Annotated in this window: 47 protein-coding genes and 3 pseudogenes (1 of these 50 running past the window's edge); 23 read left to right on the top strand and 27 right to left on the bottom strand. The window is 63.6% G+C overall.

Annotation, left to right across the window (positions count from 1 at the left end; translation table 11 throughout):
* Positions 1–763, bottom strand: the 5' portion of a protein-coding gene (locus ED21_RS10650; protein ID WP_006833912.1) for a phosphatidylserine/phosphatidylglycerophosphate/cardiolipin synthase family protein. It extends 425 nt beyond the left edge of the window; 763 of the gene's 1,188 nt are visible here — the first part of the coding sequence; the start codon lies at positions 761–763; the stop codon falls past the left edge of the window.
* 113 nt (positions 764–876) lie between these two features.
* On the opposite strand from ED21_RS10650, the gene rpoZ reads away from it, so the two are divergent.
* Entirely contained in the window at positions 877–1,221 is a 345-nt protein-coding gene (gene rpoZ / locus ED21_RS10645) for a DNA-directed RNA polymerase subunit omega (RefSeq protein ID WP_006833911.1), read from the top strand.
* 53 nt (positions 1,222–1,274) lie between these two features.
* Here rpoZ and ED21_RS10640 read toward each other — a convergent pair whose 3' ends face one another.
* Entirely contained in the window at positions 1,275–2,057 is a 783-nt protein-coding gene (locus ED21_RS10640) for a sterol desaturase family protein (RefSeq protein ID WP_006833910.1), read from the bottom strand.
* Positions 2,058–2,162: 105 nt separating this feature from the next.
* Here ED21_RS10640 and ED21_RS10635 point away from each other — a divergent pair, with 105 nt between their 5' ends.
* Complete coding sequence (locus tag ED21_RS10635) at positions 2,163–3,308, top strand: DUF3667 domain-containing protein (RefSeq protein WP_034922403.1); 1,146 nt, start codon at positions 2,163–2,165, stop codon at positions 3,306–3,308.
* Here the strand turns inward: ED21_RS10635 and ED21_RS10630 are convergent, their stop codons facing one another.
* The 3 genes from ED21_RS10630 to ED21_RS10620 all read right to left on the bottom strand — a co-directional run bounded on the left by ED21_RS10630 (position 3,309) and on the right by ED21_RS10620 (position 6,414).
* Positions 3,309–3,608, bottom strand: coding sequence for a hypothetical protein (locus ED21_RS10630; protein ID WP_006833908.1), 300 nt, complete (start codon positions 3,606–3,608; stop codon positions 3,309–3,311).
* A 114-nt stretch (positions 3,609–3,722) separates the two neighbouring features.
* On the bottom strand, positions 3,723–5,693 hold the full coding sequence (ftsH, locus tag ED21_RS10625; protein WP_006833907.1) for an ATP-dependent zinc metalloprotease FtsH: 1,971 nt from the start codon (positions 5,691–5,693) through the stop codon (positions 3,723–3,725).
* An 82-nt stretch (positions 5,694–5,775) separates the two neighbouring features.
* Entirely contained in the window at positions 5,776–6,414 is a 639-nt protein-coding gene (locus ED21_RS10620; RefSeq protein ID WP_006833906.1) for a TetR/AcrR family transcriptional regulator, read from the bottom strand.
* A gap of 83 nt (positions 6,415–6,497) precedes the next feature.
* On the opposite strand from ED21_RS10620, the gene ED21_RS10615 reads away from it, so the two are divergent.
* From ED21_RS10615 to ED21_RS10600, 4 genes are read left to right on the top strand one after another with little or no spacing between them, the layout of a single operon-like run.
* Positions 6,498–7,631, top strand: a complete 1,134-nt coding sequence (locus tag ED21_RS10615; RefSeq protein ID WP_006833905.1) for an ABC transporter permease — start codon at positions 6,498–6,500, stop codon at positions 7,629–7,631.
* Positions 7,628–8,332: an ABC transporter ATP-binding protein gene (locus ED21_RS10610; protein WP_006833904.1), complete on the top strand. Its 705-nt coding sequence runs from the start codon at positions 7,628–7,630 to the stop codon at positions 8,330–8,332. Before ED21_RS10615 ends, ED21_RS10610 begins: the two co-directional genes overlap by 4 nt.
* Positions 8,332–9,324, top strand: a complete 993-nt coding sequence (locus tag ED21_RS10605) for an efflux RND transporter periplasmic adaptor subunit (RefSeq protein WP_006833903.1) — start codon at positions 8,332–8,334, stop codon at positions 9,322–9,324. The genes ED21_RS10610 and ED21_RS10605 overlap by 1 nt, the downstream gene beginning before the upstream one ends.
* Positions 9,324–10,748, top strand: coding sequence for an efflux transporter outer membrane subunit (locus ED21_RS10600; protein WP_006833902.1), 1,425 nt, complete (start codon positions 9,324–9,326; stop codon positions 10,746–10,748). Before ED21_RS10605 ends, ED21_RS10600 begins: the two co-directional genes overlap by 1 nt.
* On the opposite strand, the gene ED21_RS10595 is transcribed toward ED21_RS10600, so the two are convergent.
* From ED21_RS10595 to ED21_RS10565, 7 genes are all read right to left on the bottom strand, one after another.
* The gene (locus tag ED21_RS10595) at positions 10,718–11,686 is read right to left on the bottom strand and encodes a HupE/UreJ family protein (protein ID WP_006833901.1); all 969 of its coding nucleotides are present in this window, start codon (positions 11,684–11,686) and stop codon (positions 10,718–10,720) included. The two genes, ED21_RS10600 and ED21_RS10595, sit on opposite strands and share 31 nt — an antisense overlap.
* Positions 11,683–12,399: a peptidyl-prolyl cis-trans isomerase gene (locus tag ED21_RS10590; RefSeq protein ID WP_006833900.1), complete on the bottom strand. Its 717-nt coding sequence runs from the start codon at positions 12,397–12,399 to the stop codon at positions 11,683–11,685. Before ED21_RS10590 ends, ED21_RS10595 begins: the two co-directional genes overlap by 4 nt.
* Positions 12,400–12,460: 61 nt before the next feature.
* The gene (locus ED21_RS10585; protein WP_006833899.1) at positions 12,461–14,401 is read right to left on the bottom strand and encodes a DUF3604 domain-containing protein; all 1,941 of its coding nucleotides are present in this window, start codon (positions 14,399–14,401) and stop codon (positions 12,461–12,463) included.
* Between the two features lie 41 nt (positions 14,402–14,442).
* On the bottom strand, positions 14,443–15,120 hold the full coding sequence (locus tag ED21_RS10580) for an exopolysaccharide biosynthesis protein (RefSeq protein WP_006833898.1): 678 nt from the start codon (positions 15,118–15,120) through the stop codon (positions 14,443–14,445).
* Positions 15,121–15,178: 58 nt separating this feature from the next.
* Positions 15,179–15,628: a MaoC family dehydratase gene (locus tag ED21_RS10575; RefSeq protein ID WP_006833897.1), complete on the bottom strand. Its 450-nt coding sequence runs from the start codon at positions 15,626–15,628 to the stop codon at positions 15,179–15,181.
* Positions 15,628–17,049 (bottom strand): aldehyde dehydrogenase family protein, encoded by a 1,422-nt coding sequence (locus ED21_RS10570; protein WP_006833896.1) that lies wholly within the window; start codon positions 17,047–17,049, stop codon positions 15,628–15,630. The genes ED21_RS10575 and ED21_RS10570 overlap by 1 nt, the downstream gene beginning before the upstream one ends.
* Before the next feature lie 28 nt (positions 17,050–17,077).
* Complete coding sequence (locus ED21_RS10565; protein ID WP_006833895.1) at positions 17,078–18,154, bottom strand: CaiB/BaiF CoA-transferase family protein; 1,077 nt, start codon at positions 18,152–18,154, stop codon at positions 17,078–17,080.
* A gap of 214 nt (positions 18,155–18,368) precedes the next feature.
* Between ED21_RS10565 and ED21_RS10560 the strand changes: the two genes are divergently transcribed.
* Positions 18,369–18,692 carry a helix-turn-helix transcriptional regulator gene (locus ED21_RS10560; protein ID WP_034922394.1) on the top strand — a complete coding sequence of 108 codons (324 nt, stop codon included), beginning with the start codon at positions 18,369–18,371 and terminating at the stop codon, positions 18,690–18,692.
* Positions 18,693–18,704: 12 nt separating this feature from the next.
* On the opposite strand, the gene ED21_RS10555 is transcribed toward ED21_RS10560, so the two are convergent.
* The 4 genes from ED21_RS10555 to ED21_RS10540 are packed head-to-tail and all read right to left on the bottom strand — an operon-like array spanning position 18,705 to position 20,923.
* The gene (locus ED21_RS10555) at positions 18,705–19,112 is read right to left on the bottom strand and encodes a TIGR01244 family sulfur transferase (protein WP_006833893.1); all 408 of its coding nucleotides are present in this window, start codon (positions 19,110–19,112) and stop codon (positions 18,705–18,707) included.
* Positions 19,105–19,545: a DUF6691 family protein gene (locus ED21_RS10550; RefSeq protein ID WP_006833892.1), complete on the bottom strand. Its 441-nt coding sequence runs from the start codon at positions 19,543–19,545 to the stop codon at positions 19,105–19,107. The genes ED21_RS10555 and ED21_RS10550 overlap by 8 nt, the downstream gene beginning before the upstream one ends.
* Positions 19,542–19,973: a YeeE/YedE family protein gene (locus tag ED21_RS10545; protein WP_006833891.1), complete on the bottom strand. Its 432-nt coding sequence runs from the start codon at positions 19,971–19,973 to the stop codon at positions 19,542–19,544. The genes ED21_RS10550 and ED21_RS10545 overlap by 4 nt, the downstream gene beginning before the upstream one ends.
* Positions 19,973–20,923 carry an MBL fold metallo-hydrolase gene (locus ED21_RS10540; protein WP_006833890.1) on the bottom strand — a complete coding sequence of 317 codons (951 nt, stop codon included), beginning with the start codon at positions 20,921–20,923 and terminating at the stop codon, positions 19,973–19,975. Before ED21_RS10540 ends, ED21_RS10545 begins: the two co-directional genes overlap by 1 nt.
* A gap of 100 nt (positions 20,924–21,023) precedes the next feature.
* Here ED21_RS10540 and moaA point away from each other — a divergent pair, with 100 nt between their 5' ends.
* Positions 21,024–22,061, top strand: a complete 1,038-nt coding sequence (gene moaA / locus ED21_RS10535) for a GTP 3',8-cyclase MoaA (protein ID WP_006833889.1) — start codon at positions 21,024–21,026, stop codon at positions 22,059–22,061.
* Between the two features lie 9 nt (positions 22,062–22,070).
* Entirely contained in the window at positions 22,071–23,255 is a 1,185-nt protein-coding gene (locus ED21_RS10530) for a molybdopterin molybdotransferase MoeA (RefSeq protein ID WP_006833888.1), read from the top strand.
* 10 nt (positions 23,256–23,265) lie between these two features.
* On the opposite strand, the gene acs is transcribed toward ED21_RS10530, so the two are convergent.
* On the bottom strand, positions 23,266–25,215 hold the full coding sequence (acs, locus tag ED21_RS10525; RefSeq protein WP_006833887.1) for an acetate--CoA ligase: 1,950 nt from the start codon (positions 25,213–25,215) through the stop codon (positions 23,266–23,268).
* A 156-nt stretch (positions 25,216–25,371) separates the two neighbouring features.
* Between acs and ED21_RS10520 the strand changes: the two genes are divergently transcribed.
* The 4 genes from ED21_RS10520 (at position 25,372) to ED21_RS10505 (ending at position 36,039) form a co-directional block, all read left to right on the top strand.
* Positions 25,372–26,094 (top strand): hypothetical protein, encoded by a 723-nt coding sequence (locus tag ED21_RS10520; RefSeq protein WP_006833886.1) that lies wholly within the window; start codon positions 25,372–25,374, stop codon positions 26,092–26,094.
* Between the two features lie 205 nt (positions 26,095–26,299).
* The gene (gene mopA, locus ED21_RS10515; protein WP_006833885.1) at positions 26,300–33,898 is read left to right on the top strand and encodes a manganese-oxidizing peroxidase MopA; all 7,599 of its coding nucleotides are present in this window, start codon (positions 26,300–26,302) and stop codon (positions 33,896–33,898) included.
* 53 nt (positions 33,899–33,951) lie between these two features.
* Positions 33,952–35,010: a helix-turn-helix transcriptional regulator gene (locus ED21_RS10510; RefSeq protein ID WP_006833884.1), complete on the top strand. Its 1,059-nt coding sequence runs from the start codon at positions 33,952–33,954 to the stop codon at positions 35,008–35,010.
* A gap of 402 nt (positions 35,011–35,412) precedes the next feature.
* A complete protein-coding gene (locus ED21_RS10505) occupies positions 35,413–36,039 on the top strand; it encodes a trimeric intracellular cation channel family protein (RefSeq protein ID WP_006833883.1) in 627 nt (208 codons plus the stop codon).
* An 8-nt stretch (positions 36,040–36,047) separates the two neighbouring features.
* Here ED21_RS10505 and ED21_RS10500 read toward each other — a convergent pair whose 3' ends face one another.
* Positions 36,048–36,938, bottom strand: a complete 891-nt coding sequence (locus tag ED21_RS10500) for a LysR family transcriptional regulator (protein WP_006833882.1) — start codon at positions 36,936–36,938, stop codon at positions 36,048–36,050.
* Positions 36,939–37,038: 100 nt separating this feature from the next.
* On the opposite strand from ED21_RS10500, the gene ED21_RS10495 reads away from it, so the two are divergent.
* From ED21_RS10495 to ED21_RS10475, 5 genes are all read left to right on the top strand, one after another.
* Entirely contained in the window at positions 37,039–37,737 is a 699-nt protein-coding gene (locus tag ED21_RS10495; RefSeq protein WP_006833881.1) for a pirin family protein, read from the top strand.
* Between the two features lie 42 nt (positions 37,738–37,779).
* Positions 37,780–38,340, top strand: a complete 561-nt coding sequence (locus ED21_RS10490; RefSeq protein WP_006833880.1) for an NADPH-dependent FMN reductase — start codon at positions 37,780–37,782, stop codon at positions 38,338–38,340.
* A gap of 75 nt (positions 38,341–38,415) precedes the next feature.
* Positions 38,416–39,048 (top strand): YceI family protein, encoded by a 633-nt coding sequence (locus tag ED21_RS10485; protein ID WP_006833879.1) that lies wholly within the window; start codon positions 38,416–38,418, stop codon positions 39,046–39,048.
* Between the two features lie 61 nt (positions 39,049–39,109).
* Positions 39,110–39,961, top strand: coding sequence for a 4,5-DOPA dioxygenase extradiol (gene ygiD / locus ED21_RS10480; protein ID WP_006833878.1), 852 nt, complete (start codon positions 39,110–39,112; stop codon positions 39,959–39,961).
* Positions 39,962–40,930, top strand: a complete 969-nt coding sequence (locus ED21_RS10475) for a hypothetical protein (protein ID WP_006833877.1) — start codon at positions 39,962–39,964, stop codon at positions 40,928–40,930.
* Between the two features lie 325 nt (positions 40,931–41,255).
* On the opposite strand, the gene ED21_RS10470 is transcribed toward ED21_RS10475, so the two are convergent.
* The 3 genes from ED21_RS10470 to ED21_RS10460 form a co-directional block, all read right to left on the bottom strand.
* Positions 41,256–41,855 carry a DUF2971 domain-containing protein gene (locus ED21_RS10470; RefSeq protein WP_006833876.1) on the bottom strand — a complete coding sequence of 200 codons (600 nt, stop codon included), beginning with the start codon at positions 41,853–41,855 and terminating at the stop codon, positions 41,256–41,258.
* A 563-nt stretch (positions 41,856–42,418) separates the two neighbouring features.
* Positions 42,419–43,540, bottom strand: coding sequence for a patatin-like phospholipase family protein (locus ED21_RS10465; protein WP_006833874.1), 1,122 nt, complete (start codon positions 43,538–43,540; stop codon positions 42,419–42,421).
* A gap of 61 nt (positions 43,541–43,601) precedes the next feature.
* Positions 43,602–44,210, bottom strand: a complete 609-nt coding sequence (locus ED21_RS10460) for a TetR/AcrR family transcriptional regulator (protein ID WP_006833873.1) — start codon at positions 44,208–44,210, stop codon at positions 43,602–43,604.
* A 294-nt stretch (positions 44,211–44,504) separates the two neighbouring features.
* Here ED21_RS10460 and ED21_RS10455 point away from each other — a divergent pair, with 294 nt between their 5' ends.
* From ED21_RS10455 to ED21_RS10440, 4 genes are read left to right on the top strand one after another with little or no spacing between them, the layout of a single operon-like run.
* Complete coding sequence (locus ED21_RS10455; protein ID WP_066842334.1) at positions 44,505–45,962, top strand: efflux transporter outer membrane subunit; 1,458 nt, start codon at positions 44,505–44,507, stop codon at positions 45,960–45,962.
* The gene (locus ED21_RS10450) at positions 45,959–47,065 is read left to right on the top strand and encodes an efflux RND transporter periplasmic adaptor subunit (RefSeq protein ID WP_192796942.1); all 1,107 of its coding nucleotides are present in this window, start codon (positions 45,959–45,961) and stop codon (positions 47,063–47,065) included. The genes ED21_RS10455 and ED21_RS10450 overlap by 4 nt, the downstream gene beginning before the upstream one ends.
* Entirely contained in the window at positions 47,062–50,190 is a 3,129-nt protein-coding gene (locus ED21_RS10445; protein ID WP_006833870.1) for an efflux RND transporter permease subunit, read from the top strand. The genes ED21_RS10450 and ED21_RS10445 overlap by 4 nt, the downstream gene beginning before the upstream one ends.
* Positions 50,191–50,221: 31 nt before the next feature.
* A complete protein-coding gene (locus ED21_RS10440; protein ID WP_034922319.1) occupies positions 50,222–51,151 on the top strand; it encodes a LysR family transcriptional regulator in 930 nt (309 codons plus the stop codon).
* A gap of 335 nt (positions 51,152–51,486) precedes the next feature.
* Here the strand turns inward: ED21_RS10440 and ED21_RS10430 are convergent, their stop codons facing one another.
* The 4 genes and pseudogenes from ED21_RS10430 to ED21_RS10415 all read right to left on the bottom strand — a co-directional run bounded on the left by ED21_RS10430 (position 51,487) and on the right by ED21_RS10415 (position 55,050).
* Positions 51,487–51,711, bottom strand: coding sequence for a DUF2274 domain-containing protein (locus ED21_RS10430; RefSeq protein WP_006833866.1), 225 nt, complete (start codon positions 51,709–51,711; stop codon positions 51,487–51,489).
* Entirely contained in the window at positions 51,708–52,496 is a 789-nt protein-coding gene (locus tag ED21_RS10425; protein ID WP_034922380.1) for a TrbI/VirB10 family protein, read from the bottom strand. The genes ED21_RS10430 and ED21_RS10425 overlap by 4 nt, the downstream gene beginning before the upstream one ends.
* A 346-nt stretch (positions 52,497–52,842) precedes the next feature.
* Positions 52,843–53,721, bottom strand: a pseudogene (locus ED21_RS10420) (ParB/RepB/Spo0J family partition protein); the annotation flags it as partial.
* A 129-nt stretch (positions 53,722–53,850) separates the two neighbouring features.
* Positions 53,851–55,050 (bottom strand): hypothetical protein, encoded by a 1,200-nt coding sequence (locus ED21_RS10415; protein ID WP_006833863.1) that lies wholly within the window; start codon positions 55,048–55,050, stop codon positions 53,851–53,853.
* Positions 55,051–55,337: 287 nt separating this feature from the next.
* On the opposite strand from ED21_RS10415, the gene ED21_RS10410 reads away from it, so the two are divergent.
* A complete protein-coding gene (locus tag ED21_RS10410) occupies positions 55,338–55,550 on the top strand; it encodes an AlpA family transcriptional regulator (protein ID WP_034922374.1) in 213 nt (70 codons plus the stop codon).
* Here the strand turns inward: ED21_RS10410 and ED21_RS10405 are convergent.
* Together ED21_RS10405 and ED21_RS15635 are read right to left on the bottom strand one after the other, a co-directional pair.
* Positions 55,542–56,777: pseudogene (locus tag ED21_RS10405) on the bottom strand (tyrosine-type recombinase/integrase). The gene ED21_RS10410 and the pseudogene ED21_RS10405 sit on opposite strands and share 9 nt — an antisense overlap.
* 412 nt (positions 56,778–57,189) lie before the next feature.
* Positions 57,190–57,671: pseudogene (locus ED21_RS15635) on the bottom strand (ABC transporter substrate-binding protein); the annotation flags it as partial.

Genomic DNA, 57,671 nt, shown 5'->3' with positions numbered 1-57,671 from the left:
CCCGCGCGATCCGCTTCAGCAGCGTATAGGGCGGCGAGAAATAGGCCATGAAGATGTCGAGCCTCTCGCCCTCCTTCAGGTCCTGCGTGACGCAGCGTGCCCAGGTCGAGAGGCCGCGCGTCGGCCCGCCGACCAGCCAGCGCGCGTGGCCGTGCTTAGAGGTCCAGGACCAGTCGCGCACGGTCTTCTTGATAGCGGTGAAATGCGCCTCGTCGTCATCGGTCCAGTCGCGCAGCCGCGCGAACCAATCGGTTAGGCCCTGCACGCCGTCGCCCTCGATGCGGATGCCGATATCGTTCCAGCCGTTACGCTCGGGGGGAGCGAAATAGTCGTCCTCGATGTTGAAGCCGCCGAACATGGCGCGGGAATTGTCCGCGATGACCATCTTCTGGTGGTTGCGGATGAGATAGCGCAGGCTCCAGCGCGGGCTGAAACACAGGTAGCGCCCGCCGCAATCCACCAGCGGCTTCAAAAATTCGTCGCTGGCCGAGGCACCGAAGCGGTCGATGATCAGCGTCACCTTCACGCCGCGCCCGGCCGCATCGCACAGGGCGTCGCGAAGCTCGGTCGAGACCTCGTCCTCGGCGAAAATATAGAAACAAATGTCGAGCGTTTCGGTCGCGCTGCGGACCAGTTCGAGCATCGCCTCGAGCCTGTCCTTGCCGGCGGGATAGAAGGTCAGCGACTGGCCCTGCGCCTCGGCCGTGAAGGGCGGAGGATCGCGATAGACGCTCGCGATGTCGACGGTCGGTTCTGCTCCCATGCGACCCACCTCTTAGCGCGCTGCGCGAAAGGCGCAAATCCTTGACTATCGCGCGCCCACCCCCTATTTGCAGCGCTTTCCGAGATTCTCGAACTTATTACACCGGAGTGCCCATGGCGCGCGTTACCGTCGAAGATTGCGTAGACAAGATTCCCAACCGTTTCGATCTCGTCCTGCTGGCTGCCCAGCGGGCGCGCGAAATTTCGGGCGGTGCGGAAATCACGCTGGAGCGTGACCGTGACAAGAATCCGGTCGTCGCCCTGCGCGAAATCGCCGAGCAGACGGTGAAGCCCAAGGACCTCAAGGAAGCCGCCGTCACCAATTTGCAGAAGATCCTGCCGGACGACGACGACGAGATCGATGAAGTCGGCTCGCTCAGCCAGTCGGCCGAAGCGCTGCGGATCACCGCATCGGCGCCGACCCGTTCGACCTCGATCGGGGCCGATTACGAGGGCTGATCCCTTCGCATTTGCGCAAGACATGAAGACCCGCCCCTCACCGGGCGGGTTTTTCATTTGCGAAACGGCAAAAGCAGGCTCCAGCCAAGTTTGTGCGGGCGGGTGTCCTGGTATTCTTCCAGCCCGATGGTGAGCTGCCCCCCGGCCTTACGCGTGTAGGTCCCGAAGAGCCGGTCCCAGCCCGACAGCAGCGTGCCGTAATTGCTGTCGGTCTCGCGCTGGATCGCAGAATGGTGGATGCGGTGCATGTCGGGCGTGACGAGCAGCGCGCGCACCGGTCGCTCCAGCCCTCGGGGCAGCGCGAAATTCGCGTGGGTGAAAAGTGTTGCGAGGTTGAACACCAGTTCGAACGCAAACACGCCCCAGACCGGCAGGCCGAGCGCGACCACCACCGCCATCTTGAAGCCCATGCTCAGCACGATCTCGAACGGGTGGAAGCGCGCCGCCGTTGTCACGTCGAACGCGGGATCGCTGTGATGGACCTTGTGCAGCCGCCAGAGCAGCGGGACGCGGTGGGTCGCCCAGTGCTGGACATAGAGCGCAAGGTCGAGGGCGAGGATGGCCATTGCCCCGCCGGCCCATGAAGGCAGTTCGAACTGGTTCAGCAGCCCCCACCCCCGCTCTGCTGCCAGCGCCGCGGACCCGATCATCAACAGCGGCACGATGAGGCGCACGGCGAGCGTATCGAGCGCAAACAGGGCGAGATTGGTCACCCAGCGATGGCCGCGAGGTGCTTCGCGAGCCGGGCGCAGCCATTCGACCAGCGCGAATAGGGCGAAGACCAGCGCCATCGCGCCGAACGCGCCCAATTCCCATTGCATGGCGAACGTATCCATTCCGGTTATCTCGCAATCGCCAGTCCAATGTGCAAGGCGGCGGCGAGACTCTGGCCTTCTTGCGACAGGCACTTATACTTGGGCGCGGATTAGGTGGGGGAAAGCGTGAGCGATATCGGCGACGCCATCGGAACGGCAGTGGAAGGCGGGCTTTTTGCCAAGGCGCTGGACGTGCGCTCCGGCGACAAGACCCCGCTCGAGAAAGGCCATTTTGCCGAAGGGCAGTGCCTCAACTGCGGGACCGAGCTCATCGGCTCGCATTGCCACGGATGCGGCCAGCAGGCGCATCTCCACCGCACGCTCGGGGCCTTCCTGCACGACCTGCTGCACGGCGCGCTGCATTTTGAAGGCCGCACCTGGCGCACTCTGCCCAAGCTCTTCTTCAAGCCCGGTGAGCTGACCCGGCGCTATATCGAAGGCGAACGCGCGCGGTTCGTTTCGCCCATGGCGGTGTTCCTGTTCAGCATCTTCCTCATGTTTGCCGTGTTCCAGTTCGCCGGGATCAGCGCTCCCACCGACATTCGCGGCGACAGCACCGAAGAGCTGGCCCAAATGGCCACCACCGAGTTTGAGCGGGTCGAGACGCAGCTGGCCGAGGTCGAGAGCGAACTGGCCGATCCCGAGACGCCGGCGGAAGAGCGCGAGGAACTGGAGCGGCGGCGCAAGGAATTGTCCGACCAAGCCGCCGCAATCCGCGAGGCGCAGGAGAACGTGCCCTTCTTGCGCAGCGACAGCGAACCGCTCGAAACCGATTCCGACGGCAACACGATTGTCCCGCTCACGAACAGCGACGGGGCGACGATGAAGGTAAAGTCGTCCGGCTTCGACTGGGTCGATGGCGCGGTCGACAAGTGGCGCAAGAATCCAGGGCTCATGCTCTACAAACTGCAGACCAATTTCTACAAGTTCAGCTGGCTGCTGATCCCGCTATCGATCCCCTTCGTGTGGCTGCTCTTCGTGTGGAAACGGCGTTTCAGGGCCTATGACCACGCGATCTTCATCACCTATTCGATCTCGTTCATGACGCTGCTGATCCTCACTGTCACTCTGCTGGCCATGTTTGGAGTGGACGAAGCGGTGTGGGGGAGCATGCTGTGCTTCATCCCGCCGATCCACATGTACAAGCAACTGCGCGGCGCCTACGGCCTGTCCCGCTTTTCGGCGCTCTGGCGGCTGTGCCTGCTGATGGTCTTCATCGTGATCGTGCTGGTGATGTTCCTGCAGCTGCTGCTGGTGATCGGAGCTTTCTGACTATTCCGCGGGGTCTTCACGGTCCTTGTTGAGGTCCTGCCCGGTGATCGGTGCGGGGCCCGGCGTTTCCGTGTCGCCTTCCTCGATATTGCGTTCAAGGTTTGCTGCGCCTTCGCTGACCGCGCCGGCTGCATCCTTCGCGCCGTCTTCAAGCGCCTCGCCCACGACGGCGGCGTTGGCTTCGATATCGTCGCCCGCAAGGTCGGCGGTGCGTGCGGCGTCGTCCTGCGTCTCCTGCGAACAGGCGGCGAGGCCCGAAAGCATCAAGGCAGTGGCGGTGGCAAGGGTCAGGCGGTTCATCGGCAAATTCCTCATGGTTCGGGCCGCTCTTGCGGCCCTCGTGCCTCCCTCAACGCAAGAAGGGCGCCGCCGGTTTCCCGAGCGACGCCCTTCGCGTGTCCATTGACTGGATGATCAGGCCCCGGCGGGAGCGCCCTCGCCCGATCCGCCGAACTTCTTGCCGGCCTTAGGAACAGTGCTGCTGCCCGGCTGGCTGACCGAGACCGGACCCTTGGGCTCGTCGGGCCGGTCGATCTTGCCGTCCTTCATGAGTTGGTCGATCTCGTCGCCGGTCAGCGTCTCGTATTCGAGCATCGCCTGGGCGAGCAAGTGGAGCTTGTCCTCCTGCTCGGTCAACACGTCGGTGGCGCGCTTGAGGCCGTCCTCGACCAGGCGCTTGATCTCCTCGTCGATGAGCTTGTTGGTCTCCGCGCCCGACATGGTACGCGCGGTCTGGCCCATGCCGAGATAGCCTTCCTGGCTCTGCTCGTACTGCAGCGGCCCGAGCTTGTCGCTCATACCCCATTTGGTGACCATGTTGCGCGCCAGGTCGGTGGCGTACTGGATGTCACCGCTTGCGCCGCTCGAGACTTTCTCGTGGCCGAAGATGATCTCTTCCGCCACGCGGCCGCCCATGGCGACGGCAAGGTTCGCGTGCATCTTGTCGCGGTGGTAGGAGTAATTGTCGCGTTCCGGCAGGCGCATGACCATGCCAAGCGCGCGGCCGCGCGGAATGATGGTGGCCTTGTGGATCGGGTCCGATGCCGGCTCGTTGAGGCTGACCAGTGCGTGGCCGGCCTCGTGATAGGCGGTCATCTTCTTCTCGTCCTCGGTCATGACCATGGAGCGGCGCTCCGCGCCCATCATCACCTTGTCCTTGGCGTCCTCGAATTCCTGCATCGCGACGAGGCGCTTGTTGCGGCGCGCGGCCAGCAGGGCGGCTTCGTTACAAAGGTTTGCAAGGTCCGCGCCGGAGAAGCCCGGCGTGCCGCGCGCGATAGTGCGCGGGTTCACATCGGGAGCGAGCGGGAGCTTGCGCATGTGCACGGCAAGGATCTTCTCGCGCCCGTCGATATCGGGAACGGGCACCACGACCTGGCGGTCGAAACGGCCCGGACGCAGCAGCGCAGGGTCGAGCACATCGGGACGGTTCGTCGCCGCGATGATGATGATGCCTTCGTTGGCCTCGAAGCCGTCCATTTCGACCAGCAACTGGTTCAGCGTCTGCTCGCGCTCGTCGTTCGAATTGCCGAGGCCATGGCCACGGCTGCGACCGACCGCGTCGATTTCGTCGATGAAGACGATGCAGGGCGCGTTCTTCTTGGCCTGTTCGAACATGTCGCGCACGCGGCTTGCGCCGACACCGACGAACATCTCGACGAAGTCCGAGCCCGAAATGGTGAAGAAGGGCACCTCTGCCTCGCCGGCGATGGCGCGGGCGAGCAGCGTCTTGCCCGTACCGGGCGAGCCGACCAGCAGCGCGCCCTTGGGAATCTGGCCGCCCAGCTTGGAGAAGCGGCTCGGGTCCTTCAGGAACTCGACGATCTCTTCCAGTTCCTCGCGCGCTTCGTCGATGCCGGCCACGTCCTCGAAGGTGACGCGGCCCTGCTTTTCGGTGAGCATCTTGGCCTTGGACTTGCCGAAGCCCATCGCCCCGCCGGCGCCGCCGCCCTTCTGCACCTGGCGCAGGGCGAAGAAGGCGATGCCGAGGATCAGCAGGAAAGGCAGGATATTGATCAGCGCATAGACCAACAGGCTGCCGTTATCGGCTTCCTTACCCGAGTATTCGACACCGTTCTCTTCGAGCAGCGGAGTCAGACCCGGGTCGTTTTTTACCGGGATGGTGTTGAACGTCTCGTTGTCGTTCGTCACGCCGGTAATTCGATCATCGGCGATCTCGACCGATTTGATCGTGCCTTCGGCGACCTTTTCCTTGAAGTCGGAATAGAGCAGCGAAGTGCCCGCGCCCTGACCGCCACCGCCGAGCATGGAGACCACCAGCAACAGGCCGAGGAATACGCCGCCCCACACCATGAGGCTCTTGATCCACGGATTGGGACCGTTGCCTTCGGGTTCGGGAGGCTGGTTCTGGTTATTGTCGCGCATTGCGGTGGCAATCCTTTCCTAGACTGTAGGAATGTAGGAGCACGCTGGTGAATGGCAAGTTTAGAGGCCCGCGATTTTTCGCTTAGTTGCGGTCACAGTCATCGACTGCATAGGCGCGACAAAATACCTCGACCGCGCCTTCAATGCGTTCGCGGTCGCGATTGGGGTCGCCGGGGTGGCCGAACCGCCGTTCGAGATCGCCCATGCCCTTGCACATGGCGGCGAATTGTTCGACCGCCAGGTCAACGTCGTCGATCCGTACTTCGCCTGTCTCCACCATGGCGCGCATCAGCCCGGCAAAGGCCGCCTTCATACGATGCGGGCCCGAGGCGAGGAAAGCCGCGCCGATGGCCGGTTCGTGCTCGGTCTCGGCGGCGATGCGGCGCTCGAACTGGACCATTTCGGGGCGCGAGAGGAAGGCTACCATGGCCTCGCCGATCGCGGTGAGCCGGTCGCGCAAGGACCCGCGCATATCGGGCGCGGCGGCGAACTGGTCGCGCATCTTCTCGCATTCGCATTCGACTGCGGCAGCGAAAAGCCCGCGCTTGTCGCGGAAATGGTTGTAGACGGTGACCTTCGATACGCCCGCATCGGCAGCCACCTGCTCGATCGAAGTCGCCGCGAAGCCGGATTCGAAGAAGGCGCGCGAGGCCGCCGCGAGGATCGCCTCGCGTTTGGCGGTATCCGCCGGCCGGCCTGCCTTTTTCGCCTCGCTTGACAAAGTGAACGGTCCCGTTCAGTTGAACGCCTGCGTTCACCAATGGACGAGTCGCAGGCAATAGGCAAGCGGAGGCACCGAGGCAGATGATCTGGATCGCGATCCGCATGCTGACCGGCGACGCCCAGAAGTTCTTCGGACTGGTGTTCGGCATCGCTTTCTCGACCCTGCTCATCACGCAGCAGCTGACGATTTTCGTAAACCTGCTCGAACGCGGGGCGAGCGGGGTCTACAACGTCTCCAGCGCCGATGTCTGGGTGATGGACCCGGTCAGCCGTACCACCGATGTCGCTTACGCCATGCCTTCCACCGCGCTCGACAAGGTGCGCGGCGTGCCGGGCGTCGAATGGGCGGTGCCGCATATCCGCGCGCAGGCCTCGGTCCGCACCAAGGACGGCGACCTTGAAGGCGTGGCGGTGATCGGGGTGGACGATGCAACGCTGATCGGCCTGCCGAGGAACATGGTCGAAGGATCGGTCGATGTCCTCTCGCAGCCCGACAGCGTCATCATCGACGATGTCGGAATGACCCGCATGTTCCCCGGCCAGTCACCCATCGGCGAGCGGCTTGAGCTGAATGACCAGCGCGCCGTTATCCGCGGGATTGCCGATGCCATTCCCAGCTTCACCAGCACGGTGGTGCTCTATACCAAGTACAGCCAAGCGCTGAATTACGTGCCCGGCACGCGCAACCGCCTGTCCTTCGTCCTCGTCGGGGCTGAGAACCCGGCCGAGGCCAAGGCGCTGTCCGAACTGATCGAGCAGGAAACCGGCCTCAAGGCCCAGACCCGCGAGGAATTTGCCCGCGACGGCGTCGATTTCATTATCGAGAATACCGGCATCCCGCTCAACTTCGGCATCACCGTGGCGCTCGGCTTCATTGTCGGCGTGGCGATTGTAGGCCTTACCTTCAGCCTCTTCATCCGCGACAACATCAAGCAGTTCGGCGCGCTAAAGGCGATTGGCGTCACCAACGGCAAGATTCGCAAGATGGTCGCCGCGCAGGCGGGGCTGGTCGGGTTGATCGGCTATGGGCTCGGCGTGCTCGGCACGGTTGGGTTCATCAGTGCTTTTTCCTCCGATCCCACCTTCAAGGGGTTCTACATCCCCTGGCAGATCCCGATCATCAGCCTCGTCGCCGTCACGCTGATCCTGGCGCTGACCGGCTGGCTCGCGCTGCGCAGCGTCCTAAAGACCGAACCGGCGGCGGTGTTCCGGTGAGCGGTCCGGCCATCTCCACCCGCGGAGTCACGCGCGATTTCAAGGCGGGGCAACAGACGATCACCGTGCTGCACGGCATCGATCTCGATGTGCGCGCGGGCGAATTGACCTTCCTTGTCGGCGAAAGCGGATCGGGCAAGACGACGCTCATCTCGATCATGTGCGGCATCCTCTGGCCGACCGAAGGCGAGGTCGAGGTCTTCGGCACCGACATCTACGACCTGTCGGACGACGCGCTGGTCGATTTCCGGCTGCAGAATATCGGCTTCATCTTCCAGCAGTACAATCTCATCCCCTCGATCGACGCGGCCAGCAACGCCGCCGTTCCGCTCATCGCGCAGGGGATGGACCGGCACGAGGCGCGCGAGAAGGCCGTCGCCATGCTTGAGAAACTCAACATTGGAGACCAGGCCGCCAAGCTCCCCAACCAGCTTTCGGGCGGCCAGCAGCAGCGCGTCGCCATTGCCCGTGCGCTGGTCCACGAACCGCGCCTCGTGGTCTGCGACGAGCCCACTGCCGCGCTCGATGCCGCTTCGGGCCGCCGCGTGATGGACCTGCTGCGCGAAGTGGCGGTCGCCGAAGACCGCGCCTGCATCATCGTCACCCACGACAACCGCATTTTCGACATGGCCGACCGCATCCTCGTGCTCGAGGACGGGAAGGTCACCCATGACGGCAAGCATATGCCGGAGGATCACTGATGGCCCTGAACCTACGCAACCTGAGCTTTTCGCGGCAAATCCTGCCGGTGATCGCAGTCATCGGCCTGATCTTCGCGGCCTTCTACATCCTGTCGGGCCAGCCCGACCGCGAGCTGTCCGAACCGGAACGCGAGCCTCCGCGTGCGCCCGAAGCGCTGGCGGATGAGGCACGGGTTGCAGGCTCCGGCGTGGTCGAACCGTCGAGCGAGCTGGTGCAGATCGGCTCGGCCCTGTCGGGTCTGGTCACGGGCCTCTACGTCCAGCCCGGCGACCGCGTATCGCAAGGACAGACGCTCTTCACCGTCGACGACCGGCAGGCGCGATCGCAATTGCGCGAAGCCAACGCCGCCATCGGCGAAGCGCGCGCGGCGATTGCCGAGGCGCGCAGCGCGCAGTCCACTGCCGCGAGCCAGCTGGAGCTCTACCGAAATGTCGACGATCCCGCAGCGGTCAGCCGCAGCGAAGTCATCCGCGCCGAGGGCGAAGCGAGTGCCGCCGACCAGCGCCTCTCGCTCGCCCGCGCGCGACTCGAAGCGGCCGAGGCGCGTGCCGCCTCCGCACAGACCGAACTCGGCCGCCTGACCGTGCGCGCGCCCATTTCGGGCGAGATCCTCGCGGTGAACATCCGCAAGGGCGAATATGTCTCGACCATGGGCGGCGGCGGCTCGCGGCCTTTCATCGAGATGGGCCAGACGCAGCCGATGCATGTGCGCATCGATATCGACGAAGAACAGGCTCCGCGTCTCGCCATGGGCGAACCGGCGACGGTGTCCCCACGCGGCGCTTCCGGCCGGCAGGTGCAGGCCACCTTCGTGCGCGCGGAGCCGCTCGTCGTTCCCAAGCGCTCGCTCACCAATTCGGCCGCCGAGCGCGTCGATGTGCGCGTGCTGCAGGTGATCTACGAGCTTCCCGGCGAAGCCGTAGGCGATGGTGGCATCTTCCGGGTCGGCCAGCAGGTCGATGCCTATATGCCCGCGAAGAAGGCCCAGTAATGCGCCGCGGTCTGATCCTTGCGGGCACGCTGGCTCTCGCGGCCTGTGCGGGCGGACCGCCGCCCGAAGTGGCGACGCCGACGCCGGTGCTGCCGCCCGAATTCCTCTATGCGCCCGACGCGCCGACCGGGACCGCGCTCGCTGAGCTCCTCCCGCAGTCCGACCCGGGCTTCGATACACTGGCCGCGCAGGCGCTGGCCGGTTCGCCGACGCTGGGTGAAGCGCTCGCGCGGATCGACCAGGCGCGCGCCGGGGCTGACCGCGCAGGGGCCGAGCGCCTTCCTTCCTTGGGTGCCAACGCCTCGGTCACGGGCCAGCGGACCAACCCCGCGCAGTTCGGTGCCTCCTTGCCGCCGGGCGTAGCCATCGATACCGAGCGCGTGAGCTACGCCGCCAATCTCACTGCGCGCTGGGATCCCGATATCTTCGGACGGCTGCGCGCGCAGGAACGCGCCGCGCTGGCCCGCGTCGACGCTGCCACCGCTTCCTCGCTCGCCGTGCGCAACGCGCTGGTCGCAGAGATTGGCGCGAGCGTGATCGACTGGCGCACGCTGGATGCACGGCAGGCCGCGATCGAGGAAGACATCGCGGCCGCCGAGGAACTCGCCCGGCTCGCCGGCGTGCGCGAGGAGGCGGGCATCGCGCCCGGATTCGACCGCGTGCGCGCGACAAGCGCCGCCGACGCCTCGCGCAGCCGGTTGGCCGCGCTGGCGAGCGAACGCGCGCGGCTGACCGGACGGCTGGTCACGCTGACCGCGCAAGGAGCGGCGCAAGTGCGCAGCGCGCTGGCGCCCGATGCGCCGGAGCCCGCCCTGCCCGAATCGCCGGTCGCATTGCCCTCGACCCTGCTCGCCAACCGCCCCGACGTGCTGGCCGCCGCCGCAACGCTCGCCGCAGAAGATGCCGAGCTTGCGGCCACCGCTCGGCGCCGCTTCCCGGTCTTCGACCTCTCCGCCGTGATCGGCCTCCTCGCCTTCAGCCCCTCCGACCTCTTTGACGAGGACAGCCTCGTTGGCACGCTAGCGGCCTCGGTCGCAGGGCCGCTGTTCGACTTCGGCCGGATCGAGGCGGAGATCGACGGCGCGGCTGCGGAGGAGCGCGCCGCCTTCCAGTCCTATCGCGGCGCGGTCTACACCGCGCTGGGCGATGCCGAGGCGGCTTACGGTCTCGTCGCAGCGGCCGACCGCGAACTGACCGCGGCGCAAGCCGAGGCCGCGAGCCTCCAGCGTGCCGCCAGCCTTGCCGAGACACGCCAGAAGGCCGGCCTCGCCGACTTCCTCACCGTGCTCGAAGCGCGCCGTGCAGCCGATGCCAGCGGGGAACGAGCCGCCGCCGCGCTCGGGCGGGCGCAGCGGGCGCGGGTGGTGCTATGGCAGGCGCTGGGCGGCGAGGCTCAGCCGACCAGCCGGTCGACCAGCCAGTAGGCACCGGTAATTCCGATCGCATAGGAAGCGAAGCGCAGGGCCGGCGTTTCGGCCGCCGGTCGGGCGCGGCGGATTGCGGCCAGCACCATGAGCGCGAGGCCAATGACGAGCAATTGCCCCGCTTCCACACCGAGGTTGAAGCTGATGAGGGCCGCGGGCACCTCTCCTTCAGGGAGGCCGATTTCGCGTAAGGCGCCGGCGAAGCCGAAACCATGGAAGAGGCCGAAGAGGAAGGCGACCAGCCAGGGCAGGCGGCGGGTCAGCGTATCCTTCGTCCCGCGTGCGACCTCCACCGCGAGGAAGACGATCGACAGCGCGATGAGCACCTCCACCGGTCGCTGCGGCAGGCCGGCGACGCCGAGCGTCACCGCCGCCAGCGTCAGCGAATGCGCCACGGTAAAGGCCGTCGCCGCCTTCACCACCGCCCAGCCGCGGCCGACCAGCAGCACCAGCGCGATCACGAAAAGCAGGTGGTCCCAGCCCTCGAGTATGTGCTCGACGCCGATGCGGAAATAGCTTCGCCAGACCTGCGCGGCACTGGCGCGCGGCTGGATGACCGCCATGGGCTTTTCGGGTGTCAGCCTATGGACCTGCATCGACCTGCCGAGCGGGGCGACCCGCAGGATCGCTTCACCCGGCGTTGCAAAGTCCCAACCCAAGGCGCGCGTGTCCAGCGTTCCCTCGCACATGACCCTTGCTCGGCCACCGACAGCGATGGGGGTTACATCGTAGACGGGCTTTTCGGCCATGTGACAAGTGTCCGGCAGGATCGGGACAACCGTGTCGGCGGTCGCACCCGGGACAACCGGCTGCCTCCAGCCAAGCGACCATTCGGCCTGCCCGACCTGCTTGAAGTAGATCGAAACCGGCCGCAGCTCGTCCGCGAGCAGCGGGGCCGGGATCACCGCCAGCAGCCAGGCCAACAGCCAGCGGATCATTCGATATCGACCGTGTAGGCCTTGTGCAGCAGGTCGAAGGCTTTCTCGCGGCGCGCGGCGGCGGTGCTGCTGCGCCAGTCGGCTTCGACTCGTTCGCGCATATCGCCAAGCGGGCGCGCGCGGCCCCGGGTCCGCTCTTCGAGGTCGACGAGGTGCCAGCCGAAACCCGATTGCAGCTGCGCACTGCGGGTCGGTTTCATCCGGGCAATCCGGGCTGCGAATTTGCTACCGAACACAGCCTTGACCTCTTCATAGCTCGCCCCGTCCATGCGCGGCGGCAACGAGATCGGGAAACCTTCCTCGCGCCCGTCCCCGTCGAGGGCGGAATGCAACGCATCCTCATCGGGATAGTAGCTGTGCGAAAACGTGAAACGTTCGCCTTCGGCAAACCGCCCGGGGTGGTCCTGGAGCCAACGGGAAAGGACATCGTCGGACACGGCAGCGGTTTCCACTTCGGCACTGGCCAGCTCGTCCATCTTGCTCGCCAGCCTGCGCCTTACCACCGGGTCGCCGCGATCGAGTCCGAGCCTCAGTGCCTCGCGGTAAAGCACTTCCTCGCGCACCCATTGGCCGATACGCGCGTCGAGTTCGGCGTCGGTCGGCGCGCGGCCCATCGTCCGCTCGAAGGCGAGCGCAAGACCGGCCTGCTGCTCGCGGCTCAGCGTGATGCTGCGCTCGGACGGATCGACCGGCTCGCCAACAAGCGCCAGCACGCCCCAGATCGCTGCCCCGGCGAGGAGGAATGCGCAAGCGGATCGCGCAACGCGGCTCGGATCATTCGCCCTCCATGATCGGCGGCGCATCGCCGATTTGCGGGCGCGATTTAGGGCGCAGCCAGACCGGCGAGGAATAGGCGCGTTCCCGCATGACGTTCGCCTCGACCACGTTCGCGGGCAGTTTCAACCCGAACCGCACGGCGTCGTAGAGCACCCAGCTCGGTGTCGGGATCTCGATCACCCGCACGTAGTAGAAGGCTCGCTGCCCGCGGCGGTAGTCGGGGTCGGTCCAGGTGGCACGCAATTGGGCGGCCCCGATCGAATTCTCGTAAGTGGCCTTGGCCCGATCGACCGTGTCTCCCACCGGCGGGACAAGCGAATCCGAAGCGCCGTCCATTTCCCTTTCGCTCCAGGCTACGTCGTAGACCTTCTCCTGCGCCGCGCCGCTCGCGTCGACCCAGCCCTTGACCACCTGCACGCGGTCGAGATTGGCCCCGTCGGGGTCCTTGAGCGCGCTGATCAGGAAGATCGGCGCGCGGCCCGTATCTTCCAGCTCTCCACCCATCGGCACGCCGCGCGTGTAGCCGGCGCGCACCCAGTCGCCGTCCCAGTCCTCTTCGGAGAAATCGAAGCCCGCAAACAGGCGCACGACCATCCGCGGACCGGTGGTGGCGTACACCTCGTGCCGAAGGAAGGCATCGAAGATTTCCGCACGCGTATTGCCTCTCGCCCAAGCGGCGGCATAGCCGCCGGCAAGGTAGTGCCAGCCGAACCGCCCCTGCCGCGTGCCGAGGTTCTGCGAGGTCAGCGCGCGGTTTTCGCTCGGCTCGTTCCCGGTATGCTTGCCGAAAAAATTGTCCTCGTCGCCGGTGGCGAGCGCGGTGTGGCTGTCGGTCGAGCCGACAAGGCCGAAGGCGTAGGGATTGACGCCGAGCTGCTCCTCCAGCGTCAGCCCGCGCAGCAGGGCCGAGCGCACATAGCTGCCCGCGTACATGTCGGGCGTGCTGCGCGCGGTGAGCGGGAGGTTGCCCAAGTCCCAGCCTTCCACGCCGAAGCCAGCGAATTCGTCGTTTGGCGAGAGGAAGGGATGCGTCTCGCTGTCGCCCTTGATCTGGGTCGCCTCGACCACCGGCTCGCGCGCGGTGCGGCGGCGTGCGTATTGCGCCGTCATCGCCCCGCCATCCGGGCCGGTGAGCTCGAACATCATCCCGTTGGAAAGGTTCGAATTATGCGGGATGGCGAGCGCCCGGCCGCCGGTCGTCTCCTCATAGGCATCCATATAGTCCCACAATTGCACGACCGTCGTGCCGATACCGGGGAACGGCAGTACTTGCCGCGTCCGCGCGCTGCCGTCGCGAAACATGACCACTCGGTGGAGGTTGTTGCCGCCGGGCATCAGCGTCCATTCGAACCCGGCGAAGGCCGTGAAGCGGCCGGGCTCGTTATAGCGGTCGAGCACGTCGAGATGGCGGTCCCACAATTCGCGCGTGGCCGCCGCCTGGCGTTCGGGATCGCGGAAGGCTTCGGGAATCTCGTTGTTCGCCGCCGCGGTTATAAGCTCGGCCACCGCGCGGGTCGATTGCTCCGGGCTCTCGTGCATCATGTCGTACCAGCGCCTGAGCGTGGGATCGCGGACCATCATGCGCGGTGCGTCGTAAAGCCGGCGGGTCGCGCCCATGGCGTCGGAATGGTCGGCGATGACGAGGAAATCGAGCGGGCGATCGAGCTGCGCCTTCATGCCCGTGGTGGCGGTCACTTCCTCGCCGCGGGCGAAGCGCAAGGCCTCTTCCGGTCCAAGGCGCACGCCGAACCCGAAGGCGTCGACCGAGACATCGGTGTGTAGGTGGGTGTCGCCCCAATAGGGCCGGTCGGGAAATTCGGCGAGCTCCACCGTGTCGGTGCCATCGCCTTGCTGGGCCTCGGTGGCCTCGCCCGGCGCGCCGTCCGAACAGCTCGCGAGCAAGAGGCCCGCCGATCCCAGTGCCAACAGATATCGCATCGGCTCTCCTCCCGATGCGGACTGTGCGCCTGCCTATGGGATCAGGTCAAGCGGCTCGCTCCATCGGTTGGCTGCACAAGCACCATACCGCCCGAGCTCTCGCCCTCCTCCTCCTCGGAGGTGTAGTAGTAATAGGTCCCGCCGCCCAGCGCGGCGATGGCCAGCGCGAGGGCGAAGAGCATGACCAGTCCGTCGCGCACGATCAGCGCAAGGCCAATGGCGGCAATGGCTAGCATGGGGCCCGAACTGGCGAAGGGCAGCACTTCGAGCGGCGTGACGGTGATGCACAGGATCAGGATCGCCAGCGCGGCGATCTTCAGCCACACGCCTTCGGTAAGCGCGCTGAGCCGGTCCCTGCTGTGTTCGTCGAGCCAGTGAGCCACCCCTCGCAGCTTGCCGATGGCCTTGTGTAATCTCTTCGACTCCACCGAACGGTTCTGGATGAACTGCGGCATCCAGATATGGTCCTTGCCAAAGAGCAGTTGCAAAGCGATCAGCGCGATAATGGAGGCGAGCGCGGTGGGCACGCCGGGAATGGCGCCGATGGGCGTGATTTCGATGAGGGCGAAGATCATGATCACGGGGCCGAAGCTGCGCGCGCCGAAGTCGTCGAGCACCTCGCCGATGCAGACTTCATCGCTGCCGGCCGCCAGCTCGTCGAGCTCGCCGATGACGTCCTCGACGCCTTCGGGATCCTTGCCGTCTTTCGCTTCGCTCATTCCTTTCCCCTTCGCCCGTCAACGCGCGAAGGGGAGGAATGGGTGCAAGCGCCCGTGATCAGGCGCTTTTCTTGAGCAGCGCCGAGCGTTCGCAGCGGCACACGACCTCGCCGCGCTGGTTCACCGCCTCGTGCAGGAAGGTGACGATGCCGGTGTCCGGGCGCGACTTGCTTTCGCGAAGCGCGATCACTTCGCTGGTGGCGTGCAGCGTGTCGCCGATGAAGACGGGCTTGGGCATCACCAGCTTGTCGTAACCGAGATTGGCCACAAGGGTACCGAGCGTGGTGTCGCCGACGCTCAGCCCCACCATCAGCGAGAAGGTGTAGGTCCCGTTGACCAAAATCTGGCCGAATTCACTTTCCCGGGCCGCTTCCACATCGAGGTGAAGCGGCTGCGGATTGTGGGTCATCACGGTGAAGAAGAGGTTGTCCGCCTCGGTCACCGTGCGGCGAATTTCATGGGTCAGCTTGTCGCCGACCTGCCATTCGTCGAAGTGCCTGCCCGCCATTACGCGCCCGTGCCCATGACGGCCTTTACCTCGAGGAAGTCGTGAAAGCCCCACTCGCCCCATTCGCGGCCGTTGCCCGACTTCTTGTAGCCGCCAAAGGCCGCGTTCATGTCGTAGCCGCCGTTGATGGCGACACGGCCTGCACGGATGCGCTTGGCGAGCTTCTTCGCGGTTTCGATATCCTCGCCCATGATGTGGCTGGCGAGGCCGTATTCGGTGTCATTCGAGATGCGGATGGCGTCGTCGTAATCGTCATAGCCGATCATCGCGAGGACGGGGCCGAAGATTTCCTCGCGCGCGATGGTCATGTCGTTGGTGACGTCGGCGAAAACGGTTGGCTTGACGTAGTGGCCCGTTTCCAGCCCCTCGGGCTTGCCGGGGCCGCCCGCGACCAGCGTTGCGCCTTCGTCGATGCCCTTCTGGATGAGGCCCTGGATCTTGTCCCACTGGGCCTTGGAAACGACCGGTCCGATTGTGGCGTTGCCCTTGGGGTCGCCGGGGATGACACCCTCCGCGGCTTCCTTCGCGGCGGCCTTGGCTTCTTCCATGCGCTTGTGCGGGACAAGCATACGGCTCGGCGCCGTGCAGGTCTGGCCCGAATTGCCCATCATGGCGGTGGTGCCGCGCATGACCGACTTGGTGAAGGCGCTGTCGTCGAGGATGATATTGGGGCTCTTGCCGCCCAGTTCCTGCGCCACGCGCTTGACCGTGTCGGCGGCATTCTTGGCGATGAGTACGCCTGCGCGGGTCGAGCCGGTGAAGCTGATCATATCGATGTCGGGATGGCCACTCATCGCTTCGCCCACACCCGGCCCGTCACCATTGACGAGGTTGAACACGCCCGCAGGCACGCCTGCCGCGTCCATGATCTCTGCAAAGATGTAGGCGTCGAAGGGCGCGATCTCGCTGGGCTTCAGGATCATCGTGCTGCCCGTCGCCAGCGCGGGGAAGACCTTGCAGGCGATCTGGTTCAGCGGCCAGTTCCACGGCGTAATCATGCCGACCACGCCGATCGGCTCCCAGACATGGAGCGTCGGGCCGTCCTGGCGTTCGAATTCGAAGCCTTCGAGGACCTCGATGGCGGTCTGGCAGTGGCCAGCGAGAAGGCCGGTATGCGGGCCGTTGGCGAGGCTCATCGGCGCGCCCATTTCCTCACTCACGGCGAGCGCAAGATCGTCCTTGCGGTTGGCAATCTCGGCCTGGATGGCGCGTAGCAAGGTGAGACGCTCTTCCTTGGTGGTCTGGCTGAAGCTCTCGAACGCGCGGCGCGCGGCAGCCACGGCCTTGTCGACATCGGCCTTGGTGCCGAAGCTGATGTGGCCGATGGTTTCTTCGGTGGCGGGATTTTCGACGGCCTGCGTGTTTTCGGTGACCGGGTCGACCCACTGGCCGTCGATGTAGAACTTAGTGCAATCGCGCATGGGAATCTCTCTCCTTATGCGCGGCTCTCTAGCTCCCTTGCGACCAGCGCGCCACCACCTCTTCGCCGTCTTCAGCACTGTCGCGAATGACGCCCGGTGTCCGGTCGAAGCGCGGCGCGGGTGCGGTGTGCGAGCGGCCGCCGTGATCGACGAACGCCCCCCGCGCCTTCATGTGCGGATGGTCCTTCGCCTCGTCGAGTGGGACCACAGGCGCGAAGCAGGCGTCGGTTCCTTCGAGCAGCGCAGCCCATTCGGCCTGAGTCTTGGTCTTGAACAGCGCGGCGAGCTTTTCGGTGTAATCGTCCCAATTGGAGGTATCGAGCTGGCCATCGGCCAACTCCTTGGGCGCATCGGCGCGGGCGAGAAGTTCGGCATAGAACTGCGGCTCGATGGCCCCGACGCTGACTTCCTTGCCATCCGCGCATTCATAGCAGCGGTAGAAATGCGCCGCGCCGCCCAGCAAGCCTGCGCCGCGCTCGGTGGTGCGCAAGGCGCTATGCGGCTGGCCGTAGAAGAAGCTCATCAGGCTGGTCACGCCATCGACGATGGCCGCGTCGACCACTTGCCCCTTGCCGCTAACCTCGCGCTCGTAGAGCGCGGCGAGGATGCCAAAGGCGCAATACATCGACCCACCGCCGAAATCGCCGACGAGGTTTTGCGGCGGGACCGGCAGTTCGCCCTTCGCCCCGATGCTGTCGAGCGCGCCAGTGATGGCGATGTAGTTGAGGTCGTGCCCCGCCGCCTGCGCTAGCGGGCCATCCTGCCCCCAACCGGTCATGCGCGCGTACACAAGGCGCGGGTTGAGCTTCAGCATTTCGTCGGGGCCCAGTCCCAGCCGCTCCATCACGCCGGGACGGAACCCTTCCACCAGCACGTCTGCCGCGGCGAGGGCCTGCTTTACGAAGGCCTTCCCCTCTTCGCTCTTCAGATCGACCGCCGCACGGTGGCGCGCACGCTCGACCACGGCGTTCATCGGCTGGTGGCCCGGCCGCTCGATGCGCACCACCTCGGCGCCCAGATCGGCCAGCAGCATGGCGACATGCGGCCCCGGCCCGATGCCCTGGAATTCGACGACACGAAGGCCTGTCAGCGGTCCGTTGCTCACTCAGTCTCTCCCAAAATCCTCGCCGCTACACAAAGCCAAACGGGGCGCAATTGCAACAGCCATGGTTCTCGCCCCGCTGTCGGTGCTGCGCGAAGCAGGCTCTGCAAATCGTTACAAGAGAAAGCCTTCGTTGCACCTGCGAGCGCTGCGGGATACTATCGGGCTACGAAATGGCCGTCGGGGAGACGGCGATTAGGGGGATCCAGACGTGGACATGCCATTGGACGAATTGCGAAAGAACGCCGCGCGCGCGACTTCGCTGCTGAAATCGATGGCGAACGAGTCGCGGCTGATGATCCTGTGCCAGCTCTCGCAGGGCGAGATGACGGTGGGCGAGATGTCGAAACATGTCTCGCTATCGCAATCGGCCCTGTCACAGCACCTCTCGCTACTCCGGCGCGAAGGGCTGGTGAAGACTCGGCGCAGCTCGCAATTCGTCTATTACGGTCTCGACAGCGAAGAGGTGAAAGCCGTGATCGGCACGCTCTACGACCAGTTCTGCGCCTGCGACGAGGAAGGCGAAGAAGCGGCCGAATAAGTCGCACCGCCGCTAAAGCCGGTCGCGCAGTTCCGACAAATCGTGTCCGGCGCGTTTCGCCCGCTCGAGGCGTTCGTCAACGCTCAAACCTTCCGGATTGCACAGAGCCCAAAGCACGGTGGCGCGCTTGCCGCTGCCGTAATAGGCCAGCACCTTGCCATCCGCTTCGCGCAGTGCCTCAGCCTGCTGCTGCACCGCCTCCGGCGTAATGCCGCCGGGGCTAACCGGAATGTAGGAGAAAGTGAGACCGCAAGCTTCGGCGGCCTCGCGAATATCCTCGGCGTCCGGCTGCCCCTCGGCCTCGCCGTCGGGACGGTTGCATACGATGCGGGTGAAGCCTGCGTCTTTGGCCGCTGCGACATCTTCGGGCGTTACCTGCCCTCGCACACACAGGTGGTCGGTAAGCTGATTGCTATCCATGGGCAGTTTCCTTTGCGGGGCTGTCGAACACCATGCGGTTGAGCGCGAGGCCCGCGAGCAGGGCGGTCGAGAACACGGTCGCCTCCAGCGGAGCGATGGCGAACGAGGCGATACCGGGCCCGGGGCACAGGCCGGCCATGCCCCAGCCGATACCGAACAGCGTCGCTCCGGCAATCAGTCGCGGGGTCATGTCGCTGCGTTCGGGCAGGGCAAATTCGCCGGCGAACAGCGGGTGGCGCATGCGCGGAACGAAACGCCAGGCGATGGCCATGACGATGACCGCGCCGCCCATGACGAAGGCCAGCGTCGGGTCCCAGCCGCCGAAGATATTGAGGAAGCCGCGCACGCGCGCCGGATCGGTCATGCCGCCGAGCGCAAGGCCTGCTCCGAACAGCGTGCCGGACACGAGCGGGGGAAGATAGGTGCGGATCATGCGAAGGCTCCCATGACCGCGACCGTCGCGATACCGGCGGCCATGAAGGTGATCGTCGCGACGATGGAGCGCTGCGAAAACCGGCTGACCCCGCACACGCCATGGCCGCTGGTGCAGCCGCTGCCGAGTCGTGCGCCGAAGCCCACGATGACACCGGCCACGGCCAGCACGGGAAGCGGCATGAACTGAGGCTCGAGGCCACCCTTGAGAAGCGCGACGAGGCCTGCGCCCAGCGGCAATCCGATGACGAACATCCACGCGCTGGAGGGCGACATTCCGCTGTCGTTGATGCCAAAGGCGCGGCCGACGATGCCGGAAACGCCCGCGATACGGCCTGCGCCCAGCAGCATGAGCGCTGCGGCGAGGCCAATCAGAAGACCGCCGAAGAGGCCGTCGAGCGGGGCGGCGTCGGGAAATCCGGGCAGCATCACAGCGTGTTCACCGGGATCTTGATGTAGCTCACGCCATTCTCCTCGGGTTCGGGCAGATGCCCGCCGCGGATATTAACCTGCACGCTCGGCATGATGAGTTCGGGCATCGAGAGCGTGCTGTCACGCTGGGTCCGCATGGCAACGAACTCGTCCTCACTCGTGCCTTGTTTGACGTGGACGTTCTCCTCGCGCTGCTGACGAACGGTGGTCTCCCACGCGTATTCGTCGCGGCCGGGTGCCTTGTAATCGTGGCACAGGAACAGCCGCGTTTCGCCGGGGAGCGACAGCAGGCGCTGGATCGACCGGTAGAGCTGGCGCGCGTCACCGCCGGGAAAGTCCGCGCGCGCGGTGCCGAAATCGGGCATGAAGATCGTGTCGCCGACAAAGGCCGCATCGCCGATAATGAAGGCGTAATCGGCAGGCGTGTGGCCGGGGACGTGAAGCGGAATGCCCTCGATCTCGCCCAGCTTGAAGGTCTCTCCATCCGTGAACAGGTGATCGAACTGCGACCCGTCGCGCTCGAAATCGGTGCCCGCGTTGAACAGCTTGCCGAAGACGTCCTGCACCTGGATGATCTCGCGTCCGATGGACAGTTTCCCGCCCAGCTTTTCCTGGAGGTAGGGCGCGCCCGAGATATGGTCGGCATGGGCGTGGGTCTCGATCAGCCAGGTGACGGTGAGATCGTTGGCCTTCACATATTCGACGATCAACTCGGCCGATCCGTGCGAGGTGCGCCCGGCAGCCGCATCGTAATCGAGCACCGAATCGATGATCGCCGCTTCGCCGCTCGCCGGATCGTGGGCGACGTAGGTAACCGTATTGGTCGCCTCGTCGAAGAAGCCTGCGATGGAGGGGCGTTTCGCCTTATCCTGCGCGGCGCGGCGCACCTGTTCGGTCGCAGCGGAAAGCGCGTCGTCGGGAATGGAAGATGTTGCTGGCTGGCTCATATCAGTATTATCTAATATACCTCGGTCGCCTGTCAATGGGTCGAAGCGGCGCGTCATAGGCTGTGGCCATGCTCCGCAGCAGGGTGTAGGCGCTGGATAAATGGCGCTTTCGGACCCACCCTTGCCCGATCAAGTTTCGAGCCGCGACCTTGGGTCCCGGCGGCTCGAAGACGGGTTCGGGCGGCGTTTTTCCTACCTCCGCCTTTCGCTGACCGACCGTTGCAACTTCCGCTGCAGCTACTGCCTGCCGAACGGCTTCGTGAAACAAGACGGACTGCCCCCCGAGCTCTCGCGCGAGGAATTGCGCCGCGCCGTCTCCGCCTTCGCGCGGCTCGGCCTGTGGAAGCTGCGCCTGACCGGGGGCGAGCCCACGGTGCGCCGCGACTTCACGGAGATTGCCCGCTACCTTGCCTCAGTGGAGGGCATTAGGCGCGTCGCGATGACCACCAACGGTTACCGGTTGGCGCGCGAGGCAACTGCGTGGCGCGCGGCAGGCGTGGACGCGGTGAATGTCAGCGTCGACACGCTCGATGAGGAGAGCTTTGCCCGCGTGACGGGTCACGACCGGCTCGGCGACGTCCTTGGCGGGATCGACGCGGCGCTCGCTGCCGGTTTCGAAGCGGTCAAGGTCAACAGCGTCCTGCTGCGCGAATTGGAGGGCGACGGGTGGCAGCAGGTGCTCGATTTCGTAGCTTCGCGCGATGTCTCCTGGCGCTTCATCGAATTGATGCGGACGAACGACAACGCCCGTTTCCACCAACGTCAGGCGACTCCGGGCGAAGCAATCCGCGAACGCCTTCGTGACGGCGGCTGGACCCCGCTAGACCGCGCCGACGGGGCAGGACCGGCGGTGGAATACGCCCATCCCGATTACCGCGGGCGGATCGGCCTGATCACCCCCTATTCGACGGGTTTTTGCGACAGCTGCAACCGTCTGAGGTTGTCGAGCCGAGGCAGACTGCACCTCTGCCTGTTTGGCGAGCAAGGGCTGGACCTGCGCGACCTTCTCCAGCACGACGACCAACAGGACGAACTGGTAAACCGCATCCTCTCGGCCATGCCATCCAAAACCCGCGGCCACCGGCTACATGAGGGCGACAGCGGCGCGACCCCGCATCTCGCCGCGATCGGTGGCTAGGCCTAACCCGTGATCGGTTTCGACGAAGCGCTTGCGATACTTGCCCATTCGGTGGCGGCGCTGGATAGCGAGATCGTGTCCCTCGATCAGGCCGCCAATCGTTTCCTAGCGCAAGACCTGCACGCGCGGTACGACGCGCCCCGATGCGATGCCTCCGTCATGGACGGATACGCCGTCCAAGCGAATTCGGCCTCTCAAGATAAGCCTCTGAAACTGAAGGGCGAATCCCGTCCCGGGGCGCCCTTCGCGGGCCGCGCGAACGAAGGAGAGGTAGTGCGCATCTTTACCGGCGCGCCCGTTCCCGAGGGCGCCGATATCGTCATCATGCAGGAATACGCGGAAGCCTCAGGCAACACCGTGCTCTTCTCCGAGGGCTGGGGCCCGGCGCGCCACATCCGCCGCGCGGGGAGCGATTTTCGCGAAGGCGAGCGGCTGCTCGCGGCAGGCGCACGGCTCACGCCACAAGCGATGGTCGCGGCCGCCGCCGCCGACCGTGGGCAACTGGACGTCGCGCGCCGCCCCCGCCTCACCCTGATCGCCACCGGCGACGAAATTGTCCCGCCCGGCGAAGCGCACCGCCAGCCTCTCGCCCAGCCCGACACCGCCAGTCACGCCGTCGCCGCGCTCGCCAGCCGCATGGGCGCAGAACTTGTCCTCCACGAGCGCGGGCGCGACGACCGCGACGCGCTATCCGCCCTCGCCCACAAGGCTCTCGAGGCCGCCGATTGCGTGGTCGTCACCGGCGGCGCTTCGGTGGGCGATCACGATCACGCGCGGCCCATGTTCGCCGAGACCGGCATGGAGCTGCTGTTCTCGCGCATCGCCATCAAGCCCGGCAAACCCGTGTGGCTCGGCAAGGTCGACACGAAGCCGGTGCTCGGCCTGCCAGGCAATCCCGGCTCGGCGCTCGTCACCGCCCGCCTGTTCCTGCAACCGTTGCTGGCGGCGATGCAGGGGGGCGATCCGATGGGCGAGGTCGCCACCATGCCGCTCCCCCTCGGCGCCAATCTGGAAGCCTCCGGTTCGCGCGTGACCTTCTTCCGCGCGACGGCCACGCCGCAAGGCCTCGTGCCGGTGAGCAATCAGGTGAGCGGCGCGCAAGCCGTGCTGGCCGAGGCCGACTGGCTCATCCGCCGCCCGCCTCATGCGCCAGCCGCGATTGCGGGCAGCCTCGCCGAGGCTCTCCCGCTCTAGCGCCGCGCGGTCAGCGGTTCCGCCGCCCCTCGATCAGAGACTCCACCACGCCGGGATCGGCCAGCGTCGAGGTATCGCCCAGCGCGCCGAACTCGTTCTCCGCGATTTTACGCAGGATGCGGCGCATGATCTTGCCGCTGCGCGTCTTGGGAAGCGCGGGCGTGAAGTGCAGATGGTCGGGGGTCGCGATCGGTCCGATCTCGCGCCGCACCTGCTGGCGAAGTTCCGCCTCCAGCGCTTCGGACGGCTCCTCACCCGCGATCAGCGTGACGTAACAATAGATGCCCTGCCCCTTGATATCGTGCGGGAAGCCGACGACCGCCGCCTCCGATACCTTGGGATGCAGCACCAGCGCGCTCTCGACTTCGGCGGTGCCCATGCGGTGGCCCGAGACGTTGATCACATCGTCCACGCGGCCGGTGATCCAGTAATAGCCATCGGCGTCGCGCCGGCACCCGTCGCCGGTGAAATACTTGCCCGGATAGGTGCTGAAATAGGTCTGCACGAAGCGCTCGTGGTCGCCATAGACGGTGCGCGCCTGCCCGGGCCAGCTGCGGGTGATGCACAGATTGCCTTCCGCCGCGCCTTCCAGCACGCCGCCGTCGGCATCGACCAGCTGCGGGCAGATGCCGAAGAAAGGCTTGCCCGCGCTGCCCGGTTTCATGTCGTGTGCGCCGGGCAGCGTGGTGATCATGACCCCGCCCGTCTCGGTCTGCCACCAGGTGTCGACGATGGGCGTGGTGCCGCCGCCGACATGCTCGTGATACCAGCGCCAGGCCTCGGGATTGATCGGCTCGCCCACCGAGCCGAGCAGGCGCAGGGCGGAAAGATCGTGCTTCGCCACATGTCCTTCGCCCTCGCGCATCAGCGCGCGGATCGCGGTCGGTGCGGTGTAGAAGATTTTGACCTTGTGCTTCGCGCAGACTGCCCAGAACCGGTCGTGATCAGGATAGTTGGGCACGCCTTCGAACATCACCGCCGTCGCGCCGTTCTGAAGCGGGCCGTAGACGATGTAGCTGTGCCCAGTGACCCAGCCGATGTCGGCGGTGCACCAGTAGACCTCGCCCGGCCGGTAATCGAAGACATAGCGGAAGGTCGTCTCGGTCCAGACCGCATAGCCGCCGGTGGTGTGCAATACGCCCTTGGGTTTTCCGGTCGACCCCGAAGTGTAAAGGATGAACAGGGGGTCTTCCGCCTTCATCGGCTCGCAGGGGCAATCAGCGGCGACATCGCGCGAAAGCTCGTGATACCAGTGGTCGCGCCCGTCCTTCATCGCCACGTCGCCGCCCGTGTGGCGGATAACCAGCACGCCCTTGACCGGCACCTTTTCCAGCGCGGCATCGACATTGGCTTTCAGCGGTATCGGCTTGCCGCCGCGCACGCCCTCGTCGGCGGTCACGATCCAGTCGCTTTGGCAATCCTCGACCCGGCCCGCGATCGCTTCGGGCGAAAAGCCGCCGAAGATCACCGAATGCACCGCGCCGATGCGCGCGCAGGCGAGCATGGCGAAGGCGCCTTCGGGCACCATCGGCATATAGATCGTGACCCGGTCGCCCTTGGCCACGCCCATCGTCTTGAGCGTGTTTGCCATGCGCACCACTTCGCGCTGCAGATCGGCGTAGGAGATATGGCGGGTTTCGCCGTCGGGATCGTCGGGCTCGAAAATAATGGCTATGCGCGCACCGTTGCCGCCCTCGACATGGCGGTCGACGGCGTTGTGGCAGATGTTGAGAACGCCGTCCTCGAACCACTTGATGTCGACCGGGTCGTGGCTCCAGCCGGCGATCCGTTGAGGCGTGCGCACCCAGTCGAGCCGGTCGGCCTGCTCGGCCCAGAAACTATCGGGTTCCGCGAGGCTGCGCGCGTATAGCGCTTCGTATTGCCCGCTATCGCAGAGCGTGCCCTCGCCAGCAGCGGCAGGGCGGCGGACCCAGTCCTGGTCGTGCGAGATCGTGCTCATGCGGTGCTCCTCAACCCTTTGGGTATCTCCGTGTCCGACCTTACCGGCAGCAGGATCAGGGGCAAGCGTCGAATTCGCATGCCGGAAGAGACAGCCCAAGGGGTTCCAATACCCCTAGCACCTCTGCCATAGCCCATGTTTCGAAGGGGAGACAAAATGGCCGCCGCACCGGAAACCATCCGCCTTAATCCGAGTGGGCTCGAGGCTCGCGGACCTTTCACCCTGCGCCGCTACTCACCTGTGCCCGACCCGAAGCGGACGATCCTTGTGCTCGACGACAATCTCGTCGGCGACTCTGCCATCGCCGCTCTGCGCGCTCGGACGGTGAGCGGCTTGCTCGATGATGTCGAGCTGCTGCTGGTCGGCTTTGACGCGGAGAACTTCGGAGCGCTTCATGCGATGCGCGGTGAATATCTGACCTTCGGGGAATACGACCTCGGGTTTGCCGGCTTGCCTGCAACGGGCAGTGCCGCGCAGCTGACCGAATTCCTTGGCGGGCTCCTACGCGAGGAAAGTACCCTTGTGGGCGTGCTCGGTTATTCCCTCTCCGCCTCCTTTGCGATGCGCTTTGCCGGGCAGTTGGAGGGGCTCGAGTTTGTCGGCCTGCTTTCGGCCCCCCTGTGGCTTGACGCTGGCCTGGAGGACGAATTGGCCGCGACCCTGCAGGCCCATCCGAAGGCAAGGCTTTACCTCGCCGTTGGCAGCCTGGAGAACGACCCCGCACCATTCCGGCCTGGTAGCATGGTTAGTCTTGCCGAAGCGCTCGCAGCCCGGCTAGCCCCCGCGATGGAAGAGCGCCTTGATTTCCTCATCCTGCCGGAAAGCGACCACACAGCCGTGATAGTGACCGGCATGGATCGCGCCATCCGAAATCTCTGATTAAAAGTTGTCGAGTCCACCCAATTGGGTGGGTTCGCGCCAACGATCTTGTGATACCGCCCCTCCCATCGGAGGGCTCACGGAATAATCCACGCTGATCGGCGCGCCTGTTGTGGCGCGCCGCGGCTCTCCGTTACTCGCGGACCAAGGGCGCAACCTTTCGCGCCACCGGTCCCGAGCTTTGTTATTTTACGGGGGTCGAACGATGGGCGATATTACTGGAACGCCGAACAACGATACGCTTGTCGGAACGCTGTACTGGGACTGGATTGAAGGCCGCGCAGGCGACGACACCATATCGGGCCTCGCTGGCAGCGATTACCTTCGCGGTGAGGATGGCGACGACACAATCGACGGCGGCGCGGGCGATGATGAAATTTACGGTGGCGGCGGCGCCGACATCCTTCGCGGCGGCGATGGCGACGATTCGATCTACTCGTCCTTCTTCACCGGATATTATGTGCCGGACGTCAACGACATACTTCTCGATGGTGGCGCCGGTACCGATTTCCTGTCGCTCGATGTGGGCGACTACGCTGGTTCGATCACCTTCTCGCTTGTCGATCCTTCGGTCGAACAAATTGTCGCCGGCATTCGCATAAGCGGCTTTGAACAAATCGATTACGAGGGCGGATACGGCGTTGACACGATCACCGGCGGCGCGCTCGACGATCGTATCATCGGCTGGAACGGCGACGATGTCCTTGACGGCGGCGCAGGCGATGACGAGCTCGATGGCCGTACAGGGCGCGACACTCTGCGAGGGGGCGATGGCGACGATACGATCCGCAGCATTGATACGGAGGGCGAAAGCGACCTTCTCGTCGACGGCGGAGCGGGGACGGACCTCGCCGTCATTTCGAAAGAGGACGCCACCACGGCGCTGATCTTCGACTTATCCGATCCATCACAGGCTCAGACCATCGGTGGGACGGTAGTCGTCAATGTAGAGCGTGTCGAAATCTATGGCGGCCTTGCCGGCGACACCCTGACAGGCGGGGCGCTCAACGACATCATAACCGGCCGTGACGGCGATGACGTGGTGGACGGGGGCGCCGGGGACGACGAGGTTTACGGCGAAGCGGGCGACGACATCGTTTACGGCGGTCTCGGCAACGATTTCGTTTCGGGTGGCGACGGTAACGACGTACTCGAGGGCGGCGCGGGCAACGACGAGCTTCACGCCTTCACCGGCCTCGACACCCTTCGGGGCGGGGAGGGCGATGACATCGTCTGGGTCCGGCTCGAGACCGGGGGCACCGCCGACGCGCTCGCCGATGGCGGCAGCGGCAACGACATGCTCAAATTCGAGGCGCCGGACTATTCCGAGGCGATCACGCTCGACTTTTCGAACGGCACCAAATTCGATTACTACGGGACCACCATTCGCGGGTTCGAGCGCTACACTCTGCTGGGAGGAGCGGCGGGCGATTACATGGTCGCCGGCGCTTCGGACGATGTGCTGAGTGGACGGACAGGCAATGACGTCCTGGCTGGCTTTACCGGAAATGACACCGTGTTCGGCGAGGAAGGCGACGACCGAATTTACGGCGGCGATGGCAACGACGAACTTCTCGGCGGCGCCGGGGCAGACGAAGTCTACGGCGGCGCTGGCGATGACACGGTCTGGACCGTCTTCACGCCGGGCGAGGTGCATGACGCCGTGCTCGATGGCGGAGGCGGGATCGATACTCTCTCGCTTGACCGCAAGGCCATGGCTGGCGCGACTGTGATCGATGTGAACGCGGCAGGCACGCAAGTGCTGGACGGGACTTCCATCGCAAATTTCGAACGTCTCTATTTCTATGGCGGATCGGGTGACGATATCGTCACCGGCGGAGACTACCGCGACGTCCTGGACGGGAATGCAGGCGACGACACGCTGGACGGCGGCGGCGGCGATGACGAACTCGACGGCGGCGACGGCATCGATACCCTGCTGGGCGGCGAAGGCGATGACGCACTCGACGGCGGCAACGGTATCGACACCCTGCGTGGCGGCGGTGGAGACGACAGCATTAACGGCGGCGCTGATGACGACACCCTGGAGGGCGGTGGCGGCGCCGACGTTATCAACGCTGGCATCGGCAGCGACGTTGTCGATGGCGGCGAGGGTCACGACACCCTCGATGGCGAAGCGGGCGACGACACGATCGACGGCGGCGCGGGAGACGATGTCATCTACGGTCAGGCCGGCGCCGATTCCATGAGTGGCGGCGATGGCAATGACCTGATCTACAGCAATTTCAGCGGGGACGTCGCCGATACCCTTATCGATGGAGGCGCGGGCGAAGACACCGCGCTCATCGACATGACCAGCTCGATCGCGGCGCTAACCTTCTCGACCCTTGCCGTGGGCGACCAGCTTGTCGACACCACGACCATACGCTCGATCGAAAAGGTCAACTTCTACGCCGGAAGCGGCGACGATGTTCTGACCGGCGGCGTTTACGAAGACATCTTGTACGGCAACGACGGTAACGACGTGCTCACCGGCGGCGAAGGTGACGACGAACTCATCGGTTCGGCCGGCGACGATGTGCTTGCCGTGGGCGGCGGCGCAGACATCGCCGATGGCGGCGAAGGTTCGGACACCCTTGTCCTCACCGGCAACCGCGACGACTACGATTTTACCACGAGCTATTACACCACAGTGGTGGTGGACCTGCGCGAAGGCTCACCCGACGGAACCAATTCCGTCAGGAATATCGAATACGTGCAATTCGCCGATGGGACTTTCCTCTTGGCCGACGTGGCGCAAACGACCTGGTTCGGCACGGAAGGCGACGATCGCTACAATGGGACCTACGCCAGAGACATCATCTACGGTTTCGGCGGGGACGACCGGTTGAGCGGAAGCAGCGCCGCCGATACGATTTATGGCGGAGACGGTAACGACTATATCGATGCCTACAATTGGGATGGTGACATCCTTCTGGATGGTGGCGAAGGGACCGACACTCTCAACATCGCATTGGCGTACATGACTGCAGGAGTGGTCATTGACCTCTCCTCTTCGAACGATTTCATGATCGCAGACACGCGGGTCGTCAGCATCGAGCAGCTGAGCATTACGGGCACCCCATTCGACGATACGATTATCGGTGGCTCCGAAAACGATAGCATCAGGGGCGGTGCAGGCGCGGATTTGTTGTCGGGTGGGGGCGGCAACGATTACATTACTGCCGAGGCCGACGACGTTCTTGCCGATGGCGGCGAGGGTGAGGATTATCTATACCTAAGCGGCGTGACGGAATTCTATTTGCCAAGTGATGGCGGTGAGGTCTTGGTGGGCGGTCTTACCGTCCGGGGCTTCGAAAGGCTGAGTTTCCAAGCTGCCGCCGCAGGGTCGATCGCCACGGGCGGCGACCTGGTGGACTATCTGCGGGGCAATGCAGGAAACGATACGCTGTCCGGCGGTGGCGACAACGACTGGCTCACGGGCGCAGCCGGGAACGACGTGCTGAACGGTGGTGCTGGCAATGACCGCATCGAAGGCGATGATGGTGCCGACGAACTGCACGGGGGCGCTGGTAACGATCGGATCGAAGGCGGTTTGGGCGTCGACGCACTCTATGGAGGCGATGGCGACGACTACCTGAACATCGATAATATAAACTATAGCTATGTCGATGGCGAATACGTTTATCTAACAGAGTCCGTGTTTGATTCCATGATCGACGGCGGCGCAGGTACCGACCGCGCAACGATTCGACTGGCTGGCGCCGACACGGATGTGACACTCTCCATCGCCAATCCCGACGTTGCTTACGTTACCAACGGGTCCACTATCGTCGGCGTCGAGATTCTCGATTATCTCGGGGCGCTGGGTCAGGACACGATCACCGGCGGCGCATTCAACGACAGGATCGACGGCGCCGAGGGCAATGATCGGCTATTTGGCGGCCTCGGAGATGACTCTCTTTTCGGTGACGATGGAGACGACGTGCTACGCGGTGGCGACGATGCCGATTTTGTCAGGGGCGGGGCGGGAACGGACACCCTGTATGGCGACGCCGGCAACGATCGCATCTATGGCGATGCGGGAGCGGACAACCTCTATGGCGGCGACGGCGACGACCTTCTCGATGCCGGGGCCGGTGCGGACTCCCTCTATGGCGAATCCGGCGATGACGTGCTGATTTCGCGCCAGCCTTATGTCGATGGCGGCTACGATACGGCGCGCCCGGTGTGGCTCGATGGGGGCGACGGAAGCGATTACCTCACACTCGAATTGTCAACGGCGATCTGGGATTACCAGTTCGACATTTCCGATCCGACACGCTCGACAGCGTCCAACGGGACGCGGCTCGTCAGCATCGAGCGCCTGTCCTTCCGCGGCGGTCAAGGAAACGACTTTGTTGTTGGCGGCGCCCTGGACGATTCGCTGCGCGGCGATCTCGGCGACGATACGCTCGTCGGCAATGCAGGTCGCGATTCGCTTATCGGCGAAGAAGGCAATGACGAACTGTCCGGTGGTGCCGGCGACGACTACCTCTACGGCGGTGTTGGCAGCGACATCATGTATAGTGGCGATGGCGATGATAATGTCAACGCCGATGCCAACGATTGGTTCGCAGACGGCGGGGAAGGGATCGACCAGCTTACTCTTGATGCCAGTGACGCGGTTGGTGCCCTGACGGTCGACATCACCGACCCCGCCGCATCGCATACGCTGGGCAGCCTGACCTTTACCGCCTTCGAGCAGATATCGATTTCAGGGGTGACTGGACCTCTAACCTTCACCGGGGGCGGCCTGAACGATGTGGCGCGCGGTGGAGACGCATCGGATGCGCTCGATGGCCGGGAAGGCGATGACTTCCTTTTCGGTCATGGGGGCGAGGACGTCCTGCACGGGTCAGGGGGTAATGACCGGCTCGAAGGTGGCGCGGATAGCGACCAAGTGTTCGGCGGAGACGGCGATGACCGGATCTATGCCGATTTGGCCGACAGTATACTTTCGGGCGGAGCGGGGTTCGACACGCTCTGGCTCGACATCCGCGCTTCCAGCGAGACCACAGCCCTCGATTTTTCGGATATCGCGACTACCGCCCTCGTTTCCGGGATGGAGATCAGCGGCTTCGAAACGCTTACGTTCTACGGCGGCAACGGCTCGAATAACATTACCGGTTCGGCGGGTGACGACTACATTGTCGGCGGGACAGATACGGACGATTTGCGTGGCCACACCGGCAACGACCGGCTCGAGGGCGGACTGGGCGCCGACTCTCTGTCTGGTGGAAGCGGCGACGACCATCTGATCGGTGCCTCTGGCGACACTCTCCTCGACGGCGGAGAAGGCTTCGACCGTGTCAATCTCGATTTGAGCGCGGAAACCATTGCGCTTGTTTTCGAGATTTCGACTGACAGCGAATGGTCCGCTGCGCGCATTACAATACGCGACATCGAGTTTTTCGATATCCGCCTGGGATCAGGAAACGATCGCGTTTCGGGTTCAGGAGATACCGACAATATCTATACCGGAGCTGGTGATGATATCGTCCATGGCGGCGGCGGTGATGACGTGATCTTCGCCCAGGGCGGAAATAACGAGCTGCTTGGTGGAATCGGGAACGATATTATTCGGTCCAGTTACGGCGAAAACCTGCTCTTCGGCGAGGAGGGCGACGATATCCTATCGACAGGTTCCGGCGCCGATTTTGTCGATGGCGGTAGTGGCAACGACACGATCAATCTTAATCGTGGCGCGCATATCGTCCTGGGCGGCGCTGGCGATGATACCGTCGTTACTTATGATTATATTTATGACGGCGCCAACGCGACCCTGCTCGATGGTGGAGAGGGCTTCGACACGCTCGACATCGAGCTTGACCGTTACGGAGCGGCCGTATCGGCCGATTTCTCCGATCTCTCGCAGGAACAGACGGTCGGCGGCATCCTGATCCGCAATTTCGAAAGTATCGGACTGGTTCTGACCAACAATGGGGACACCGTCACCGGCGGCGCCTTCGACGATAATCTGGACGGGTACTACGGTGACGACACCCTCGCCGGAGGGGCAGGAGACGATGTGCTCGTCGGAGGATATGGCAATGACACGCTCAGCGGCGGAACAGGGAATGATACTTTCGATGTCACAGGCGGCTCGGACACGGCCAATGGCGGAGACGGCACCGATACCGCCATCTTGAGGTTCAATCTCACGCAGGGCCTGGATATTGATTACACCTCGGCGGACGGCGGCGTGTTTCAGCTGAACGATACCGATGTTGCAACGCTGATATCAATTGAAGCGCTGACCATTTTTGTCACATCTCACGACAACCGCATCCTGCTCGGCGATCACGACGATAGCGTTTATGGCGGCCAGGGCGATGACTATTTCGATGGCGGCGCAGGTGACGATTACCTGAACGGCTCGTCGGGCAACAACCAGCTCTTCGGAGGTGATGGAAACGACGAAATCGTCACGCGCGGCATCGACATCGTAGATGGCGGGGCGGGCGACGATCTGATCTACTTCTATGGCGTTAGCGCGACAGTCGACGGCGGGGCCGGCCTCGATACTTTGAGGTTGTCCTCCGGCACCTTCGGCGGCTCGGGAGCGACGGTCGATATATCCGACGGCTCGGCCACTATCGGTGACGCAGGGCAGCTGCAGGTCAGCAGCATCGAAGGTCTGATCGGCACCCATCTTGCCGATACGCTTGTCGCAGGCGCCGGGACCAACCGGCTCTGGGGCGATCGAGGCGACGACGCCCTCTACGCAGGAGGCGGCAACGACCTTCTCCACGGTGGCGCAGACAATGACGCGCTTTCTGGCGGCACCGGCTGGGACGATCTCGAGGGCGGTGAAGGCGACGACACGCTCGATGGGGGCAACGGTTACGACACGGCGCGCTATTCCAGCGCGGCCGCAGGCGTCACCGTCAGCCTCGCCCTTGTCGGCGCTCAGGACACCGGCGGCGCCGGGATCGATACGCTCGTCTCGATGGAGTACCTCGTCGGCTCGGCCTTCGGCGATACGCTCACCGGCAGCGACCTTGCCAACCAGATGTACGGCGAGGATGGCGACGACACCATGGCGGGCGGGATCGGCAACGACCTCGTGATCGGCGGTGAAGGGTCCGACACCATCTACGGCCAGGCCAGCTGGGACGTCCTGCGCGGCGATGCCGGCGACGATACCCTCTGGGGCGGCAATGGCGGCGACGTACTGCTGGGCGGCGACGATGCCGACAGCCTCAACGGCGAGGCGGGCACCGACCGCCTCTATGGCGAGGCCGGCAACGACACGCTCGATGCAGGCGCCGCCAACGACCAGGCCTATGGCCAGGCGGGCGACGACACCGTCAATGGCGGCGACGGCGATGACTTCATCATGGGCAACAAGGGGACCGACACGCTCGACGGCGGCGCGGACAACGACACGGTCCACGGCGGCGAGGGCAACGACATCCTCGCCGGGGGCAGCGGCGACGACATCCTGATCGGCAGCTGGGGCGTGGACACAATGAGCGGCGGCACCGGGGCGGACACCTTCCGCTTCGACGACGGCCATTCAGGCAAGTTCACCACCACCGCCGACACGATCCTCGACTTCTCCAGCACCGAGAGCGACCTGATCGACCTTTCCGCGATCGACGCGATTTCGGGCGGCAGCGACGATGCCTTCGCCTTCCTCGGCGATGCAGACTTCAGCGGCACGGCGGGCGAGCTTCGCTTCTACGCCAGCGGCAATGGCGTGATGCTGGTCGGCGACACCGATGGCGACGGCGTGGGCGACCTCTTCCTCGCACTCGACGGGGTGACCGACCTCACCGCAAGCGATTTCGTGCTGTAAGCGTCTGATTCGCTATGGTTGCCAAACCACCGGCGTTCTGGTTGAGAAGCCCGATGGGGCTTTCGATCGAACTGCTGGAGCGACGCTGCCACGACGCAGCGACGGGAGCCTATGCGTGGGACGCCCTGCTACGCGATATCGGGGAATGGGTCGGCGGCTCAAAGGGCATGATGCTCGGCAACGGCATCGTCGGCCCCCTTCGCCATTCGCTCGACTGGAACCACGACCCCGAAGCGCTCGCGCTGTATAATTCGCATTACAACCGCTTCGATCCCCGGGCGCGCTATTCACGCCTGACCCCGCTCCACGGTGCGCAGCTCGGCCAGGCATACGTGCGCAATGAGAGCATTGCCCAAACCGAATATTTCGAGGCAATCAACCTCGGCGGAGACGTGAAGGACTCGGTCCACGGGATCATCGCCAATGATGCCGAGCTCGGGCGTCGTTCGCTTAGTATACAGCGGGGTTTCAAAGAGGAGTTCTTCAACGAAAGGGAAGCGGACCGGCTGGCCGTGATCCTGCCCACACTCGAACGCGCGATGAAGGATTCGATCCGCGTCGCACGCTCCGTGGCGGGCCATATGAGCGGTGATGGCTATTGCTATGTGGTTGTCGACCGGGCGCGGCGCGCCATTTTTGCCGACAGCAGCACGGACGATCCCTTCGCGGAGCAAGGCCCCCTATCCCTAACGGGTGACCTGCTCGCCAGCGGCAACCAGAGTGTCGATCGCGCCATTGAGCAGGCGATTGACACCGCGCTGTACGAGCGACCGGTCTCGCTGCACCTCGCCGGCGTAAAAATGGAATTCGGCCGGGTTCCGCAAGCTCTCGCCTGGCTGGCCCACGACGATCATTGCTTCCTTGCTATCGTCGCGCAGCAAAAGCAGGCGGAAACAAGTGCGCGCCTTTTTGCGACAGCGCATGATTTCTCGGCCAGGGAAGGCGATATTCTCGCCATTCTGTTGGCCGAAGACGACCTGCGCCTCGCCGCACGCCAGTGCGGCCTGAGCTACGAAACGGTGCGCTGGCACCTCAAGAACATGCAAACGAAATGCGGCGTGTCGCGCCGGGAAGCCATGCTCTCCGCCGCGCGCAAGGGAAGGATCGGCTGAGCGAACGCACGCAAGCGCTCGGGCCGGGATATGCGCTTATCGCCATGCGAGGAATTGGTGCCAGAAGAGGCATCGCATTCGGGCCATTTTCCATTGTATTCTCAAAGGTTTAGATAATTCGGCTTACCCGAAAAGCCCGCAAAAGGCCCGCAAATACCGTTTAATGCATTGGTTTGATGCCTTTTTCAGGACTCGAAACCCATTCACGCCTTGGACGCCAAAGGCGAAGTTTCACCACCAATATGCCTTTCGTCAAGCTGCGCTTACTTGTGAGCAAGCGGCAAACGACCAGAGGCGCGGGGGGTAATTTCGTCATCTATGAACAATGCTGCATTTTTGCCTGAGACGATCGAAGAATAGCGCTACATCGGGCTGAGACATTCACGCGTCGTCGGGACCATCATGTTTGAAAACAGCATAATTCTGCTCGACTGGATCGGCATCGTGGTGTTCACGATCACAGGCGCCTTGGTTGCCTCGCGCAACCAGATGGATGTGATTGGCTTCATTCTTCTTGGCACTGTTACCGGCATCGGTGGCGGAACCATTCGCGATCTCATTCTCGATGCGCACCCGGTCCTGTGGTTGGATCGCCCGCAATATCTCGCAGTCTGCGTCGCTGTTTCGATCGGTGTCTTCTTCACTGCACATCTCGTGACTTCGCGCTACCGGCTGATCCTCTGGCTTGATGCGCTCGGCCTCGCGCTTTTCGCGACGGCGGGCGCAGAGAAAGCCGCAAGTCTCGGCGAAGCACCGATCGTTGCAATTACCATGGGCGTGATCACCGCCTGTTTCGGTGGAATCATTCGCGACGTGCTTGGGAAGGAGGATTCGATCATCTTCTCCCACGAGATTTATGTGACCGCAGCCGTGGTTTCGGCAGCAAGCTATATCAGCTTCAGCGCCTTGGGGTTATCCCGAGAACTCGCAGTCGGCTTGGCGCTGGCCGCGGGGTTTGGGTTGCGCGCAGGGGCGCTCGCGTTCGGATGGTCGCTACCCCGTTACAAGCCGCGCGCTCCCGACACTTGAAAACCGGGTTATAACGCTCTCTCGAGCGCCTGCAGCAACCATGCCGTCGCAGGACCCGGCAGCCGGTCCTTGCGCCACAAGGCCGAGAGCCGGTAATCCACGCTCGTGCCTTCGGGGAGATCAAGGATCCTCAGACGATCTTCGGCGATGTCATCCGCGACCAGATGGCGAGGCATATTGCCCCAACCGCTGCCCCCGATAAGAAGCGCGCGCTTCGCCCCAAGGTCCGCCAGTCGCCAGCTGCGCGGGCTCACTACCGAAAAGTCCTGCCCTTCGGTATAGGTGGAACGGTCGGTCAGGACGAGCTGCAGGTAATTGCGGGCCTGGCCAGGACGGATTTCGGCCAGCTGCGAGAGTGGGTGTCCTGGCGCGGCGACCGGTACCAGTTCGACGCTGCCGATTTCCTTGCGCTCGAGTTCGGGCAGATCGAGCAGCACGGGGCCGGCCACCGCCAGGTCGGCGCGCGAATGGAGGAGAAGTGCGGCCACGGCGCCCAGCGCCTCGACGTGCAGCCGCAAATCGACCAGCGGGAACGCCTGCTGAAAATCCTGAAGGATCGCCGACACCGCACCGAACGGCACCATGACATCGAGCGCCAGCGACACTTCGGTTTCGACGCCTGCATGGATGCTGCGCGCCCTGGCGACAAGATCGTCGGCATCGTCGATCACGGCCCGCGCCGACGCCAGCAGCGACCGGCCTGCAGCGGTCAGCCGCGGGCGCCGCGATCCTTCGCGGTCGAACAGGCTGACGCCAAGCTGCCCCTCGAGCGTGACGATCCCGTAGCTGACCACCGAGACCGCCCTGCCAAGCTTGCGCGCCGCGGCGTTGAAGCTGCCTTCGTCGTGCACCGCAAGGAAGAGACGCAACTGGTCGAGGGTAGGCTGGCCGATTTGCACTGTTCAACTCCATGGAACATTTAGGCCAAGTTTATCCGGGTTTTCCGATCGCAATTCAAGGTCCATATCGGGTTCAAGACGCTGATACGGAGTAAATCACATGATCGAGGTCAGGAAATTCGACACGCTGGGGTCCGCCAATCACGGCTGGCTCGATGCGCACCATCACTTTTCCTTTGCCGGTTACCACGACCCTGCACGGACAAGCTGGGGCAGCCTGCGTGTCTGGAACGACGATACCATCGCCGCGAGGTCAGGTTTTCCGCCGCACCCCCACAACGATATGGAGATCATCACTTATGTCCGCGAGGGCGCCATCACGCACCGCGACAGCATGAACAACGAGGGCCGAACCGAGGCAGGCGATGTCCAGGTCATGTCGGCCGGCAAGGGCGTAACGCACTCAGAATACAACCTCGAGGACAAGACGACCCGCATCTTCCAGATCTGGATCATTCCCGACCAGCGCGGCGGCGAGCCCGCTTGGGGTGCACGCCCGTTTCCCAAGGATGACCGTACCGGCAGGTTCGTGACGCTCGCTTCGGGGCTGCCCGGAGACGATGATGCACTCCCGATCCGCACCGGGGCGCGGGTTCTCGGCGCGACGATCCGCGCCGGGGAGAGCGTAACCTACGAAACCACGCCCTACCGGCACCTCTATTTGGTTCCCGCAACCGGCAGTGTCCGGATCGAAGACCAGACTGCCGAGGCACGCGACGGCGTCGCGATCACCGGCCTCGACCGGTTCACGATCACAGCGGTCAACGACAGCGAAATCGTCCTGGTCGACGCCGCCTGATCCACCGTTTCATTCATCCAGAACTATTCTCAGGAGATCCTCATGTCCAAGTCCTACAAAGTCGCCGTTGTCGTCGGCAGCCTGCGCAAGGCGTCGGTCAACCGGAAAGCCGCCGAGGCGGTCACCCGGTTGGCGCCCGACAATCTCGCGTTCGAGTTCGTCGAGATCGGCGACCTTCCCCTCTATGACGAGGATGTCGAGGCCGCCGGCGCACCAGCCCCGTGGACGCGTTTCCGCGAGCAAATTTCTGCCGCCGATGCGGTCCTGTTCGTGACCCCCGAGTACAACCGCTCGGTGCCTGGTGCGCTCAAGAACGCGATCGACGTGGGCTCAAGGCCTTACGGCCAGAGCGCCTTCGCGAAGAAGCCCACGGCGGTAATGTCCGTGTCCCCGGGCGGAATCGGCGGGTTCGGCGCGAACCATCACCTACGCCAGTCGCTGGTGTTTCTCGACATGCCGGTCCTGCAGCAACCCGAAGCCTACATTGGCGGCGGCTGGGAGCTGTTCGACGATGCGGGCGAGTTCAAGAGCGACGACACCCGGAAGTTCTTCAAAAGCTTCGCCGATGCCTTCGCATCGTGGATCGAGCGCACCGCCGCCTGATCACCGTTCCCCATCAATCAGTTTAGGCCTGCCCCGACTGCGGGGTTCGGCTCTCCATCGTCCAAGGAAACCACCATGAACCACAAGTATGCCATCATCGCTGCGTTAGGCGTTGCCGTCCTTTCGGGAGGCGCCATCGCGCAGAGCGACGCTCTGACGCAAAATCCGGTGGAGGTCCGCTCGGGTAGCTATGTCCTCGACCCTGCGCACGGCAAGATCACCTGGTCGGTCGATCACATGGGCTTTTCGACCTATGTTGGGCAGTTCACCGATGTCGCGGCCACGCTCGATCTCGACGTCCGCAATCCTTCCGCGAGCACGCTTTCGGCCACCATCGATACCGACAGCGTAGGGACGCTCAACGATCAGCTCGACAGCCACCTCAGGACAGCCGATTTTCTCGACACGGCAAACTTCCCGCAGGCGCAGTTCGCCGCCACTTCGATGAGGCTGATCGACCGGGATAGCGCGGCGATCACTGGCAACCTCACATTACGCGGCGTGACCAGGCCGGTGACCATCGAAGCCGATTTCAACCAGGCTGGCATTAACCCGGTCGATCAGAAATATACCCTCGGCTTCGACGGCGAGGCCACGATCAAGCGGTCCGACTTCGGCATCATCTACGGACTGCCAATGCTGGGTGACGAGGTCACTCTGACCCTGGAGGCCGAGTTCAAGCTCAACGAGACGGCGAACGGCAACTGACGGCACATTCCTGCGTCCCTTTCGTTGATCCCCTGTCTCATTACCCTGCTGGAGACTCCCAATGCCCCGCATGCCCGCTCTCTTCATTGGCCACGGCAGCCCGATGAACACGCTCGAAGCCAACGGCTACACCAATGCGTGGCGGGCATTCGGGCGAACGCTGCCCCGGCCCAAGGCAATCCTCGCGGTGTCGGCGCACTGGTACTTCGGCGCGACCGCAGTGACCGCGATGGCGAGGCCAAGGACGATCCACGACTTCTACGGCTTTCCGCAGGAGCTCTTCGCATTCGATTATCCCGCGAAGGGCGATCCCGATCTCGCCGGCGAAATCGTTGAAGCGGTCAAACCCCAGTGGGTCGGTCTCGATCAGGACCAGTGGGGCCTCGACCATGGCACCTGGTCGGTGCTTGCGCATCTCTATCCCGACGCGGACATTCCGGTCGTCCAGCTGTCGCTTAACGCGACGCGGCCCCTCGACTACCACCTCGATCTCGCGCGGCGTCTCTCTGCCTTGCGGGATCGCGGCGTGATGATCCTCGCCAGCGGCAATGTGGTGCACAATCTGCGCGCGCTGCGCTGGGATCAGCCCAACCTTGGCTTCGACTGGGCCCAGCGGTTCGACGACGCGGCGGCCGAACAGCTTCTCCGCGACCCCGCCGACATTCTCAAACTCGCCGAGCATCCGGACTTCGCGGCAGCCGTCCCGACGCCGGACCATTTCCTGCCGCTGCTTTACGCTGCCGGCCTGGCATCGGCAGAAGGCGCGGCGCTCGAAGCGCTGGTGCGTGGCTACTCGATGGGATCGATCTCGATGAGCTGTTACGGTCTCGGTGCCGAGATCGAACTGCGCAAAGACCCGACATGCGCGGCGCGCCTGCCAGCTGGTGTGCCGCCAGAACAAAGCAATATCTGAGTGGTCGTCCGCCTCGAAGAGAAAACTAAATCCCATCCGGACATGTCGGCGAACGCGTTGACCGCCGCAATCATGTGGATTGAAGGAGTAGGCCGAGCTGAAAAAGTCATTTCTGGCGAGGCAGAAACCAATGGCTTTCGCGTTGGTTTGCATATGATGGCGACCACCCCTTACGAAACCGACAGACATTCCCTTGCAGTCCGCTGGCTCGTGATCGCGGCCGCTGTCCTGCAGGTCCTCGTTCCGGTCCTTCCGAGCCTTGGTATCGGCGAGCGGATCGGCTCGCAGTCGGATGACGTGCGGACCCTGATCACTCCCGCCGGGTGGGCGTTTTTGATCTGGGGTCCGCTCTTCACCGGCTCGTTGGCGTTTGCGATTTACCAGGTTCTGCCGCGAAAACGCGATGACCCGTTGCTCGCACGACTGCGTTGGCCGGCGGCAGGAGCCTTCATGGGTAACGCCGTATGGGCCTTGTACACGCAGTCCTTTGGTCTTTCGGCGATCTCGGCCGCGATCATTATTTTCACGCTGGCCTGTCTGCTTTGGACGTACCGGGTGTTCGCCGGGTGGGAAATCGCATTTACGCGGATAAAGCGCTGGCTTGTGGTGCTACCCCTCAGCGCTCTCGCAGCCTGGCTCACGGCCGCAACGATCGTGAACATCGCGGCATCGCTGAGGTATCACGGAATCGAGGGCGGTGATGCTGCGGCTGCAATTAGCGCCGGAATCGTGATCATCGGCGGCATTATCGGGGCCCTCGCGGTCGCACGCGGACGCGGGAACCCGCCATATGCGCTGGTATTCCTGTGGGCTCTGGCAGGAATCTACGCCGCGGGCGGACAACAAGCCGGTATCGTCGCCGTTGCTACCGGGGCCTCGGGCTTGCTGGTCATTGCGGGGCTCATTACCGGATTAAAGGGCGCCCAGCCCGGGACATGGCTGGGATCTCCGGACGCTCAGAACCGGTAATGCTAGCCAGATAAAAAGAGTCAGCGCCGTCGTGATCGAGATATTTCATGTGCACGCAGCGCCTAGTCAACCGTTTGCATCCTCCTAAGACGGCACTCCATAATCCTCAAGACGCGGATGTGTTTTGCATTGGTCTTCGTGTTGGATATCGAAGCCGTTCGTAACATAATTACGAACGATCATAGCGAGAGCAGGCAATACGATATCCTGATCAAGTCGACTGTGCTGAAGCCGATCATCGGGCTGTTGCCTCCGGCGCGGGTGATCTTGCGCCTTGCGGGGCGGATGCTTGCTGGCGTGTTCATCGGAGTCGTTGTTGACCTGTTCAAAGAAATCCGCGCATCCGTCGGACGTTGTCTTCGATCCGGTGAGTAGTCAGCTTGTAGGTGTCACGGGCTGAACCGACTTCCTCTACCGTGAAATCCGGGCGAGCCTTGCGAAGCGCCAGCGCCTTTCCGACCAGAGCCTCTGGCACGCGCGCGCCGAGGATCACGCCGGCGATCAGGTCGGGGTCAATCGCATGGAACAGCGCTTCCTTGCCCGGCGGCCCGGTCACCACGACGCGGTGCTCGGCTTCATAGGCCCAGTCCGACGATTTGGTCAGCAAGACCGGCAGCATGATGTCTTGGGGCGGTCCGGAAAACCAGCGCAAGTCCGGCACCGCATCGCCATAGACAACATCGCCGTGCATCTCGTAATCGGGCAGCGTCGCGAGCGCGGTCACGATCTCGCGCTTGTAGCAGATCGCGAAGCCATGATGCGCGCTAGTATAATGCGACCACATGAGGTGGATGTCCCAGCGCTGCGCGAGGCACAGCACATAGAGGTGCTCGAGCATTGTCATGCGCGGCACAAGCCCGCTGTTCCAGTCGGCTTGCTTGCCGGTCAGCGCTTCCCAGCCATGGTCGCGCTGCGCCGCGGTCACGTCGGGCCGATGCGTGCGGTGCCAAGCCTCATACCATCAGCCAAGTACGCTGTAGCGGTTCGACGTCAAAACCAGGCAACCTCGCGAGATATCGGCTGACTTCTTCGACAGAGTTGCGATCCGGTCTGCGCGGGTTGAGACCCAGACCGCTGTCTGTCAGAACCCAACCGCAACTGGTAACGCCTTCAAGCGGAGTTGCGATGATGTCCGGTTTAGCTAGATGCTTCATGGGTGCGTCGGCCCTACTTCTCCAGACTGACGTGACGCCCAAAGGCAGACTGAGCAAACCAACCCAAGCATCAGCCAGAATCCAGTTAGAACGACCGCGACCATGAATTGGAGCGTTGTCGGTTTGACGCGATCCGCGACCAACCGGTTGAGCAAAGCGATAGCCGCGCCCATGAAGGTGACCTGTTTCGCGCAGTTCAATGCAACTACCAGCAGGCCCGAGAGAACAAAAATTAGCATTCAGATGCAGCGTCCGCTGGCATTGACAGATGCTTTTTGCTGGCCTTCGCAACCCGACGGCCAACGCCGTAGGAGGCCGGCAGGCCCCTACATCATCACTGACGTCCCTGCTCTTCGCCATGGGCGAACAGGGCCTGCATGAATGCGGAATCGAACTGCTCGTCTGGGAAGGCGTCATCATCGAAATCGTCACCGATCTGGTAGACCGCAAGCGTTACGCCATGATGGACGGCGAATTCGCGATAGGACCGTAGGATGTTCCTATCGGCATGGGCGATCATGGTTTCGATCGAGCGGCGCAGGATCGAAAAAGCCGTTGGCTCGACGCCTTCGACCTGCGGCGCAAGGCGGCCATTATACAGAATGGTGAAGGAGCCGTTAGTCACATCCGCTCGCTCACGGAGCTCGGCCTGTCCCCACAGGATGCTGGGCGGTATCGCGAGGAAGCTTCCTGCGGTGCCGCCGTCAACATGCATTTCGCGGAAGGGCTGCCCGTCCGCCTCGACATCGATCATTACGGGCGGCATCAGCGCAGGGACGCTCGAGGAGGCTAGAAGGAGACTCTCGATAAGATGCTCGCGGTTGGGCATCGGCGAGACGGCGATAGAACCCAGATCCCAGATCGTGCCGCGCTGCGTGTCAAGATTGGTCGTAGTTACCAGAAGGCGGCGACCCTTCAGGTGTTCCTCTGCGATCCGCTCGACAAGTTCGGGCGAAACCTCGCGCTCGATCATTTCGAGCAAGGGACGGCTGGTTGCAAAAGCTGGTCCACCGAGCAGCCCGGAGATCGCACGCTGACGGTAGATGTCGTCCGCGTCGATTGTCGTGTAGAGGCGGCGCAAAGCGTCGTCCTCGCTTGGACCTAGAAAAGCAAAAGGCGCGATAAGCGCGCCGGTGCTGACCCCGATGACGAGATCGAAGTCGGGCCGGTCGCCGCGTTTGCTCCAGCCCGTAAGGAAGCCTGCCGAGAAGGCTCCTTTGTCCGACCCGCTGGAGATGGCCAGCAGGTCGATCGGTTCGTCGTCACCCGAGGCTCGCCTCTCCGCCATCCAGCGATCATGCCATGGCCGGATAATCTCGATTGATGCCTCTGTATCGAACCGCGTGCCGGTGAAATCAACGAGTTGTCCACCCATCCGCGCCGCCGAGGAAACGTCTTCGCGCTCGGGCAGAGTTGCGCAGGCACCGAGCGCGGCAGAAAGGACGATCAAAAGCATCGCTCCCGGCGATGTCCGTCTTGGTATCCGCGAGGCGATACCAGGCCTGCGTCGCATGCTCCTATTTGCCATATCGCGCCATGAAGGTCTGATACGCGGCCGCAGCAATCCGGTGACATTCGTCGATCGACGCCTTCTCGCGCGAGCCGTACAAGCGCGGATCGAAAATCCCGACCTTGCAAAGTTCACCCAATTGCTGGGCGGCAAGTTCATGATCGTCGCACGCTAGCTCGCCCCGCCCGGCCCATAGCGCGATCATGCTCGCTACTTCGCGGTTGCCGCGTTGGGGGCCGCTATACATGAAGGTCGAAGTAGCGAGCGGAAAGCGGTCGAAGCCGCCGATGCAGATGCGGCACAGACGCAGCACGTCGTCGTCACGCCCGAACATGCGTGCGAGGCGCGTGGTGATGACCTTGAGACCTTCGGTCGCGGTCATGTCACGCAATTCCGGTGGTACGATCTCGCTGCGCACCCGGGTCAAGGAATGCTCGACCACCGCAACGTAAAGTGCGTTCTTGTCGCGAAAGTGATTGTAGAGCGTCGGCTTGGCGACTTTCGCCTCGCGCGCCACTGCATCCATGCTGGTACCCTCGAACCCCTCGCGTACGAACACGCGCTGAGCCCCGGCGAGAATAGCCGCCCGCTTCTTCGTCTGCGTGATCTTGTTCATCTGCTCCACTTCGTTCCGATCTGAAAGTGGCCATAGGCGATTCGGTTTCAGAAAGCCAACCCGAAGGTTCATGATGAACTTTTGGGTAGCTTTTCTGCTTGGCGTTCGGAATCGATATACCTATTGATCTCTCGCTAAGTTATTCGACATATTTCGTATCTTCTCAGCGCCTTAACGCGACTTTCGCGCAGGAGCGGCTGCTGAAATCCTTCAGGAACAAGCGACTGACTTAGCAAATTCGTTCTAGATTGTACTAGACGGTTCAGAGCGAATCGCCTAGCAGGCCAGCCCATTATGATCAGACTCACAATGCGACCAGGCCACCATCGCCGATGGATAGCCGCCGTTTTTTCGGCGGGTCTGGCAGGCTGCGCCACGGTCGGTCCTGATTACGAGCGGCCTCCTATCGAGGCGACAGCGACCGACTGGATCGATCGGGAAAGCGTACCGGTCGCCGAAGCGGAATTCATCGCCTGGTGGCGCAATCTGGGCGATCCGGTGCTCACTCGGCTGGTCGAAGCTTCGCTGCAGGACAATCTGACGATCCGACAGGCACTCCTTCGGGTCGAGGAAGCGCGGGCGCGACGCGCGCAAATCAGGGCTTCCGCGCTTCCATCGGTCGGAGCCGATGCCTCCGTCACCGCGCTGCAGCAAAGCCTCAACGCCAATCCGGGTTTTGCACAGATCCCCGGCTTTCAGCGAGAACTTGAAATCTACGATGTCGGGGGGTCGCTCGCCTGGCAGATCGACCTATGGGGCCAAACGCGCCGCGCTCTGGAAGCGGGCGATGCGCGCATCGAAGGCGCGATTGCAGCCGCCAACGGTGCACGGCTCGCCGTGGCCATCGAGACGGCTTCGACCTATCTTGCCCTGATCGGATACCAATCCGAGCGCGGCGCGCTTCTCGCCAGCATCGCGGCGCAGCGCGAACTGCTGGCGCTCTCGAATATTCAGCTTCGCGAGGGCGAAATATCGCGTGCCGACCTGCTGCTCGTTGAAAGCGAGCTCGCCCGCATCGAAGCCGAGCTTCCGCGCCTCGATGTCGAGATAAGGGCTGCTGCCCTGGCTCTCGGGCCGCTGATCGGCGGGTTGCCGGAACGAGAGATCGCGCTCGCGACCGAGGATCGGAACGAGGTCGCGCTGCTCGACGTGCCTGTCGGCCTGCGCGCCGATCTGCTCCGAAGGCGCCCCGATATCGCGCGCGCTGAACGCGAACTGGCGGCCGAGACCGCCGAGATTGGCGTCGCGAGGGCCGAGCTTTTCCCGCAGCTGCGCCTCAACGCGGCAGGGGGCTTCTCATCGATCGCGCTAGATACGCTCTTCGATGGCGACAGCACCAGCTATTCCATCGTGCCGTTTTTGTCGTGGCGCGTCTTCGAAGGCGGTCGAATCCGCGCGGAAATCGATCTCGCTCAGTTGGAAGCGCGCCGGGCTGCGCTTGCTTACGAGCAAAGCATTCTAACCGCGCTCGAGGAAACCGAGACGGCCATCGCCCGCTACGACCTGGGACGTGAGGCACTTGCACTGAGCGAGCGCGCCGCGACCCTTTCGGCAGAAAATTACCGCCTCGCCCGCATCCAGTTCCAGTACGGCGCGATCGACCAGCTTCGCTTGCAAGAGGCTGAGCGGGGTCTGCGGAATGCGGAACGCGGCCGAGCGATTGCCTATCGCCAGGCGAGTCTTGCCATGGCGGGGCTGTACGCCGCACTCGGCGGCGGCTGGCAGGCCGCACCATCGGGAGACCCATCGTGAAACATACCCTCGCCCTTTTTGGGTCAGCCTTCTTGCTGGCTGGCTGTTCCGAAACGGAAAAACCGCCCGAGCCCAGACCTGTCGCCTGGGTCGAAGTCGGCGCTTCGGAAACCACATCCGACGATCAAGTGACCTTCCCGGCGCGCGTACGCGCCGAACAGCGCGCGTCACTCAGCTTCGAAGTCGGTGGGACCCTCACCTCCGTACGCGCCGAGATCGGCGATCGGGTCGGACGCGGCGCGGTGGTCGCGACACTCGATTCCGCGACCTATCGCTTCAATGCCGCGTCTGCCGACGCGCAGGTCGTCGAAACCCGCGCGCGGCTTGCGCGCGCCCGACAGGAAGCGGAGCGACAGCGCGCGCTCTTTGCCGAGGGTGCAACCTCCGAGACGCGGCTGGAGACCGCCGATGCCGAGGTAAACAGTCTCGAGGCCCTTCTAGATGCCGGGCAGGCGCAGGCTGGCTCGGCGCGCGAGACGCTTTCCGATACCCGATTGCGCGCCCCCTTTTCGGGTCGTGTGGCGCGCAGGATCGTCGAGCCGGGCACCCAGGTCTCCCCCGGCCAGCCGGTGCTCGAGCTCGACGGTTTCGGAACCGAAGTGGTCTTCAGCGTCCCCGGAACGCTGCGCGATCGGCTTGCCACCGGTCAATCGGTCGAGGTGCTCCGACCGGGACGCGACGTGCCAGCTCTTGCGGCGACCATCACCGAGATTTCCAGCCGCGGCAGCGGGCCGGGCGCCTTCGAAATCGTCGCACGGGTGATGGCCGGTGAAGGGACGATCGAGCCCGGCGAGGTGGCCGAGGTTCGCCTGTCTCGCGACGCCGGTAACGAAGAACCGCGGCCACAGTCCGCCACTTACGCGATACCGCTGACCGCCATCATGCCCACCGGTCCCGATCGCGGAGAGGTATGGGTCGTCGACACGCAAACCGATAAAGTTTCCGCGCGCACCATCCGGTTCGAAGCGGCGAGCGAGAACCGCGTTACGGTAACGAGCGGGCTGAAGAGCGGCGACGTCGTCGTCAGCAAGGGAGCAGCCTTTCTGCAAACCGGTGAGCGCGTCAGTCTGATCGGCGCCGGCGCGCGGCGGTTCGCATCGTGAGCAATCTTTCGGAACTCGGCTTCCGCTACCGCGCGGCGGTTTTACTCATCGTCGTGCTCGCGATGATCTACGGCGTCGCGAGCTATTTCACGCTTCCCGCGCGCGAGGACCCCACGATCACTATCCGCGAAGCCGTGGTCGTTACCGCGCATCCGGGGATGGACGCGACACGGGTCGAGACCCTCATCACCACCCCGCTCGCCGAAGCTATCAAGACGATGCCCGAGGTCGACGAAGTGCGTGCCACTTCAATGGAGGGACAATCGATTATCCATGCCGAAGTCGCCTTCGCCACCGACGATCTTGATCAGGCGTGGGACGAACTGGACGAAAAGGTCGAGGAGACTGTGGGCCAGTTCCCCGAAGGTACGATGGCGCCAATCATCAACGACGAGTTCGGCGATGTCGCGGTCATTACGCTGGCGTTGCAATCTGCCGATTTCCCGATGGACGAGCTGGGCGATCTTGCGGAGCATGTGCGCGACCAGCTCTACACCATTCCCGGCACCAAGCGCGTCGACATCCTGGGTCGACCGCAGGAGCGGGTCTATATCGAGATGAGCAATGCGGTGCTCGCCCAACTCGGCGTTCCGCTCGATGCGGTCGCTGCGGCGCTCGCACAGCAGAACGTCGTGGCGCCCGGTGGCGCAATCGAGACCGAAAGCCGCCGATTGTCGATCGAACCGTCGGGCGCCTTCGAAACACTTGAAGACGTCAGAAACCTTTATCTCGACCTCGGCCCGGCAGGGACCATCCGGCTCGGCGATTACGCGCAGGTCAGCAAACGATCTATCGATCCTCCGTTGCAGCGCGCCTATTTCAACGGTGATCCTGCCATCGTCTTCGCCATCTCGATGGACGAGGCGCAAAGCGTGATCAACTACGCCGATCGCGCGCAGGAAACGATCGACGACGTGCGCCAGTCGCTGCCCGCGGGCATAACGCTTGAAACCATGACCTGGCAGGCCGAGCAGGTGAAGAACGCTGTCTACGGCGTTAGCTTCAACGTCCTCCAGACGTTCGCCATCGTGCTTGCGACCATGATCCTCTTCCTTGGCCTTCGCACGGGGCTCGTAATCGGCGCAGTGGTTCCTGCGGTCGTGCTGATCACACTCGCAATCATGGGCATGTACGGCATCAAGCTAGAGCGTATGAGCCTTGCAACCATCGTTATCGCGCTCGGCCTGCTGGTCGATAACGGCATTGTGATCGCGGAGGATTTCGAACAGCGCCTCGCCGAAGGCATCGACCGGCGCAAGGCTATCGGTCAGACGGGCGGAGAACTCGCCGGGCCGCTCCTCGCGTCGACACTCACCATTATCCTTGTGTTCCTGCCGCTCATGCTCGCGCAGCAGGAATCGGGTGAATACACGCGCAACATTTCGCTCGTCATCCTGATCGCTCTGTCGAGCTCTTGGCTGATCGCGGTCACGGTGATCCCCACCCTGTGCTATTGGTTCGCCAGGCCACCCGAGGAGCAACAGAAGGGCAAGATCAGGGCCAAGGTTGACGAAACGTTCGACTGGGGATCGGCGCGCTACGAGAAGCTTCTTCGCTGGGCGCTCGCGCATCGCAAGCTCTATCTTGGCGGCATGGCCGCGCTGTTTGCTATCGCAGCGGCATCGCTGCAGCTGGTTCCGCAACAATTCTTCCCCTCGTCCGACCGTGCGCAGATACTCGTCTATGCCGACATGCCCGTAGGAACCTCGAGCGTTGCGATGGACGAAAAGGTTCAGGCGATCTCCGAGTTCATTGACGATGACGAGCGCTATCCAGACTTCGACAGCGTGGCTTCCTATTCAGGGTTTGGGGGACCGCGCTTCGTGCTGTCGCTCGCACCATCGGACCCAGCCCCCAATAGGGGTTTCCTCGTCATCAACGCGAAGGACGCGGAGGTGCGCGATGCCGGTGTCGAGCAATTGCGGCAGGACATGGCCGTGGCCTTTCCCGACACTCGGATGCGGATCGCGGGGATGTTCCTCGGGCCGAGCGATCCCAACGTGATCCAGGTGCAGGTTCGCGGCCCGGACCCCGATGTCCTGCTTGAAACGGGCGACAAGCTCGCGGGCATCCTGCGCGAGGTCGAAGGGACGATCGACATCTTCTCCGATTGGGAAGAACCGTCCATGCAATACAGGGTCGAGGTCGACCAAGCGGCCGCGCGTGCGGCGGGCGTGACCTCGGCCGACGTCTCGCGTGCGCTCACGACCTATTTCTCGGGGCAATCCGTAGGCGTCTATCGCGACGGCGATGATCTCGCGCCGATCGTCATTCGTGCTCCCGAAATCGAGCGCACCGATCCGGCCCGACTGGAAGCGGTGACGCTTGTCGGGGCGGAAGGAGCGGTCGTACAGTTGGGTGAAGTAGCGATGGCTTCGCTTGTCCCGCAACGGGGACGCATCCAGAGCGAGAACCTGATCAAGACGCTCACGGTCGAAGCGCGTCCTACCTCGGTCACCCCGCAGGACATGGTTCCGATGGTGCAGGACAAGCTCGACGAGCTCGAGGCGATGCTGCCGCCGGGTCATCATATAGAATGGGACGGCATTATCGCCGAGAGCTCGGAAGGCACCAGCGCGCTGCTCGCCAATCTGCCCCTGATGATGGGGCTGATCGTCATCATGCTGGTGATCCAGTTCGGTGCGTTCCGACAGGCCGGTGTCGTTCTCCTAGTCGTTCCTCTGGGCGTGATCGGTGCGGCAGCCGGGCTTCATATCATGCAGGCCGATTTCGGCTTCATGGTGATCCTCGGCCTGTTCGCTCTGTTTGGCATTATCATCAACAATGCCATCGTTCTCGTCGACCGCTGCGAGATCGAGCGCAGTGAAGCGGAGAAACGTGCACACGATGAAGGCAAAACGCGCGACGATGCTGACGTTGAGCAAGTAGCCGAAGCGGTGGTCCAGGCCGGCATGCGCCGGTTCCGACCAATCCTGATGACGACGATCACCACGATCCTCGGACTCCTACCGCTCATCATCGGACAGGACGTGCTTTTCTACGGCTTGGCCAGCGCTATCGCGTTTGGTTTGGTGTTTGCTCTGGCAATCACATTGGGCGCGGTGCCCGTTCTGTACGCGTGGTTCTTTGGCGCACAGTCCGCCAGCTCGAAATCAGGAAAGTGATGATTGTACCGTCAACATCCGGGGCTCGTAATTGGCATTCGACATTCGTCAACTAAGATATGCAATCGCTGCAGCGGATCACGGCAGCTTTTATCGCGCCGCCCGCGCCCTTGATGTTGAACAATCAACGCTCAGTCGCTCAGTTATGAAGCTCGAACGATCGGTCGGCGCTCAGCTATTCTTGAGGTCACACTCGGGTGTAGCTCCAACGACCGCCGGGTTGCGATTTCTGCGCAGCGCCCGACCTATGGTCGCCAATGCGGACCGGATGATCGCCAACACGCGCGCGGCGGGCAGTGGCCGTGCAGGAGGTTTCGTTGTCGGGTTCAACAACTCCGTCTCTGCTGGAAACCTTCGTGCTACGCTGGTCGCCGCGCAACGCGAGAACCCTGACCTTAAAATCAACGGCGTCGAATCGGACCGCAGTGCACTTTTCGCGGGTCTCGACAGCGGCGAGATCGATATAGCCATCTTGATGGGCGAGATCGCCCGCGATGATTGTCGGCACGCCTCGTTCTGGAGCGAGCACGTCGTCGCTGCGATGTCGAAGGGTCACGCACTCTATGAGCGTGACACTGTCAACTGGACTGATCTGCGTGGGCAGCGCTTTATGCTGCCGACCGCCGATCCCGGCCCGGACATCCGCGACATGCTGATCGGTAGACTTTGGCAGTCGGGCGCGCGTCCGGACATTCAGCTCCGTCCGGTCAGTCGCGAGACGATCCTCAGCTTTCTTGGAGAGACCCGAATGCTTTCGGTTTCCTGCGCGGGCACGACCGGCGCCCTCTATCCCGATGTCACCTATCGCCCGGTGCATGGCGAGCAAGGTCCGGCGCTGATCGCATATTCGGGATATTGGCGGGAAGACAACCCCAACCCTGCCCTCAAGCGGTTCCTCGCTTTCGTGCGCAGTCGCTACGCACTGTCGTTCGAGATCGCGGCGACCACAGAAAGGATATAGTCTCCAAGAGAACGGCCATGACGCAAAGCAAGGCTGGGATCATCATGCTCGTCGTACTGGAGATCGGGTTCCGCGCGGGATTCGTACTTACGTCCGATCATCGCTCTTCCCGCCGCCCCGTCGGTTCCGTCGCCAGTTTCCGGGTCAGGGTCAAATGAGCCGCGCGGCGTCCAGAATTTCGTTGAGCACGTGGCAGAAGCGCGGCAGGTCGTCGTAGACTGCCGCGACGGCTCGGTGCGCGGCACGGAATGTGCCGATGCCGAAGAGGCATTGATCAAGAACGACGCAGAGGAACGCCGCAGGCGGTTTCTTGGCGAATGAGCTTCTGATAGCTGTCAGCCGCTGGCCTTGCGCCGCGCCTTGGCGAACTCGCGATCGGTTGTCATGAACCGCGCCAGCATCGGCGCGACCAGTTTCTCCGGCGCGACGGCATCGCCGCCGGTTTCAGCCGCAAGCGCGTCGGCATAGGCGACAAGATCGCGATGCACCGCAGCCGGAAGCTCGACGCTAAGCTTGACCGGCTTGTCGTCGACCAGCGGGCCGAGTTTGAGTTTGGTCATCGATTTCCTCCGACGGGTTCGAGGATCAGATCGCGGGTCAGGATCACCCGAAGCGGATGGCCGGGCCTGATGGTGAGCGTTGGTTGTACATTGAGCTGCCGATCGACGATCCGCTGGCCGGCCTGGTTGATCGTACTTTGCGGACCGCGACGCAGTGCGCGGACGAGATCGTCCTCCCCGTCCGCGCCCAATTCGGCGCCGACGCCGAGCAGCGTCGAGACGGCCGCGGCCCTGAGCAGATTGCCCCGGCGCTGGTCGACGCGGTCCTGCAGCCCAGCAAAGCCGGCTGCGTCGGCGGCGAGTTGGCGCTCGAGAATGATCGAAAGGCCACCCGGCATGATAAGCCGGTTCCAGGCGAGCAGCACGCGGGTCTGCCCGGCGGCGATCTCGCTGTCATATTCACCGATCGGCCGCGCGCCCTGCGGAACGAGCAGGATACGGCCGGTCGGACTGTCATAGACGTTCGCCGTCAGCGGCGGGCCAAGCTGCGGGACATCAGCATAGTCGCGCGGCCCTGAGGTGACCGCCTCGGACTGCGATCGGCTCTCGGTGTTGTAGAGCTCTTCCGAAGCGCGCTCCTCGGCGGGCAGGAGCGCGTAGATCAGCGACCCGCCGATGCCGAGTCCGGCGACGACACCCACGACCGCGAGCACCTTGCGCGACAGGCGCATGACCCGCGGCGGATCGCCGCGGAGTTGGAACGGGCGCGGATCGGGAGGCACCGTCTGCGACGTCGCCGGCGGAGCGACCGGTTCGGCGTCAGGCGCGTGCGTATCGTCGCTCATCGCCGCCGCTCCCGGCGCGTCGCCATGTTCGCCGGTTGCGGCGTCGGTCCATTTGCCGGTAGCGCCTTTGCCCGCCTCGGGTCCGACGAGCCGCACGAACAGGCTGCGCCCAGGCGTGCCCTCGACGTCGCCCACGAGCCAATAGCGCCCCTGGCGGCGTCCGTTCGGCAGATAGTGCCGGCAGACGCCTTCGGCATTGCGCGCAAGCCGGCGCGCGAGGTCGGATGCGTCGTGCATCTCATCCTCCTTGAGACAGAAAGAGGGTCCGCCGGGGGGATCGGCGGACCCTCGAGGTGGAGCAAGTCCGGGGAGCGGGGACCTACTCGGCGGCGACGGCGAAGGGGGTATGGCCATAGGGAAAATCGAGCCCGACCTCGATCCACTTCCAGCCCTCGGACCGGACCGCCTCCGCTTCCTCGTTGAGCTTCTCGGTGACGAGCATGTCGACCAGGCCGACATCCTGCAGCCAGCCGCCGTCGTCGCTCTCGAACAGGTCGCGCATGACCGACCCGCCCGCTTCGACATAGGCGTCGATGCCGACGAACTGCACGCGCTTGTCGGCGGCGCGCACCGCGTCCTCGGTCAGCATGCGGCGGATCTGGTAGGGCTGCTTGTTGTAGCTCTGCCGTACCGCTTCCCACACCTGCTCCTGCCGCGTGTGGTCGGGATTGACGGTGAACGCCATCAGCTGGTCGAGGTTCATCTCGTCACCGGCGAAGGCGTCGAGCAATGGTTCGCTGACCGACGTGAGCTTCAGCCGCTGCTTGACGACGTTGGCCGAGACGAAGAACGCCGCGGCGATCTCCTCCTCGGACATGCCGGTCTCGCGCATCGCCTGAAAGGCGCGAAACTGGTCGAGCGGATGGAGCGGGGCGCGCTGGACGTTCTCCGCCAAACTGTCCTCCTCGGCGCAGCCGCCCTCGCGCACCACGCAAGGGACGGGCGCGTTCTTCGGCAGGCGCTTCTGCTTCACGAGAAGTTCGAGCGCGCGGTAACGCCGCCCGCCCGCCGGCACCTCGAACATGCCGGTCTCCTTGCCACGGGCATCGGTGACGGCGCGCACGGTGATGCTGGCGAGCAGCGTACGCCGTGCAATGTCTTCGGCAAGTTCCGCGATCGAGACGCCGGCCTTGATCTTCCGGACGTTCGCCTGGGAGAGCACCAGCTTTTCGAACGGGATGTCCCGCGAGGGGCTGAGCGCGATGGTCTTGACTGACTTGGTCATGGGTCTTCTCCATGACGGGCCGGCCGGAAGCCTCTCTCCCGATCCCTCGACCCGTCACGAAGCGCAGCGCCGCCCTCTTCCTCTGAAGAGAGCGACGCCGCGTACTGGACGGATGGCCGGACTGAAGCGCTACGCCGCCAACCGGTCGAGCAGCTTCTTGGCGCGGGACTCGAGGTCGAGCCGGGCGTCCTGCTGCGGCTTGCCCCGCGCATAGGCGGTGATGCCCTGGACAAAATCGAACACGGACTCCGGCGGCCGGCCTTCCTCGGCGAGCACCGTCTCGACGATCTTCGCCGTCTCCGCCTTGCCGAAGCCGCGCTTCCTCAAGAAGTCGGTGCGGTCCTCGTCGGAGCGCGCGACGATACGTTCGCGGGCCTGACGGATGCCGTCGACGAACGGCTGCGGCGAAGAATCGGCAAACCGGGCCAGTGCCGGCGCAGCTTCGTGCGCGAAGCGATTGGCGGCATATTTGGAGTGCCGGATGCTGATCTCCTGGAAGTCCTCGACGCCCCAGAGATTGCGGTTTTGGCAGACGGCACGCAGATAGAAGCTGGCGATGCCGAGCGTTTTCGCGCCGACCTCGCTGTTCCAGCAATAGAAGCCGCGAAAGAACAGATCGGGCGAACCATCGGGCAGCTTGCCCGCCTCGATCGGGTTGAGATCGTCGACCAGGAACAGGAACACGTCGCGGTCCGACGCATAGAGCGTCGTCGTATCCTGCGTGACGTCGACCATCGGATTGTAGACGCCGGTCGACCAGTCGAGAACGCCGGGCACCTTCCAACGCGTGTCCCCCGTGCCGTTGCCGGCGATCCGCTGCACCGCCGCGACGAGATCATGGTCGTAAATACGGCCATAGTCCGGGCCGGTGACGGCGCGCAGCTCGGTGCGGCCATCCTCGGTCTCCAGCGTCTTGACCTGTTCGGCACGGTGATTGCTGAGACCATATTGCAGGTTGATCGCAGCGAGCGGCGCAGGAAGCTGCCGCAGATACGCCGCAGGCGCGCTCACCAGGCTCGCCAGCTGGCCAAAGCTCCAATGGGTTGGCGCGACCGGTTGCTCGGCGTCCGGCAGGACCAACGCGAGCCGCTCGGGATCGTCGCGATTAGCCTCGACCCGAATCGCCGCGCTCTCGACCGTACGCGTGCGACTGCGCTCGGCACTACCCTTCACCGCCGTCATTAGATCGGTCAGCGACAGATAGCGCTGGTCGGCCGGGCGGCTGAACCACTCGGACGAAACCCGGTCGATCCGCTGACCGCGGCCTACGTCCACCTTGTAGCCGCCGCTCCGGTCGGGGCTCGCGTCGAGAACTTGAATTTGTGTCATGACATGTCTCCGCGACGGCCCGGCCGGGAGCCTCTCTCCCGACACTCGAACCGTCACGGCGATAGCCGCCGCCCTCTTCCTCTCTCGGACCAAGCCACGAGATGTCGATCAGCGCCCGGAGCCGCCCCGGGGAGAAACCCGCCGCAAAGCACCGCCGCAGATCAGTATTTGCCGACACATCCCCGTTCCTTTTCGATACCGGCGGAGAATGGGTTGCGGGCTGCAAATCAGTCGGCAATCTAGTCTCAGGGAGCGCCGCTAACTCACAGGAAATGGAAGGGCATCCCATGCCGAACGCCGATCGGATCATACGCCTCAAGACCGTACTCGATCAAACGGGCCTCACCCGTTCGACGCTCTATCGCAAAATCGACGAGGGCACGTTTCCTCGGCAAATTCGGATAAGCACCCGAGGAACGGGGTGGCGGGAATCCGAGGTGAAACGCTGGATCGCCGATCCGATGGGCTACGATGCCGACGAGCTTGATGGCTTAGCTTGAATGCGTCGCTCGCTGACCGAAGTCGCCTTTCAAAACCTTTGCTCCGGCGCGCAGTTCATCGAGATAATCGGACCAGTGCTGCATCATGCGAACACGCTCTTCCCAAAACTCCCCGCGCGCGTAGGCGCGACGAACGGCATTGCTGTCCTGATGTGCGAGTTGCCGCTCTATCGCGTCGGGGTTCCAAAGGCCCATCTCGTTGAGAAGCGTCGCCGCCATCGCGCGGAAGCCGTGGCCGGTCATCTCATCCTAGGCGTAACCCATGCGCCGGAGGGCGGCGTTGATGGTGTTCTCCGACATGGGTCGCTGAACCGAGCGCAGCGAGGGAAACAAAAAGCGACTGTAGTCTGCGTCGTGCTCGATCGATGCGATGATTTCCAACGTTTGGCGTGACAGCGGGATTGCGTGCGGCCGACGCATTTTCGTTTTCTCCGCCGGAATCGTCCATACGTTTGCGTCTAAATCGAACTCGGTCCATTCGGCGTGGCGTAACTCTCCCGGCCGAACGAAGACATGCGGGACCAGCTTTAGCGCAATCTGTGTAGTGGGGTGACCGTCGAACGACTCGATTGAGCGCAGTAAGCCGCCGACTTTAGAGGCATCGGTTATCGCCGGTCGATGGACCGCTTTCGGTACAATCAGTGCTCCTCTGAGGTCCACGGTCACGTCACGTTCGGCGCGTCCCGTGGCGATTGCATATCGGAAGATCTGGCTGCAGGTGCTGCGGAGCCGCCTCGCCGTTTCGTACTTCCCTTTCTTTTCCATTTTGCGAAGGGTGAGCAGCAGTTCCGGGGCCGAAATGGCGCTGATTGGCCGCTTGCCAATGGACTTGTCGATGAAGCCGATCAGCCACCGTTTCTTCTTCATGGTGACGGAGGAGCGACCCTCTTTTTCGATCTTCGCGAGATATTCCTCCGCCACAGCCTCGAAGCTGCTTGCGGACGCGACACTAGCGGCAATGCGCTCAAGTTTCGCCTGCTCGCCAGGGTCGTCTCCGCGGGCGAGCACCTCGCGCGCAGCGTCGCACTTCTTGCGTGCATCTGCGAGGCCGACCGCCGGCCACCTTCCAAACGTAAGCGTCTTCTGCTTGCCAAGGTAGCGGTAGTTCATCCGCCAGCTGCGGGCGCCCGTCGGCGAGACTTCCAGATAAAGTCCGTCGCGATCGGCAAGCTTGTACGGCTTATCACGACTCTTTGCAGCTTTGATCGCCACCGCTGACAGCGCCATGATGGTATCTCCTCATCCACCCTTGCCTATACCATCAAAAATACCATCAACTTCATGGTATGTGATGGTATCAAGCCGTTTCCGGTGAGAAACATATACCACAAAAAAATGTCGGAAAACAGCCACTTCTGGGACGTTTTGAGCTGTCCTGAGAAGGGTAAATGGTGCCAGAAGAGGCATCACATTCGAACTTCTTTTCCGTTTAATTTCTGATGTTTAGATATTTCGGTCAAGCTGAAAAGCCCGCAAAAGGCCCGCAAAATCCCTCTAATGTATTGGTTCGATGCCTTTTTTAGGACTCGGAATTTCAATTTCAAACTTGACCGCGGAGTAGGTCGTTATCCGCTTTGCGCTCCAATCTCCGCTATTCTACGGGCTGCGCGCTCTGCCCGGAAGCAGTCATCCGTTCGGTTTACTTTAAATCATCGATATTCGTTCCAGCTTCTCTTCTTTTTGGCCGATAGTCTGGGAGGGGAGGATTTGATGTAATTCCCTCAACCTGAATATCTTCGATTTTTTCACTGAGAGGAGCAAGTTCGCGACTAAGCTCGCGAAGGTCCGTTTCACCTTCAACCAAAGAATCTTCGACCGCCGGAATGCCACTCCTTATCTGGGAAAGTTTGTTTTCAGCGTTCTGCACCCCCTCCCTGAATTGGCGAAGGCGTCGTTGCGCGATAGCAGAAGCGCTCCGCCCTGAGATCCGCCGATCTGCATCTCGAAGATTATTTCCCCATCCACCAACCCTTTGCCCTAAGTCTAACAATCTTCCTTTTGTTGAGGCCAATCGTTCGTCCCAACCTTCGGCGTCCGATGCGAGTGCGGCCGTCGTGACTCGAAGCCGGACAAGATCGGAGGTGATCACCCGTTGCTTTTCTGGCTCCAGTCCTTCGTTCA

The organism is Erythrobacter sp. SD-21 (assembly GCF_000181515.1).
Taxonomy (GTDB): Bacteria; Pseudomonadota; Alphaproteobacteria; order Sphingomonadales; family Sphingomonadaceae; genus Qipengyuania.
Note: the sequence above shows the minus strand (reverse complement) of the source record. Positions and strands in the feature narration are given on the sequence as shown.

What these genes read in the sequence shown, in the direction of transcription:
- rpoZ (WP_006833911.1), top strand. Translation starts at nt 877, where the DNA reads ATGGCGCGCGTTACCGTCGAAGATTGCGTAGACAAGATTCCCAACCGT.
- ED21_RS10640 (WP_006833910.1), bottom strand. Translation starts at nt 2,057, where the DNA reads ATGGATACGTTCGCCATGCAATGGGAATTGGGCGCGTTCGGCGCGATG.
- ED21_RS10630 (WP_006833908.1), bottom strand. Translation starts at nt 3,608, where the DNA reads ATGAACCGCCTGACCCTTGCCACCGCCACTGCCTTGATGCTTTCGGGC.
- ftsH (WP_006833907.1), bottom strand. Translation starts at nt 5,693, where the DNA reads ATGCGCGACAATAACCAGAACCAGCCTCCCGAACCCGAAGGCAACGGT.
- ED21_RS10615 (WP_006833905.1), top strand. Translation starts at nt 6,498, where the DNA reads ATGATCTGGATCGCGATCCGCATGCTGACCGGCGACGCCCAGAAGTTC.
- ED21_RS10605 (WP_006833903.1), top strand. Translation starts at nt 8,332, where the DNA reads ATGGCCCTGAACCTACGCAACCTGAGCTTTTCGCGGCAAATCCTGCCG.
- ED21_RS10600 (WP_006833902.1), top strand. Translation starts at nt 9,324, where the DNA reads ATGCGCCGCGGTCTGATCCTTGCGGGCACGCTGGCTCTCGCGGCCTGT.
- ED21_RS10595 (WP_006833901.1), bottom strand. Translation starts at nt 11,686, where the DNA reads ATGATCCGCTGGCTGTTGGCCTGGCTGCTGGCGGTGATCCCGGCCCCG.
- ED21_RS10585 (WP_006833899.1), bottom strand. Translation starts at nt 14,401, where the DNA reads ATGCGATATCTGTTGGCACTGGGATCGGCGGGCCTCTTGCTCGCGAGC.
- ED21_RS10580 (WP_006833898.1), bottom strand. Translation starts at nt 15,120, where the DNA reads ATGAGCGAAGCGAAAGACGGCAAGGATCCCGAAGGCGTCGAGGACGTC.
- ED21_RS10575 (WP_006833897.1), bottom strand. Translation starts at nt 15,628, where the DNA reads ATGGCGGGCAGGCACTTCGACGAATGGCAGGTCGGCGACAAGCTGACC.
- ED21_RS10570 (WP_006833896.1), bottom strand. Translation starts at nt 17,049, where the DNA reads ATGCGCGATTGCACTAAGTTCTACATCGACGGCCAGTGGGTCGACCCG.
- ED21_RS10560 (WP_034922394.1), top strand. Translation starts at nt 18,369, where the DNA reads ATGCCATTGGACGAATTGCGAAAGAACGCCGCGCGCGCGACTTCGCTG.
- ED21_RS10555 (WP_006833893.1), bottom strand. Translation starts at nt 19,112, where the DNA reads ATGGATAGCAATCAGCTTACCGACCACCTGTGTGTGCGAGGGCAGGTA.
- ED21_RS10550 (WP_006833892.1), bottom strand. Translation starts at nt 19,545, where the DNA reads ATGATCCGCACCTATCTTCCCCCGCTCGTGTCCGGCACGCTGTTCGGA.
- ED21_RS10545 (WP_006833891.1), bottom strand. Translation starts at nt 19,973, where the DNA reads ATGCTGCCCGGATTTCCCGACGCCGCCCCGCTCGACGGCCTCTTCGGC.
- ED21_RS10540 (WP_006833890.1), bottom strand. Translation starts at nt 20,923, where the DNA reads ATGAGCCAGCCAGCAACATCTTCCATTCCCGACGACGCGCTTTCCGCT.
- moaA (WP_006833889.1), top strand. Translation starts at nt 21,024, where the DNA reads ATGGCGCTTTCGGACCCACCCTTGCCCGATCAAGTTTCGAGCCGCGAC.
- acs (WP_006833887.1), bottom strand. Translation starts at nt 25,215, where the DNA reads ATGAGCACGATCTCGCACGACCAGGACTGGGTCCGCCGCCCTGCCGCT.
- ED21_RS10520 (WP_006833886.1), top strand. Translation starts at nt 25,372, where the DNA reads ATGGCCGCCGCACCGGAAACCATCCGCCTTAATCCGAGTGGGCTCGAG.
- mopA (WP_006833885.1), top strand. Translation starts at nt 26,300, where the DNA reads ATGGGCGATATTACTGGAACGCCGAACAACGATACGCTTGTCGGAACG.
- ED21_RS10510 (WP_006833884.1), top strand. Translation starts at nt 33,952, where the DNA reads ATGGGGCTTTCGATCGAACTGCTGGAGCGACGCTGCCACGACGCAGCG.
- ED21_RS10505 (WP_006833883.1), top strand. Translation starts at nt 35,413, where the DNA reads ATGTTTGAAAACAGCATAATTCTGCTCGACTGGATCGGCATCGTGGTG.
- ED21_RS10495 (WP_006833881.1), top strand. Translation starts at nt 37,039, where the DNA reads ATGATCGAGGTCAGGAAATTCGACACGCTGGGGTCCGCCAATCACGGC.
- ED21_RS10490 (WP_006833880.1), top strand. Translation starts at nt 37,780, where the DNA reads ATGTCCAAGTCCTACAAAGTCGCCGTTGTCGTCGGCAGCCTGCGCAAG.
- ED21_RS10485 (WP_006833879.1), top strand. Translation starts at nt 38,416, where the DNA reads ATGAACCACAAGTATGCCATCATCGCTGCGTTAGGCGTTGCCGTCCTT.
- ygiD (WP_006833878.1), top strand. Translation starts at nt 39,110, where the DNA reads ATGCCCCGCATGCCCGCTCTCTTCATTGGCCACGGCAGCCCGATGAAC.
- ED21_RS10465 (WP_006833874.1), bottom strand. Translation starts at nt 43,540, where the DNA reads ATGCTTTTGATCGTCCTTTCTGCCGCGCTCGGTGCCTGCGCAACTCTG.
- ED21_RS10460 (WP_006833873.1), bottom strand. Translation starts at nt 44,210, where the DNA reads ATGAACAAGATCACGCAGACGAAGAAGCGGGCGGCTATTCTCGCCGGG.
- ED21_RS10455 (WP_066842334.1), top strand. Translation starts at nt 44,505, where the DNA reads ATGATCAGACTCACAATGCGACCAGGCCACCATCGCCGATGGATAGCC.
- ED21_RS10430 (WP_006833866.1), bottom strand. Translation starts at nt 51,711, where the DNA reads ATGACCAAACTCAAACTCGGCCCGCTGGTCGACGACAAGCCGGTCAAG.
- ED21_RS10425 (WP_034922380.1), bottom strand. Translation starts at nt 52,496, where the DNA reads ATGAGCGACGATACGCACGCGCCTGACGCCGAACCGGTCGCTCCGCCG.
- ED21_RS10415 (WP_006833863.1), bottom strand. Translation starts at nt 55,050, where the DNA reads ATGACACAAATTCAAGTTCTCGACGCGAGCCCCGACCGGAGCGGCGGC.
- ED21_RS10410 (WP_034922374.1), top strand. Translation starts at nt 55,338, where the DNA reads ATGCCGAACGCCGATCGGATCATACGCCTCAAGACCGTACTCGATCAA.